The sequence below is a fragment of the Kitasatospora sp. NPDC056446 genome (assembly GCF_042796115.1).
Classification (GTDB): Bacteria; Actinomycetota; Actinomycetes; order Streptomycetales; family Streptomycetaceae; genus Kitasatospora.
On sequence record NZ_JBHTRF010000034.1, the window covers coordinates 8933 to 66603 of the forward strand.

Sequence of the window (57671 nt, forward strand, 5' to 3'; positions counted from 1 at the left end):
GGGGGCTGCGGGTTTTGCGGGGGTCGCCCGCAGCGGGCGGGCCCGGTCCGGCGGGTCCGGGATTCAGGCCAGCCGGAACCGGGAGCGGGGCGCGGGCGGGAGGGCGGTGCCCAGGGCGAGGTCGGCGAGGAGGGTCTCGGTCTCACGGGTGGTGCGCAGGAAGGCCGGATCGAGGTCGACGACGACGACCTCACTCCGGTCCTCGCCCGCCTCGGCGATCAGGCGGCCGTCCGGGCCCCAGACCGCGCTGCCGCCGCAGGTGTGCCAGCCGCCGGTGTGGCCGATGTGGTTGGCGAGCACCGTGTAGAGGGTGTTGTCGAGCGCGCGGGCGGGGAACCAGGTGCGGGACTCGTGGTGGCCGTGGCCCCGGCTGAACAGCGCGCCGACCAGGTAGGCGTGGCAGCCGTCCAGCGCGGCGGCACGGGCGTGCTCGGGGAAGCCGGAGTCGTAGCAGACGCCCAGGCCGAGTCGCCAGCCGTCCAGCTCCAGGGTGCAACCGGCCGTCCCGGGGCGGTAGTAGTCGCGTTCGGACTTGAACAGGTGCTGCTTGTCGTAGCGGGTGACGAAGCCGCCGTCCGGACCGAGGACCAGGGCGGACACCCGCAGGTCGGCACCGTCCTGGACGGCGGCGCCGACCACGGCGGCGGTGCCGGTCTCGCGGCAGGCCTCGGCTATCGGGTCGAGGCGCGGGTCGTCGGGCCGGACCGCGTACCTGAGCGGATCGGTACGGATCAGCTCGGGCTCGTAGCCGGAGAGGAACTTCTCCGCGAACAGCACCAGGCGGGCGCCGGCCCCGGCGGCCTCGCGGACCAGTTCGGCGGCCCGGGCGGCGTTGGCGGGCACGTCGCCGGCCACGGCCTGGGCCTGGACGGTGGCGATCCGCAGCGGACGCGCGGGGTACCCGGCGGTGGCCGGGGAGGCGGAGGCGGAGGCGGAGGCGGTGATGGTGGCGGCGGCGGTGGCAGGGGTGCCGGCGGTGGCGGGCGTGGGTTCGGTGGGCACGGCCGTCACGCTAGCGGACGGCCCCGGACCGGTGACGGGGCCTCAACGAATGCTCTCGTCCGGTCTGTCGGCGGTGCGGCCGGAGGTGCGGCGGGGAGCCCGGCCGGGGGTGCGGCCGTCCAGGAACGCCCCGCCCGGCCCCTCGCCGACCCGGCCGTCACCGCCCGGTGCCTCGCCGACCGGGCCGTCGCCGACCGCCTCCCCGTCCGGCGGGCCGACGTCGCGGGGCGGCCGGACGGAGGGCACGATGACCCGCTGGACCCGGGGCCTGGTACGCCAGTTGACCCGCCGTACGTCCCGGGCCAGGGCGCCGGGGCGCCACAGCTCTATCGCGGTGGTCACGGTCCCCAGCACGACCCCGGCGGCCAGCCAGCCGGCCAGGACATCGCTGGGCCAGTGCACACCGAGCGCGACCCTGGTCCAGCCGATGGTCAGGACCGTCGCCGCCGCCACCGCGCAGGCGGCGGTCCGGCCGCGGCGGCGGACCCGGTACCAGAGCAGGCCGACCAGGACGGCGCAGGTGATCGCCGAGGCCATGGCGTGGCCGGACGGGAACGCGGGGCCGCCGGCGTGCGAGACCGGGTCGGAGAAGCCGGGCCGCCGACGGTCGAAGGCCAGTTTCAGCGCCCACTGGGCTCCCCAGCCGACCAGGGCCTGGGCGGCCGCCCAGCCGGCCAGGACCCGGGCGCCGATCAGCCAGAGCCAGCAGGCCGCGATGCCGAGGAGCGTGCGCATCGTGACGGTGCCGCCGATGTCGGAGAGCGTCTGCACCGAGGCGGTCCAGATCCGGTGCCCCCGGGCGTAGGTGTGCAGTTCGCCGATCCACTCCTGGTCGAAGCGGGCCAGCGGGCGCCAGTGGCCCGTGACCAGGGTGGCGAGGAGCCCGAACAGCGCGGCACAGCCCAGCGCGACCGCGGCGTCCCGGAGGAGGCTGTGGTGACGCGCAGTGACAGAGGTCGTGCTGTTGGTCAGGTGCATGGCTGACACCTTCCCAGTGCGTTGCGCGGATCAGGAGCCGGAGCGATAGCGATTCGGCATCGTTTGTGAGGAGGTCCTGCGTGCGCCGGGGCGCGGGCGCGGGCGGAAACCGGGGGGCGCACGGGAACGCGCACGGTCGTTCGCGGGTTCAACGAGTAGGCGACGGCCGCGTGAGGGGCAAGTGAAGAAAACCAGCCCCGGAACGGTCGCGACGGGACACCGGACGTGCCCGAGTGGTCACCGAGCGTCCAAAGTCGGGGTGAAAACCGGCAGGATACTGCATCACGGGGAAGAATCGGAGTGACTTGGGAATGTTGTCCGGATTCTGTTCGTTGGATCGTTACGTGTGAGCCCCCAGGGGCCCGCACTTCTTGCCTCGGGGCAGGCAGGCAGACCTCGGCAACACCAGCAAAGGGAGCAAGCATGGCCACCCGTGCCGTCGTTCGCGACAGGGCCGACCGGACTCGCGCGGCCCGCCCGACCAACTTCGAGGCCGACCGTGACCTGGTCGGCATGTACCTCGACGAGATCGCCAGGACACCCCTGCTCGATGCCGCCGAAGAGGTCGAGCTCTCGCTGCGGATCGAGGCCGGTGTGTACGCCCAGCACCTGCTGGAGGAGGGCGAACTCCCCGACGGTGTCACGCGCGAGGAACTGGAGGCGATAGCCGCCGACGCCGAGCGCGCCAAGGACGTCTTCATCCGGTCCAACCTCCGGCTGGTCGTGGCGGTCGCCCGCCGGTACCCGCGCAGCGGGCTCCCGCTGCTGGACCTCATCCAGGAGGGCAACGCGGGCCTGGTCCGCGCCGTCGAGAAGTTCGACTACGCCAAGGGCTTCAAGTTCTCCACCTACGCGACGTGGTGGATCCGACAGGCGATCACCCGGTCCATCGCCGACCAGTCCCGCACCATCCGGCTGCCCGTGCACCTGGTGGAGGAGCTGGGGCGGATCCGGCGGGTGCAGCGCGAGAAGTCCAAGGAGCTGGGCCGCGAGCCCGAGCCGGCCGAGATCGCGGCCGAGTTGGACACCACCGAGGCCCGGATCAAGGACGTGCTGGACTGGGCACGGGACCCGGTCAGCCTCAACATGTCGGTCGACGACGAGGGCGAGACCCAGTTCGGCGACCTGGTGGAGGACACCGGGGCGACGTCCCCCGAGGACGCCGTGATGGTCATGCTCCGCCGCGAGGAGCTGGACGGCCTGATCGGGCGGTTGGACGACCGCACGGCCTCGATCATCCGGTCCCGCTACGGGATGGAGGACGGCCGCGAGCGCACCCTCACCGAGGTGGGCAAGCAGCACGGCCTCACCCGTGAGCGGATCCGCCAGATCGAGAAGCACGCGCTGGCCGAGCTGAAGAAGATCGCCGACCACGCGGGCTTCGAGGCCGCCTGACCGGCCCGACCCCCGACGGCGGCGTGTCGGCCGCCCGGCGGGTCTGCCTGGCCCCACCCGGGCCCTGGTGCGGAGCGCTCCGCACCAGGGCCCGAGGCGTGCCCCGGGGCTCTTAGGCTGGAGGGACAGGACGCGGTGAGCAGGACGAGACGGACGGACGGAGTGGACAGGGTGAGCGAGCAGGGACAGGGACCGGCCGAGACCGCGGGGCACGCCGGGGAGCAGGAGCCGCAGGAGAAGCCCGTGGCCAAGGCCCGGCTGGTCTTCCGGGACCCGCTGGACCAGCAGTCCCGGGACGACACCGACGCCGGCTGGAACGAGCGCTCCGGCGCGGGGGAGAGCGGTGGGCGGGGGCTGGACTGGTACCTGAGCCAGCGCCCGCCGCACCACGGCGGCTGAGGGACGGACGAGGGCGGACGAGGACAGACGAGGACGGACGAAGGCGGGCTAGGACGAGCGAAGACGTACGGGGACGCGGGAACCGTCCGGTGCGTCAGCGCTGCGGCGTGACCAGCGCGTCGCGGATCTCGGTCAGCAGTTGGACCTCCTTGGCTTCGGCCTCCGCCGCCACCTCGGCGGGGGACTTGCGGCGGGCCGCCATCCTGTTCATCGGGATGATCAGGACGAAGTAGACGACGGCCGCGGTGATCAGGAACTGGAGGGCGGCACTGAGCACCGACCCCCACAGGATGAGGATTCCGGACGTGACCTCACCGGTCGGGCTCATCTCGCAGGGCCCCTTGAGGCAGGAACTGTAGGACGCCAGGTCCTTCGTCCCGAATACGCCGACGATCGGATTGATCACGCCCTTGACGAAGGCGTTGACGATGCTGGTGAAAGCCGCACCGATGACCACGGCGACGGCGAGTTCGACGACATTTCCGCGCAGCAGGAATTCCTTGAAGCCCTTCATGCCGCCTCGAACGACGAAGTCGTGCGCCGGTTACGGGTGATCTTCCGCAGGCCCGGATTGACAACCCGTCCGGCCCAAGGCGCCCCCGTCGGGCGGCGGGAGCCCGGCCCGTGCGGGCCCGGACGCGAGCGCGGCCGCCACCGCGAGCAGCACCAGTGCGGGCACCCCGGCCCGCCGCCGCACGGCGCTGCGCCAGCGGTGCCACCCGCCGCAGCCGCGCCGGATCGGCGGGAAGCTCGGCACCTCCTGCCGGGGCGGCACGGTGGGCGCGGGCAGCGGGACGGAGAAGCTCACGGTCGTCATCGACGCACCTCCGAAGGATCGAGCGGCCGGCCCTCTCGCCGGACCGGCTGACGACCCACACGATGCGCGCTTCGCACGGCTCCGGAAAGCCGGTTCCCCCAGCCTGTGGACAACCCCGCCCCTGTGGATAACTTCGTACACCCGTACGAGTCAATCCGCCCTGCCCAAGGTGACGGCGACAGTGGTGACGGCGGCAGTGACGGGTGACGACGACGGCGGTGACGGCGGTGACGGTGCCGCATGGCGGGCGGCCGTACGGCGAAAGCCGGCCGGGGGTATGCGGAAAGGCCCGCCGCCCCCGCATCGAGCGGGGCCGACGGGCCTTTCCGAAGACTGCTGGGCGCCCGGGCCGACTGGTGCCGGGCCGGTTCGCGCCCGGGTCAGCTCGCGGCCGGAGCCGGGCTGGACGGCGTCGAGGAGCCGCTGCCCGAAGCGGACGGAGCGGCGGACGGCGTGGACGGCGTCGAGGAGGTCGACGACGACCCCGAGCCCACCGAGCTGCTGGAGGAGGAGCGGCTGTCGGTCCGGTAGAAACCGGAACCCTTGAACACGACACCCACGGCCGAGAAGACCTTGCGGAGCCGTCCCTGGCAGTCGGGGCACGTGGTCAGCGCCTCGTCGGTGAACTTCTGCACCGCCTCCAGGCCGTTGCCGCACTCGGTGCACTGGTACTGGTACGTGGGCACTTGTCTTCCTCCTGGCACTCTCGCCTGATGAGTGCTAACGATGGTCAATGATGCGGTATTCCGCTGGATCAGTCCAGCGACTCCGGTGTGAGATGCGACCGGACCCGGCCATCGGACCGTCGCCCGCTCAGCCCTTGGCCGCGCCCACCAGCTGTGCGCTGCCCCCGCGCTCCGCCGAGCCCGCGACGACACGCCCCGAGTCCTGGCCGGAACCCGAACCCGAACCAGAGCCGGAAGCCGAACCCGAAGCCGAACCGGAAGCCGGCGCCACCAGCAGGTGCCGCAGCGAGAGCAGCGTGAGCAGCCCCAGCCCGGCGCCGACCACCGGCACCAGGAACCCGGTCGACGGTCCGTGCCCGTCGATCAGCTTCCCGGCCGCCATCGAGCCGACCGCGAGCCCCAGCCCGATGGCCCCGGTCAGCCAGGTGAAGGCCTCCGTCTTGGCGCCGTCCGCGACCAGCGTCTCGACCAGGGTGTAGCCGCTGATCAGGGTCGGTGCGATGGCCAGGCCGCAGACCAGTCCGGCGAGGGTGAGCGCGACCAGGTTCGGCATCGCCCACAGCGTGGAGCAGCCCAGCACCAGCAGCCCGTAGCTGAACAGCATCCGCTGCTGGACGGGCCGCCGCCAGGCGATCACGCCGTACAGCACGCCGGCCAGCATGGAGCCGCCCGCGAAGATCCCGTAGACGGTGCCGCCGGCGGAGTGCTGCCCGACCGAGTCGGCGAAGGCGTTCACCGAGACCTGCATGCCGCCGAACACGGCGCCGACCCCGAGGAAGGTCCCGGCCAGCAGCCGGACGCCGGGGGAGGCGAGGGCCGAGGCGCGCTTCGTGCCGGGCTGCGGCACGATCCGGGCGGGGGCGGTGCGCCGCTGCGCGGCGAAGGCCAGGCCGCCGACGAGGGTCAGCGCGGCCTCGGCGACCAGCGCGGTCGCCGGGTTGGCGAGTGCGGCGATGCCGGAGGCCAGGATCGGGCCGATCACGAAGGTGAACTCGTCCGTCACGGACTCGAAGGCGAACGCGGTGCTCACCCGGGCGGCCGAGGCCTCGGACGGGCCGTCGGCGGTGAACCGGGCGACCCAGCGGGCCCGGACCATCGCGCCGACCTGCGGCACGCTCGCCCCGGCCGGGACGGCGGCCAGGAACAGGCTCCAGGCCGGCGCGTGCCCGAGGGCCAGCGTGATCAGTGCGGCGACGGAGGCCGCGTGGACCAGGACGGTGGGGACGAGTACGGAGGCCTGCCCGTACCGGTCGGCCAGCCGCCCGGTCTGCGGACCGATCAGGGCTTGGGCGACGGCGGCGACGGCGGTGACCGTACCGGCGGTGCCGTACGAGCCGTGGGTCTGGGTGACGAGCAGCAGGATGCCCATGCTGAGCATCGCGTAGGGCAGTCGCGCGACGAGGGCGGGGGCCAGGAAGGTCCAGGCTCCGGGGGTGCGCAGCAGTTCGCCGTACCCGACGCGGGCGGGGGCCTGGGCTGCGCTGGTGGCCGCGGTGGTGTCCGTGGCGCTGTCGACCGTTCGGCGGGCCGTCACGGTCGTCCTTCCTGCTGCCTGGTAGCGCGGCAGGGCATGGTGTGGCCCCGACGGCGCCGAGAGTCGTCCTCTCGCGCGTCGACCGGGGTAGATACCGGGTCCCGGCCCGGTGGGATTGCCGGGGGCCGAACCGCGGCCGCCGAGCGGTCGCGCCAACTCTGCGTCAGGCAGATGCTGGTGGTGGTCTAACGGTAGTTATACGGCGTGGTCGTACCAGCATACAGTTACGCGCGTAGATACCGCCAGCCCACCCCTCCCGGGCGCCCCGGGAGCACCCGGGGATCACCCTGGGAGCGCCCCCGGATCACCCCGGGAGCACCCCGGGAGCGCCGCCCCCCGGGCTCACCGCCCGTTCAGCCACCCCGCGAGCTTGCCGTTCCGGTCGACGGCCCGCAGCCGTCGCTCCGCGGCCTCGCTGACCTCGTCCGTGGTGACCACCAGCAGCTCGTCGCCGCCGCGCAGCACCGTCGCCTTGTCCGGTACGAAGGAGCTGCCCTCGCGCACGACCAGGGTGACCGCCGCCCCCTTGGGCAGCCGCAGTTCGCTGACCTCCACGCCGGACATCCGGGAGGTGGGGGAGAGTGCGACCGAGAGCAGGTGCCCGTGCAGCTTCTCCAGCGGGGCGGACTCGATGCCGAGGTCCTGGCCCATCGCGCCGTCGCCGATCCGCAGCCGCTTGGCGACCCACGGCAGGGTCGGCCCCTGGAGCAGGGTGAAGACGACGACCAGGATGAAGACGATGTTGAACACGTCCTCGGCCTTGTGCGCGCCCGACACCACCGGGATGGTGGCCAGCACGATGGGCACCGCCCCGCGCAGTCCGGCCCAGCTCAGCAGGGCCTGCTCGCGGGCCGGCACCTTGAACGGGGTCAGCGAGACGATCACCGACAGCGGCCGGGCCAGGAAGACCAGCACGGCGCCGATCACCAGCGCGGGCACCACGGCGGAGCCCATGGTCGCGGGCGTGCAGAGCAGTCCGAGCAGGACGAACATGCCGATCTGGCCGATCCACGCCAGCCCGTCGGCGAAGCCGCGGACGGCGGGCCCGTGCGGCAGCTTGGAGTTCCCGAGGATTACCGCGCAGATGTAGACAGCGAGGAAGCCGGAGCCGTGCAGCAGCGCGCCGCCCGCGTAGGCGAGCACGGTGAGCGCCATCACGGCGATCGGGTAGAGGCCCGAGGACGGCAGGGCGACGTGCTTGATCCCGAAGGCGCCGAGCTTGCCGACGGCGAAGCCGATCGCGGCACCGATCGCCAGTTCGGCGACGATCGTGCCGATCATGACGTACCAGGAGTCCAGCTCCCCGGTGGTGGCGAAGGCGACGACCAGGATGACCACGGGCGCGTCGTTGAAGCCGGACTCGGCCTCCAGCAGGCCGGTGAGCCGGTGCGGCAGCGGGACCATCCGCAGGACCGAGAAGACGGCCGCCGCGTCGGTCGAGGAGACTATCGCGCCGAGCAGCAGGGAGGTCCGCCAGTCCAGGCCGACCAGCCAGTGCGCGCCGGCCGCCGTGGCGAAGACGCTGACGCCGACGCCGAGGGTGGCGAGCACGGTGGCGGCCGGTACGACCGGCTTGATCTCGCGCCAGCTGGTCTTGAGGCCGCCCTCGGCCAGGATGACCACGAGTGCCGCGTAGCCGATCACCTGGGTGAGCTCGGCGTTGTTGAAGGTGAAGCCGATCCCGTCCTGGCCCAGTGCCACGCCGATCCCGAGATAGATCAGCAGGCTGGGCAGCCCTGATCGGGTCGAGATCCGGACGGCGACCACCGCGAACAGCAGGATCACGGAGGCTTCGAGAAGGAGCTGGTTCAGGTGGACGACGTTCACGCAGGGGCACCTCGGGCAGGCAAACGGACGGGGTGTCTGGTGGTGCTGTGGGGCCGACCCGTTAAGGAAGCGTCAATGCTCCCCTTGCGGATCGTTACGCAGTCTAACATTTTGCCATATCTTTAGCTTGGTCCCCCGTTCACGGTGCCCGGCCGACTCGGCCTAATGTGGTTCCCTGTCACGGCCGCAGGCCCTGGACACGCCCGTCCGCCCCGAAGTCAGGACCGCAAGGACCCAGATGCCCCGCTCGAAGAAGTTCCGGCGCGCCCGTCTGTTCGTGATCGTGCTGGTCGTGCTGCTGGTGGCCGGCGTCGGCTACGGCGGCTACCGCGGGGTCACCGCGGTCCGCGCGTCCTTCCCGGAGGTCGACGGAAGCGTCAAGGTGGCGGGCCTGAGCGCGCCGGTCGACGTCAAGCGGGACGCCAACGGCATCCCGCAGCTGTACGCCGACACCTCCGAGGACCTGTTCCGCGCCCAGGGCTACGTCCAGGCGCAGGACCGTTTCTGGGAGATGGACGTCCGGCGGCACATCACGGCCGGCCGGCTCTCCGAGATGTTCGGCGACAGCCAGGTCGACACCGACACCTTCATCCGCACCATGGGCTGGCGGCAGGTGGCGCAGAAGGAGTACGACACCAAGCTGGCGCCGGAGACCAAGAAGTACCTCCAGGCCTACGCGGACGGTGTGAACGCCTGGCTCGCCGAGCACCCCGGCGGCGCGAAGGCCTCACTGGAGTTCTCCCTGCTCGGCGTCGCCAACAGCGGCTACACGCCCGAGCAGTGGAGCCCCGTCGACTCGGTGGCCTGGCTCAAGGCGATGGCCTGGAACCTCTCCGGGAACCTCCAGGAGGAGGTCGACCGCTCGCTGCTGGCCCAGGACTTCGGCCCGGACAAGATCGCCGAGCTGTACCCGGACTACCCGTACGCCCGCAACGGCACCATCGTGAAGACCGGCACCGTGAACGGCGACAACTACCGTCCCGCCGACGGCTCCCCGCAGTCCGGCGCCACCGGCACCGCCACCGCCCAGGGCGCGGCCACCACCAAGGCGCTGCTGCAGGGCCTCACCGACCGGATCGACTCGATGCCGCAGATGCTCGGCCGCCCCGGCCAGGGCATCGGCTCCAACTCCTGGGTCGTCGCGGGCACCCACACCACCACCGGCAAGCCGCTGCTGGCCAACGACCCGCACCTCGGCCCCGGCCTGCCCTCGGTCTGGTACCAGATGGGCCTGCACTGCCGGACGTCCTCCCCGGCCTGCCAGTTCGACGTCTCCGGCTTCACCTTCGCGGGCATGCCCGGCGTGGTGATCGGCCACAACAAGGACATCGCCTGGGGCTTCACCAACCTCGGCGCCGACGTGACCGACCTCTTCCTGGAGAAGGTCACCGGCCCGGACACCTACCAGGTCGACGGCAAGGACGTGAAGTTCGACCTCCGCAAGGAGACCATCAAGGTCGCCGGCGGGGACGACCGCACCATCACCGTCCGCACCACCCAGACCGGCGCCCCGCTCATCTCCGACCAGAGCAGCGAGCAGCAGAACGTCGGCAAGTACGCCCCCAACGGCACCTCCGCCCCCGACCGCGGCACCGGCGGCTACGGCGTCGCCCTCCAGTGGACGGCGCTCAGCCCCGGCAAGACCATGGACGCCGTCTTCGAGCTGGACAAGGCCAAGAACTGGGACGAGTTCCGCGCCGCCGCCAAGGACTTCACCGTCCCCGCGCAGAACCTGATCTACGCCGACGCCAAGCACATCGGCTACCAGGCCCCCGGCACCATCCCGGTCCGCGGCAAGGGCGACGGCACCTACCCCGCGCTGGGCTGGGACTCCGCGTACCAGTGGAAGGACCCGATCCCCTTCAACGCGCTGCCGTGGAGCCTCGACCCCTCCGTCGGCTACATCGTCACCGCCAACCAGGCCGTGGTGGACCCGAGCTACAAGTACACCCTGACCAAGGACTGGGAGTACGGCACCCGCGCCAAGGAGATCACCGACCAGCTCGACGGCCTGCTCAAGAACAACGGCAAGATCTCGCCGGACGACATGCAGACCCTCCAGCTGGACAACACCAACGTGATGGCCAAGACGCTGGTCCCGCTGCTGCTCAAGCAGCAGATCGACGATCCGTACGTGCGCGAGGCCCAGGACCTGCTCAAGGACTGGAACTACCACCAGGACGCCGACTCGGCCGCCGCCGCCTACTACAACGGCGTCTGGCGCCAGCTGCTCACCCTCGCCTTCGGCCAGAAGTTCCCGGCCGACCTGCGGGCCAAGGACAACTGCCTGCTGGTCCGCCAGCAGGACGACCCGACCAAGCCGGACAGCACCACCAAGATCGCCACCGTGTGCGGCACCCGCGACCCGGGCAAGGCCCAGCCGGACGGCGGCGACCGCTGGACCGAGGTGGTCCGCCAGCAGCTGGAGAAGCCCGACAGCTCGTGGTGGACCTACATCGACGACCAGCACAAGGAGCAGAAGGGCCTGGACAACCTGCTCAAGGAAGCGATGAAGAACGCCCGCCAGGAGCTGACCTCGCTGCTCAGCAAGGACGTCTCCACCTGGAGCTGGGGCCGCCTGCACAAGCTGGAGCTGAAGGAGCAGACCCTCGGCACCGACGAGTCCTCGATCGCCTCCGGAGTGCTCCACAAGCTGCTCAACCGCGGCCCGTACCGGCTCTCCGGCGGCTCGGCGGCGGTCGACGCGGCGGGCTGGAACGCGGCGGCCGGCTACCAGGTGGACTGGATCCCGTCGATGCGGATGGTCGTCGACCTGAACGACCTGGACTCCTCGCGCTGGGTCAACGTCGGCGGCGCCTCCGGGCACGCCTTCCACGCCAACTACAACGACCAGACCGACCTCTGGCTCAAGGGCAAGCTGCTCACCTGGGCGTTCAGCCCGGACGCGGTCGAGAAGGCCACCAAGCACAAGCTGGTGCTCACCGCCGGCTGACGCCCGCGCGACACCACGGCGGCCCCGCTCCCACCAGGGAGCGGGGCCGCCGTTCGTTGTCGGGGCCTCGGGCCTCGGGGCTCGCCGCCGGGCTCAGCCGAGCTGCCGGACGCCCGAGGGGGTGACCGCCAGGTCCACCGGCCGGTCGTGCGGTTCGGCCGGCACCCGGTCCAGCACCTCGTGCTCGTACAGCAGCACCGCCAGCACCGGCCGGACGCCCGCCCGGCCCAGCCGCGCCAGCACCCGGTCGTAGCTGCCGCCGCCCCGGCCGAGCCGCAGCCCGCCGGGGTCGACCGCCAGGCCCGGCAGCAGCACCACCGAGGCCCGGGTCACCGCCTCCGGCCCGAGCCGCGGCCCGACCGGCTCCAGCAGCCCGCGCCCGGCCGGGGCCAGCTCCCCGGGCCCCGCGTACTCGGCCCAGTCCAGGTCGTTGTCCGGCAGCAGCACCGGCAGCAGGACCCGGACCCCGCGCGCCCGCAGCGCGTCCAGCAGCGGCCCGGTCCCGGGCTCGGCGCCCACCGAGACGTACGCGGCCACGGTGGCGCCCGGACCGGCCAGCTCCCCGGCGTGCCCGGCCAGCGCGAGCGCCGCCGCCGCGCGCCCCTCGGCGGGGAGCGCGCGGCGCTCCGTCAACAGCCGTGTCCTCAGGTCGCTCTTCTCGTTGTGCACCGGATCCTCCACGTCTCCAGACCGTCGACGGCAGAGCCTGCCACGCGAAAGGGCGCCCTGATTGTCCACCCCGCTGCTGGTCCACGCACTGGCCGCACTGACCGCCCCCGCGCTGGCCGGCGCCACCGTCCTCGGACTGCGGGTACGGCGGGACCGGGCGGGGGCCGCCGCCGGGGCGGAGCGGCAGCGGGCCCGGATCAGCGAGCTGGAGGCCCGCTGCGCCGAGCTGGAGCGCACCGCCTCCTGCGACCCGCTCACCGGCGTGTGGAACTACCGCCACCTCCAGCTCACCCTGGACCGGGAGATCGAACGGGCCCGCCGCGCCGAGCACGCCGACCAGGCCGACGGCCCCCGCCCGCTCGCCGTGCTGATGCTGGCGATCGCCGGCTTCGACGCGGTGATCGCCGAGCACGGCCGCGGCCGGGCCGACGCGATACTGCGCGACCTCGCCCAGCGCCTCGCGATGGAGATCCGCCGGGCCGACACCCTCGGCCGCTACAGCGGTGAGGACTTCCTGGTGGTGCTGCCCGACACCGGCGCCGAGGGCGCCGCGCAGGTCGCCGAGCGGCTGGTCTGGTCGGTCCGCCGCCACCTGCTGCTCGACTGGTCCTCCGGGACGCGCGAGCCCCGCCCCGTCCACGGCAACGGCCTCACCGCCGCCGCCGGCATCGCGGTCCTGCCCGAGGACGGCGTCCACGCGGCCGTCCTGCTGCGCGCCGCCGACGCGGCGCTCGCCGAGGCCCGGGCGGCGGGCGGCGACTGCTGGCGGATTTCGCCACGCCACCCCGACCGGATCGCCACCGGGCTTTGCACGACGGTCACTTCCGGTACGGATTACGGCCCGACTGCCGAACGTGACCGTTCGGAAAACCCGGGTAGTCTTTCGCCCTGTGCCGGTGGGGACCCCCTCGCCCAGCCGGTCCCTTCCCATACGCCAGCCTCTGTGGCCGTGCCCCGCGACGTGCTGTCCTAGCCGTCCGACCGCGCTCGGCCGGGCGAAAACGTGCCTGAGTAAGGTAAACGCATGACGACGACCAACTCCCGAGTTCCGGTGACCAAGGCCGTGGTGCCCGCGGCCGGCCTGGGCACCCGCTTCCTCCCGGCGACCAAGGCGACCCCGAAGGAGATGCTGCCGGTCGTCGACAAGCCGGCGATCCAGTACGTCGTCGAGGAGGCCTCCTCCGCGGGCCTCTCCGACATACTGATGGTCACCGGCCGCAACAAGCGCGCGCTGGAGGACCACTTCGACCGCGCCTACGAGCTGGAGGAGCTGCTGGCCCGCAAGGGCGACGCGCAGCGCCTGGCCCGGGTCCGCGAGTCCGTCGAGCTGGCGAACATGCACTACGTCCGCCAGGGCGACCCGAAGGGCCTCGGCCACGCCGTCTCGGTCGCCGAGCAGCACGTCGCCGGCCAGCCCTTCGCGGTCCTGCTCGGCGACGACCTGATCGACCCGCGCGACCCGCTGCTCTCCCGGATGATCGAGGTCCAGCAGGAGCTCGGCGGCTCGGTCGTCGCCCTCATGGAGGTCGACCCCTCCCAGATCCACCTCTACGGCTGCGCCGCCGTCAAGGCCAACGGCTTCGGCGAGGACGTCTTCCAGGTGACCGACCTGGTCGAGAAGCCGGAGCCCGGCGAGGCCCCGTCGAACTACGCCGTCATCGGCCGCTACGTCCTCGACCCGCTGGTCTTCGACGTGCTGCGGGAGACCCCGCCCGGCCGCGGCGGCGAGATCCAGCTCACCGACGCCCTGCGCGAGCTCACCACCCGCGAGCCGGCGGACGGCGGCCAGGTGCACGGCGTGCTCTTCAAGGGCCGCCGCTACGACACCGGCGACCGCGCCGACTACCTGCGCGCTATCGTCCGTCTGGCCGCCGAGCGCGACGACCTGGGCCCGGAGTTCCGCGCCTGGCTGCGGGAGTTCGTCGGTTCCGAGATGCAGGACTGACCACGACAGGGAGCGAACCGCCGATGACCGGGTCCACCGAGCACAGCACCACGCACGCAGCCTGCTGCGACGCCGGAACGGACCCGGCACCGGCGGCCCCCCGCCTCTGGACGGTGGACGAGCACCTCGCCGACGTGCTCGCCGCCGTCGGCCCGCTGCCCGCGATCGAGCTCCAGCTGCTCGACGCCCAGGGCTGCCGGCTCGCCGAGGACGTGGTCGCCGACGGCGACCTGCCGCCCTTCGACAACAGCTCGATGGACGGCTACGCGGTCCGTACCGCCGACACCTCGGGCGCCACCGACGACTACCCCTCGGTGCTCTCGGTGGTCGGCGACATCGCCGCCGGCGCGGACGACCTGCCCAGGGTCGGCCCCGGCCAGGCCGCCCGGATCATGACCGGCGCCCCCCTCCCGCCCGGCGCCCGGGCCGTCGCCCCGGTGGAGTGGACCGACGGCGGCACCGGTACCGGGGTCGCCGCCGCCGCGATGACCGCGCCGGTCCCGGACGAGGAGGTCCGCGTCCTGCGCCCGGTCGCCGAGGGCGCGCACATCCGCCGCCGCGGCAGCGACGTCGCGGCCGGCACCAGGGTCCTGGACGCCGGCACCCGGCTCGGCCCCGCCCAGCTCGGCCTGCTCGCCGCGATCGGCCGGGCCACCGTCCGGGTCCGCCCGCGCCCGCGGGTCGTGGTGCTGTCCACCGGCAGCGAGCTGGTCCAGCCCGGCGAGCGGGTCGGCCCCGGGCAGATCTCCGACTCCAACAGCTTCACCCTCACCGCCGCCGCCCAGGCGGCCGGCGCCATCGCCTTCCGGGTCGGCGCCGTCCCGGACGAGGCGGACCGGCTGCGGGCCGTCCTGGAGGACCAGCTCGGCCGGGCCGACCTGATCGTCACCAGCGGCGGGGTCAGCGTCGGCGCGTACGACGTGGTCAAGGAGGTCTTCGAGACCTACGGCGGGGTGGACTTCCGCAAGCTGCGGATGCAGCCCGGCAAGCCGCAGGGCTTCGGCCGGATCGGCGGCGCGGACGGGGTGCCGCTGCTCGCCCTGCCAGGCAACCCGGTGAGCGCCTACATCTCCTTCGAGCTCTTCGTCCGCCCGGTCATCCGCACCATGCTCGGCGCCGCCGACGTGCACCGCCCGGTCGTCCGCGCGCACTGCCCGGCCGCGCTGCGCTCCCCGGCCGGCCGCCGGCAGTTCCTGCGCGGCCGCTACTCGGCGGCCGACGGCACGGTCGAGCCGGTCGGCGGCTCCGAATCGCACCTGGTCGGCGCACTGGCCCGGGCCGACTGCCTGATCACCGTCCCCGAGGACGTCACCGAGCTGCCCGCCGGCAGCGAGGTGGACGTGGTGCTGCTCGGCTCCTGAGGGCCGGACTCCGACACGGGCCCGGACGCCCGGAGGCGGGCGGGCGCGGCACAGCGCTGTACGGTAGCGCGGTACTTCGACCTGCGCGCCCCTGGAGTTACCCGTGACGACACCTCCCCCCGGCGACCGCCTCACCCACGTCGACGACCAGGGCGCGGCCCGGATGGTCGACGTCTCCGAGAAGGCCGCCACCGTGCGCACCGCCGTCGCGGCCGGCCGGGTGAGGGTCTCCCCGAGGGTGGTCGAGCTGCTGCGCGGCGAGGGCGTGCCCAAGGGCGACGCCCTCGCCGTGGCCCGGATCGCCGGGATCATGGGCGCCAAGAAGACCCCGGAGCTGATCCCGCTCTGCCACCCGATCGCCGTCTCCGGCGTCAAGGTCGACCTCGCCGTCGCGGACGACGCGGTCGAGATCACCGCCACCGTACGGACCGCCGACCGTACCGGCGTCGAGATGGAGGCGCTGACCGCCGTCGCGGTGGCCGGGCTGACCGTGATCGACATGGTCAAGGCCGTGGACAAGGGCGCCAGCATCGAGGCCGTCCGGGTGCTCGGCAAGACCGGCGGCAAGAGCGGCGACTGGTTCGCGCCGGAGGTGGACGCGTGAGGGCGGGCGCCGGGCGGGCCCTGGCCGTCACCGTCTCCAACCGGGCCTCGGCCGGGGTCTACGAGGACCGCGGCGGACCGCTGCTGGTGGCCGGCCTGACCGCGATGGGCTTCACCGCCGACGGCCCCCGGGTCGTCCCGGACGGCGAGCCGGTGGAGGCCGTCCTGCGCGAGGCCGTCGCGGCCGGCTACGACGTCGTGCTGACCACCGGCGGTACCGGAATCTCGCCGATGGACCTCACCCCCGAGATGACCGCCAGGGTGATCGACCGCCAGGTCCCCGGCATCGCCGAGGCCATCCGTGCGTACGGCCGGGAGAAGGTGCCGACCTCGGCGCTCTCCCGCGGGCTGGCCGGGCTCGCCGGACGTACCCTGATCGTCAACCTGCCGGGTTCGACCGGCGGCGTCAAGGACGGCCTGGCCGTCCTGGAGCCGCTGCTCGCCCACGCCGTCGACCAGCTCGGCGGCGGGGACCACCCCCGGCCCGACGCCCCGGCGCCCGGGGATCCGGCCTCCGGGGCCCCAGAATCCGGGAGAGCGCACTGAACGCCGGCTGGCCGGTAGAACTCCACGAGGGGGAGGTCGTGCTGCGCCCGATCCGGGCGCGCGACCAGCGCGACTGGCAGGAGGTGAGCCGCCGCAACCGGGACTGGCTGCGGCGGTGGGAGGCCACCGTGCCGCCCGGCCCGGCCGGCCAGGCCGTCGGCCCGCGCCCGTCGTACCGGCAGATGGTCCGCTTCCTGCGCGGCGAGGCCTCGGCGGGCCGGATGCTGCCCTTCGTGGTGGTCCACAAGGGCCGGCTGGTGGGCCAGTTGACCGTCGGCGGGATCACCTGGGGCTCGATGTGCTCGGCGAACATCGGCTACTGGGTCGACGAGGCGGTGGCGGGCCAGGGCATCATCCCGACCGCCGTGGCGCTTTCGGTGAACTACTGCTTCCGCACGCTCGGGCTGCACCGGATCGAGGTCTGCATCCGCCCGGAGAACGTCCCGAGCCGGCGCGTGGTGGAAAAGCTCGGCTTCCGCTCGGAGGGAATCCGCCCGCGCTATCTCCACATCGACGGCGACTGGCGGGACCACCTCGTCTACGCGCTGACCGACGAGGAGGTCCCGGAGGGGATGCTGGAGCGCTGGCGCGCACTCAGTTCAGGCCGTGAAGCAAGTAATTGAATATATGTTCGAAAGAAGTATCGATATGGCATCGGGCCGATGGCGGACCGTCACAAATAGCGGCAAAATAGTCAGAGAATCAGCTTGATCACACGACACGCCGCGCCAAATTGCTGCCGGGCCTTCCCCGCCGCCCGTACGGTGTGAATCGTGAGCAGTAGCGGCCTTATCTACGCCGTCATCGTAGGGGCCTGGGCCGCCTATCTGGTGCCGATGTGGCTCCGCAGGCAGGACGAACTCAACGAGGCGCGCCCCACCGAACGCTTCAGCACCGCCATCCGCCTGCTGGCCGGGCGATCGGCGATGGAGCGGCGGGCAGCCCGGGCCCTGAGCGACGAAGCGCGTGACGACGAGAACAGCGACGACGGCCCTCCCCGACGGGACGCGGCCGACTCCGGCGACCCCGTCGCCCGGGAGCCCGAACCCCCGGCGGAGCGCCCGGACGAACGGCCGGCCCCGGCCGCCGCGGCGCCCGCGCCCCCCGCGGAGCGGGCCGGCGCCGAACGCCGGGCCCGACTGCTGGCCCGCCGGCGCCGGATGGTCACCGCCCTCTTCCTCTCCTTCGCGCTCGGCGCGGTGGTGGCGGCGGTGGCCGGACTGGCCTTCCTCTGGGTCCCGGCCGTCCCGGCGGTCCTCCTCACCCTGTACATCGGCCACCTGCGCAAGCTGGAGCGCCAGCGGTACGAGGTGAAGCTGGACCGCGTCCGGGCCGCCCAGGCGGCCGAGCGGCTGCGCAAGCGCGAGCGGCAGCGCGCCGCCGCCCCGGCGCCCGCCCCGGCCGAGGCCGAGGCCCCCGTCGAGGCGGAGCCGGCCCCGGCCGCCCCCGCCCCGGGGCGGGCCGGACGCCGTCCGCACCTGCGGCTGGCCACCGACCCCGACCGGGCCGCCGGGCCGGCGCGCTCCACCGCACCGGTGCGCCCCGCCGCCCCGGTGCCCTCGGCCTCCGCGGTGGCCGAGGCGACCGAGCACGAGGAGTGGGTCGACGGCATGCGCGAACGCGGTGCGGCCGGCCCGGACTCCTGGGAGCCGGTGCCCGTCCCGCTGCCGACCTACGTCACCGCGCCGGTCGCCCCCCGGGTCTCCCGGGGCCTCGACCTGACGGCCCCCGGCACCTGGACCGCGGGCCGCCCCGCCGAGTCCCGCAACACCCCGCTCTTCGACCAGTACGCCGAACCCCAGGCATCCGAGTCCCGCCCCCGCGCGGCGAACGAGTGACCGGGACCGCCCCCCGACCAGCACCGCGTCCCGGGGGGTGGTCACGGACCCCCTCCGAAAGGTGCTAGAGTTTCATCTCGTTGGGGCTGTGGCGCAGTCCGGTAGCGCACCTCGTTCGCATCGAGGGGGTCAGGGGTTCGAATCCCCTCAGCTCCACCCAACGGAACGGCTCCGGCCGGTCCACCGAATCCCGCCGGGAGGCAACTCCCGGCGGGATTTCGCGTTTTGCGGCACCGGCCGGCCGCGGGCCGCTCCGGACCCGTTCGTGACCGAGGTCACAACACCTTTCCCCAGGCGCTTTCTGACCCGGATTCGGCCTCAGGGGGGTCGGTTATGGTGGGTGGGCCCAGACGCTGACGACGGAACGATCTGGTCTATCTCAACGGGGTGCCATCGCGGTGCGCGAGTTCGGTCTGACACGGTGGGTGCGGCGGTCCGGCCCGGACGAACCCGACGGAACCCCGGCCTCCGGAAGACCGAACTCCTGGACCCTCCCGGCGGCCTGCGTGGCGGCGGTGTCACTGGCGGTGTTCGCCTTCTTCCGGCACACCCACGGCGCCACCATGGTCGACATGCTGGTCTACCGGGCGGAGGGCCAGGCCGTCGTGAACGGCCAGGACCTGTACGCGATGCGGCTGCCCGGCTGGGACCTGCCGGCCACCTACCCGCCGTTCGCCGCGATGCTCTTCGTGCCGAGCACCTGGTTCGACGTGAGCACCCTGCGCGTCCTGGTGATGCTCCTCAACTACGCGCTGCTCGCCGTGGCCGTGCACCTGTCGCTGAAGCTGGCCGGGTGGCCGAAGCAGCACCGCGCGGCCGTGGTGATCCTGGCGACCGGCCTGGGCGTCTGGCTGGAGCCGGTGTTCACCACCTTCCAGTACGGCCAGGTCAACCTCGGCATCCTCTGCCTGGTCCTGTGGGACCTGACCCGCTCGGACCGCAACCGGTTCAAGGGGGTGGGCATCGGCCTGGCCACCGCCATCAAGATCACCCCGGGCCTGTTCGCCGTCTACCTGTTCCTGACCGGCCGGGTCCGGGCCGCGCTGGTCTCGGCCGGCACCTTCCTGGCGGCGGGCCTGATCGGCTGGGCCCTGCTGCCCGACGCCTCGTACGGGTTCTGGACCACGTACCTGTGGGACCCGAGCCGGGTCGGCGTGACCGTCCTGGTGGACAACCAGTCGCTGCGCGGCGCCGTCTGCCGGCTGCTCGACGTCAACGACCCCGGCCTGGTCGGGCTGGCCGCCTCCGCGCTGGTCGGCGCCTTCGGGCTCGGGGTGGCGGTGCTGGCCGGGCGCTCCGCCCGGGTGCTGCGCCGGGCCGACGCCTGGGGCGCGGTCTGCGCCGCGTTCACCGCCCTGCTGGTCTCGCCGATCAGCTGGACCCACCACTGGGTCTGGTGCATCCCGCTGATCGCCCTGCTGGTGGTCGAGGCCCGCACCAGGGCGCGGCGGGTCCTGCTCGGCGTGACCCTCGTGGTGTTCCTCTCCCACATCATGTGGACGGTGCCGCACCGGTGGGGCCGCGGGGTCGACTGGTACTGGCAGCTGCCCGGCGCGATCTACCCGCCGATCGGGATCGCCGTCCTGGTCGTCCTCGGGGTGCGGGTGTACCGCGCCCGGCGGCGGGAGGCCGAGGGGACCGGCGGCGGGGCGTGGGCGCTGCTGTCCGCCAGGTTCGACCGCGATCCCGAGCTGACGAACCAGCCCTGACCGGCCGAACCCGACCGACCCGGCCCGCACCGGCTCGCACCGGCCCGGCCCCGACCAACCCGACCCGACCCGACGGACCCCGACCCGACGGACCCAGACCGGACGGATCAGACCTGACGTGACCACCCAGACCGCACCCCCGTCGCCGCCCGCCGCCGCGCCGGCCGCCCGGAAGGCGGCCGCGGCCCTGCTGCACGGCCCGGCCCGGCGCACCGCGCTGCTCACCGCGCTCTGCTTCGCGGTGATGTGCGCCATCGGCCTCCAGGGCTGGACCTCGGTGTCGCTCGGCGGCTTCGACCTCGGCATCTTCGACCAGGGCGTGCGCGGCTACGCCCACTTCGGGCTGCCGGTCTCGTCGCTGAAGAGCTACCACCACGAGTTCCCGCCCGGCTTCTCGCTGCTGGGCGACCACTTCTCGCCGGTCCTGGCGCTGCTCGCGCCGCTGTACTGGATCTGGGACGACCCGCGCTCGCTGATCATCGGGCAGTCGCTGCTGTTCGCGGCCGGGGTGCCGCTGATCCGGCGGATCACCGCGCACGCCTTCGCCGCCGCCCCGCCGCGCACCGCCCGGCGGGCCGCCGACGTGGCCGGCCTGGTCTACGCGCTCGGCTGGCCGCTGCTGGTCGCCGCCCGGGTCGGGTTCCACGAGGTCGCCTTCGCGGTGCCGCTCACCCTGCTGATGCTGGAACGCGGACTGGCGCGCCGGTACGGCACGGTGGTGCTCGCCGCCGTGCTGCTCTGCTGCACCAAGGAGGACCTCGGCCTGATGGTCGGGGCGTACGGGCTGGTGCTGCTGCTGCGCACCCGCCGCACACCGGACCGGGCAGGCCGCCGGACCGGCCTCGGGCTGCTGCTGGGCGGGCCGGTCGCCGCGGCGGTCGCGATCACCTGGCTGATACCGGCGATGGGCGGCGAACCCGGCTACTACTGGAACTACGACGCCCTCGGCACCGACGGCGGCGACGCGCTGCGCAACCTGCTGCACGACCCGTTCCTGCTGGTGCGGACGGCCTTCGACCAGCCGCTCAAGCCGCTGCTGCTGCTCTGGCTGTTCGGCACCACGCTGCTGCTGCCGCTGCGCTCCGCCACCGTGCTGTGCGCGCTGCCGCTGCTGGCCGAGCGGATCCTGTCCAGCAACCCCAACCACTGGTCGATCGCCCGGCACTACGACTCGCTGCTCTGGCCGATCCTGCTCACCGCCGCCGTCGAGGTGCTCGGCCGGCTGAGCGCCACCGAACGGCCCGAGCGGACCGTCCGGCGGGCCCGGCTGCTGGGCCTCGGCGCGGCCGGCATCGCCCTGGTGGCCGCCGTGCCGATCGGGCTGCTGCAACTGGCCGTACCGTCCTCCTGGACGGCCAAGCCGAGCGAGGCCGCGCTGGTCCGGGCGGCCGCGCTGATCCCGGACGGCGCCTCCGTCGAGGCGGACAACCAGATCGCGCCGCGGCTGACCGCCCGGACCGACGTGGTGCTGGTGGACGGCACGCCGCGCGGGCGCGAGTACGTGCTCACCAGGGCCGACAAGCGGTCCTTCCCGTTCGCCGCGGACACCGAGCAGGCCGAGCGGATCCGGCTGCTGCTGGACCACGGGTACCGGCAGCTCTGGGCCGAGGACGGCGTGGTCCTGCTGCACCGGGAGGGCGACGAGCCCGTTCCCGGCGAGCACGTGCCGGGGCCGGGCAGCAAGCCGGTCCAGGACAAGGTCCCGTCCGACGTGGGGCACAACCTGTTCCGGGGCTGACGCTGTTCCGGGGCTGACGCCCGCCGACCTGCGGGCCGGGCCGGACGTGCCGAGGGCCGGCCGGAGAGGTCTCCGGCCGGCCCTCGGGCTGTGCGGGGCTCGCGCTGTGCGGGTCAGGGGCGGTCGGCGTAGGAGCCGCTCTGGTGCGAGCCCTGGGGCGGGACGGCGCCGTAGCGGCCGGGCCGGCGGCCGTGCGGGTGCCGGGTCAGGTTGTAGCCGAGGACGCCCGCCAGCGCGGCCAGGAAGCCGCCGCCGATCGTCCAGTACCAGCGGCTGTTCCAGCCCGAGAACCAGCCGGAGTACCAGTGGTCCTCGGCCGCCACCGGGGCGGCGGCCTTGGCCGTGCTCGCGCCGCCGCCGGCCGGCGGGACCAGCGGGGCCTTCAGCTCCCCGCCCTCCGGCTGGGCGTTGTCGGCGTCGCCCTTGGCGGCGACGTGCAGCCGGACGGAGGAGGCCAGGCCGAGGTCCGGCTGCGGGACGTCGGTCACCGACAGCCGCACGTAGTACGTGCCGGGCAGCGGGTCGCCGGACCACGGCTCGGCCCAGGTGCGGACCTCGCGCAGGGTGCAGTCCAGCGTGAGGGACGTGGCGCTCTGGTCGGCGGTGGTGTTCTGGGTGCCGGCGGTGCAGGCCTGGCGGCGGCGCAGCCCGTCGAAGACCTCGACCGACCAGGTCTGCGGGCCGTGCCGGTCCGTCGCGGGGGCCAGGTTGACGGTCAGGGTGACCGTCGGGGTCTGGCCCTCGGAGGCGCCGAACGCCCAGTACAGGTAGTCGCCGGTGGAGGCGGCGACGTTGGCGTCCTGGCCGGGGGAGAGGTTGACCGCGGTCAGGAACGAGGTGCCGGCCTTGGTGGCCGGGGCCGGAGTGCCGCTCGCGGTGGCCGAGGGGGACGGCGCGGCCGAGGCGGCCGGGGCGCCCAGGGCGAGGGCGGGCAGCAGGGCGAGGGCGGCGAGGGCGCCGCGGATCGTCGTACGCATGGTCAGTTCTCCCGCCAGACGGAGATCCGCCAACGCGCGATCCAGCCGAACAGCAGGCCGAAGAGCAGGCCCGCCAGGGTGAGGGTGAGCAGCAGGATCCAGCCGCGGCCGAGGCCCATCGCGGCGCCCTCGGGGGCGGGCGAGGAGGAGGCCAGGTCCACGGTCAGCTCCAGCGGCAGGCCGGGGTCGGCCTGGACGCCGGCCTGCGGTGCCAGCGAGTTGCTGACGACCAGGCAGACGGTGGTGTCCGGCTTGTCCTTCGACGAGGCGGTCGGGCTCGTGGTGACGTAGCCCTTGGAGTCGGCGGTGGACCAGCGCAGGCCGGTGGAGATCACGTCGGTGCGGCTGCTGCCGGCGTCGGTGCCGCGCACCAACTCCTGGCCGGCCGCGCTGGTGGCCTGCAGCAGGACGCCGTAGTCCCGGGCCACCGGGCGGTCGAGCCCGACGCTGACCGAGGCCCGCAGCTCCTGGCCGGACTTGACCGGGACCTTGTAGACGCGGTGCTCGGAGAACTTCTCGCGGTCGGTGTAGACACCCGGGGCGAGCACCGGGGCGCTCTCGCACTTGTCGGTGCCGGAGGTCTTGACCGGGGTCACCGTGTAGGTGTCGTTGGAGCGGTCGACCAGCTGCTTCACCTTGTCGGTGAGCTGCTCCTGGGTGCGCACGTCGGTGTAGGTGCCGCCGGTCGCGTTGGCGATGCAGAGCAGCTGCTGGCGGGTCTTGTCGTCGTGGGCCAGGCCGAGGGTGTCGACCACCAGGTGGATGCCCTGGGAGGCGAGCTCGCGGGCGACGTCGCAGGGGTCGGGCGGGGTGCAGGTGTCCTCGCCGTCGGTGATCAGCACCACCCGGCGGGTGGTCTCGCCCTTGCCGAGGTCCTGGGCCGCGCCGCGCAGGGCCAGGCCGATCGGGGTCCAGCCGGTGGGCCGCAGGGTGGCGACGGCGGTCTTGGCCTCCACCTTGTTGGTCTTGCCGACCGGGAAGAGCTGCTTGGTGTCCTGGCAGCCGAGGTTCTTGTCGTTGCCGGGGTAGGTCGCGCCCAGGGTGCGGATGCCGAACTCGGTCTCCGCGGGCAGCGCGTCGATCACCTCGCCCAGCGACTGCTGGGCCACCGAGATACGGCTCTTGCCCTGGATGTCCGTGGCGGTCATGGAGCCGCTGACGTCCAGGATCAGGTCGACCCGGGGCGCCTCCTTGGGGGCGGGGGCGCCCGCTGATGGTTCGTCGGCGTGGGCTGGCAGGCCGAGGAGCAGCGATGCTCCCGTTATCGCCAGGGCGGCCAGCAGGCTGCCGAGCCTGGTCTGTGGTCGTCGTCCGGTAGTCACCCGGCCGATCCTAGGGATCATCAGTTCGCCATGGCGAAACGAGCCCGGATCGTGCGCCGACCCGCTCCCGCGTGAACTCCGGCGCACGGACCAGGAGTCCGGGCTCACGGAGGCCTTACGGCCGGTGAGTAGCCTTCGTACCCGACGGACGGAGGCGGGGGCCGATGGAGCTGACGGCGGTCGGCAAGCGGTACGGGCGGAGCGGGCGGTGGATCCTGCGCGGGGTCGATCTGGCCGTCGGGCCAGGGGAGTTAGCGCGGATCACCGGGGCCAACGGAAGCGGGAAGTCGACGCTGCTGCGGCTGGCCGCCGGGATCGAACGGCCGAGCACGGGCCGGGTGGTGCGCCCCGGCGCGGTGGCGTACGTGCCCGAACGCTTCCCGCCGGCGCTGCCCTTCGACGCCGCGACCTACCTGCTGCGGGTCGGCCGGGTGCACGGGCTGTCGGCGGAGCGGGCCCGGCGGCGGGTGGGGGAGTGGCTGGACCGGTTCGGCATCGCGGACCGGGCGGGCACCCCGCTGAGCCGGCTCTCCAAGGGCACCTGCCAGAAGGTCGCGGTGGTGCAGGCGCTGCTCCCCGAGGCCCGGGTGCTGCTGCTGGACGAGGCCTGGACCGGGCTGGACCCGCAGGCCCGGGCGGTACTGGACGAGGCGGCCGCCGAACGGGCGGCGGCGGGCGGCACGGTGCTCTTCGTCGACCACGGCCCGGCCCGGCCGGCCGGGCTCGCCGGCACCGCGTACCTGGTCGGGACGGACGGTGCGGTGCGGCCCGTCGACGACCCGGCGCAGGCGCCGGCCGGGGGCGGCCCGGTGATGGAGATCGAGGTGGACGTCCCCGACGGCGCCCCGCTGCCGGACCGGCTGCCGGGAGCGCCGGAGCGCGCCGCGAGGGGTGGCACGGTGGTGCGGCTGACCGTACCGGCCGCGCACTCCGACGCGCTGCTGCGCCGGCTGCTGCTGGGCCGCCCGGTCGTCCGGGTGCTGGCGGTGCGGCGGCGCGCGGAGGCGGCGGAGGGGCCGACGGGGCCCGGGACGGCGGTGGGGCCGACGGGGCCCGGGACGGCGGTGGGGGAGCGGTGACGGGGCGGATCGCCGCGCTGGTGCGGTACCACCTGGAACTGCTGCTGCGCTCGCACACCTGGCTGCCGCCGTTCCTGGCGTACGCGCTGCTGCTGGTGGTCGGGGTCACGGCGGGCGACCCGCTGCTGGGCAGCCTCGGCCTCGGCGCGGGCGCGCTGCTGCCGGTGAGCGCCTGGTACGTCCGCGGCGTGCTGGCCGCGGAACCGCCGGCCTCGCGGGCCTGCCTGGTCGCGGCGGCGGGCCCGGCCCGGGTCCACCTGGGCGCGCTGCTGGCGGCGCTGACGGTCTCGCTGGTGCTGGCGGCGGGCCAGGTGGCGGTGGTGTGGTGGACCGCCGGGACGGTGGCGAACCCGGGGGCGACGGGGCACCCGGGGACGGGGGCGGCGCTGCTGTCGGGGCTGCTGGCCTCGGTGGTCTGCGCGCTGCTGGGCGTGCTGGCGGGTGCGCTGGCCGACCGTCCGGTGCTGACCCGCGGGCCGTACGGCATCCCGGTCGCGCTGACGCTGGCCGCGCTGCTGCTGGTGGTGCCGGCTTCGCCGGCCAACGCGGCGGTGCGGGCGCTGGTGGAAGGGGCCAGGACCGGCCGGGTCGCGGTGCCGTGGGCGGAGCCGCTGCTCGCCGTCGCCCTGCTGGCCGCGGGCTGCGCGGCGACCGCGGCACTGGCCGGGCGGCGGCCGGAGTGAACGGGGCCGGGGTGAGCGAGCCGGGGTGAGCGGGCGGAGCGGGGCGGCCGGATGATTCGGGCAATAGCAGACACACCGCAGTGAACAGCCCGTACATCCTGATAACACTCGTTAGGGTGACGAAACGGGGCGCGGGCGCCGCCGCACCGGCACCCGGACCCTGCCCTGCCTCCCCGCCCGACCCGCCGCTCACGTCGGGGCGGACCGGCCCCCGCGCCGGTCCGCCCCGATCGGCATCCCCCGGACGGCGGTGCCGGGCACCCGCGACGACCCCCAGGACGGTCCGTGGCGACACCCTCCGCCGTGACGAGATCCGCCGCCCGGCCGAGCCGGCCGGTGCCGACCAGGCGCACCACCGAGCTGGTCCTGGTGCTGGCCGCCGTCCTGACCGCCGTGTTCGGCTACATCGAGGTCGGCGTCAACCTGGACGGCCGGGTCCCCGCCGACGCGGCCGGGTACGGCGCCGCGCTCGGCGTGCTCGCCCTGGCGGCGCACGCCGTCGTCCGGTGGCGGGCCCGGTACGCGGACCCGCTGCTGCTGCCCATCGCGGTGCTGCTCAACGGGATCGGCCTGGTGGTGATCCACCGGCTCGACCGGGCCACCCCGGGGCGCGCCGCGGCCTCCACCCAACTGCTCTGGTCGGCGCTGGGGGTGGCGCTGTTCATCGCGGTGGTGCTGCTGGTACGCGACCACCGGCGGCTGCAGCGCTACGCGTACGTCGGGGCGCTCGCGGCGCTGGTCCTGCTGGTGCTGCCGATCTTCTTCCCGCCGGTGTACGGCTCCCGGATCTGGATCGTGGTCGGCCCGCTCTCCTTCCAGCCGGGGGAGTTCGCCAAGATCCTGCTGGCCGTCTTCTTCGCCGCCTACCTGGCGGTGCACCGGGACGCCCTGGCGCTCACCGGCCGCCGGGTCCGGCGCCGGCAGCTGCCGCTCGGGCGGGTGCTCGGGCCGGTCCTGCTGATCTGGGTGGCGTTCGTCGGCGTCCTGGTGCTGGAGACCGACCTCGGCACCTCGCTGCTCTTCTTCGGCCTGTTCGTGGTGATGCTCTACGTGGCCACCGCGCGCACCGGCTGGATCGCGATCGGGCTCGGCCTGGCCGCGGTCGGGGCCGTCGCGGTGGGTTGGCTCTCGCCGCACGTGCACAGCCGGGTCGCGGACTGGCTGGACCCGCTGGGCTCGATCGCGGCGGGCCGGGGCGCCAACCAGATCGCCCAGTCGCTGTTCGCCTTCGCCTGGGGCGGCGAACTGGGCACCGGGCTCGGCAACGGCCACTCGGTGCTGATCGGCTTCGCCGCCAAGTCGGACTTCATCCTCGCGACCATCGGCGAGGAGCTCGGCCTGACCGGGCTGGTCGCGGTGTTCCTGCTGTACGCGGCGCTGGTCTCCCGGGGCTTCCGGACCGGCATCGCGCTGCGCGACCCGTTCGGGCGGCTGCTGGCGATCGGGCTGGCCGCGATCGTCGGCCTCCAGGTGTTCGTGGTGGCGGGCGGGGTGCTCGCGCTGATCCCGCTGACCGGGATGACCATGCCGTTCATCGCCCAGGGCGGCTCCTCGGTGGTCACCAACTGGATCATCGTCGCGCTGCTGGTGCGGATGAGCGACATCGCCCGCCGGCCGGCCCCCGGGGAGTCCCGATGACGGGCGGCCGGCCGCGCGGCAACGGCCCCCAGGGGCTGCCGGGGATCTCGGTCACCGGCCGCCGCGCGGGCACCTTCTGCCTGCTGCTGGTCGCCGCGCTGTGCGCCCAGGCCACCCGGGTGCAGGTGTTCCGGGCCGACGGCCTCGACCACAACAGCGCCAACCAGCGGCTCACCGTCGAGCGCTACGCCCAGCCGCGCGGCGACATCCTGGTGGGCTCGGAACGGGTGACCGGCTCGGAGCCCACCGGCGGCCGGTACGCGTACAAGCGCGACTACACCGACGGCCCGGCCTACGCGGCCGTCACCGGCTTCGCCTCGCAGGCGTACGGCGTCAGCCAGCTGGAGGGGACCGAGGACGACCTGCTGACCGGCACCGACGGCCGGCTGACCGGCTGGGCGCTCTGGGACGCCGTCAGCCGGCGGCGGAACCCGGGCGGGGACGTGTACACCACGCTGAACCGGGCCGCCCAGCAGGCCGCGGTGCGCGGGCTCGGCCGGCAGAAGGGCGCGGTCGCCGCGATCGAGCCGGCCACCGGGCGGATCCTGGCCCTGGCCAGCACGCCCTCCTACGACCCGGGCAGCTTCGCCGGCTCCGCCGCCGCCGACCAGGCGGCCTGGAACCGGCTGCAGGCCGACCCCGACCAGCCGATGCTCAACCGGGCGCTGCGCCAGACCTACCCGCCGGGCTCGACCTTCAAGGTGGTCACCGCCGCCGCCGCGCTCGCGGACGGGGTGGTCACCGACATCGGCGCGCCGACCGCGGCGCCCTTCCCGTACGTCCTGCCCGGGACGACCACGCCGCTGGTCAACGACACCCCGGCCTGCGACCGGCCCGGACTGTCGCTGGACGCCGCGATGACCGCCAGCTGCAACAGCGTGCTCGGCTACCTCGGCGTGCGGACCGGGCTGGACCGGATGGTGGCGATGGCCGGGAACTTCGGCTTCGGCGACGCCCGGCTGGACACCCCGGTGCGCGCGGCCCGGTCGAACTTCGACACCGCGATGGACGAGTCGCAGCTGGCGCTCTCCTCGATCGGGCAGTTCGACACGGCGGCCACCCCGCTGGTGATGGCGATGGTCGCGGCCGGCGTCGCGAACAACGGGACGGTCATGCGGCCGCAGCTCGTGGACCGGCTGACGAAGGACGACGGCACCACCGTGCGGCTGATGAAGCCGGCGACGTACCGGCAGGCGATGAGCCCGGCGGTGGCCGCTCAGGTGCGGACGCTGATGACCGACGTGGTGGAGAACGGGACCGGGGGCAACGCCCGGATCCCGGGGGCCGTGGTCGGCGGCAAGACCGGGACGGCCCAGCACGGCGTGGACAACAGCGGGACGCCGTACGCCTGGTTCATCGCCTGGGCCGCTCCGGCGGGCTCGGCCGCGGTGCCGCCGGTGGCGGTGGCCGTGGTGGTCGCGGACAGTGACGCCACGGACGTCACGGGTGGCGCCCTGGCCGCGCCGGTCGCCCGCGCGGTGATGCGGGCGGTGCTCGGCGGATGACCCTGGCTGCGGCGGATGTGGCGCTGACCAGCGGCTCTAGCGTTCCGACGGCAGATGCGCCGTTTGCGAAGTGTCCGGTTTGTACATCGATATGTGCCGATTTGGACAATGCGCGTATCCGTACTGTTCGTTTGCGACACTGGTGCATTCGCCGGGTACTGTCCCATGTTTGTTCGGTTGGTCCCGGTTGACACCCCTTGCGGAATGTCGGGGGCCGGCCGCTAGGACACCCTCCCTCGCCTAGAAGGACCGCAGCTTTGGCCAGCAACACCCTCGGTGCGCGTCTGCTGCGACGCAAGCCCGTCTCGACACTGATCGCGGAGAGCGAGGGGCGCGACGCCCTTCCGGCCGGCGCGCCCGAGGAGGGCGGCCGCTCCGGCATCCACCTACGCCGCTCGATCGGCCTCTGGCAGCTGTCCTCGATCGGCATCGGCGCCACCATCGGCACCGGCATCTTCTTCGTGCTGAACACCGCGGTGCCCTCGGCCGGCCCGGCCGTCATCCTGTCCTTCGTGATCGCCGCGGTCACCGCCGGACTCACCGCGCTCTGCTACGCCGAGATGGCCTCCGCGATCCCGGTCTCCGGCTCCTCGTACTCCTACGCCTACGCCACCCTCGGCGAGGGCGTGGCCTTCGCCGTCGGCATCTGCCTGCTGATGGAGTACGGCGTCTCCGCCTCCGCGATCGCGGTGACCTGGGCCGAGTACCTCAACAAGTTCTTCGACCTGGCGTTCGGGTTCAAGATCCCCGAGCAGCTGTCCGGCGCCCCGGACAGCACCCACTGGTTCAACCTGCCCGCGCTGCTGCTGGTCGCGATGGTCTGCTTCCTGCTGATCCGCGGCGTCAGCGAGTCGGTGAAGGTCAACGCGGTGATGGTCGCGGTCAAGATCCTCATCCTGCTGATGTTCATCGGGGTGGCGCTCACCGGCTTCCAGTCCGGCAACCTGACCCCGTTCATGCCGCTCGGCATCAGCGGCGTGCAGGTCGCCGCGTCCAGCATCTTCTTCTCCTTCATCGGCCTGGACGCCGTGTCCACCGCCGGTGAGGAGGTCAAGAACCCGCGCCGCACCCTGCCGATGGCGATCATCATCTCGCTGGTGGTGGTCACCCTGCTCTACATCCTGGTCGCCCTGGCCGGCATCGGCGCCCAGCCCTGGACCAAGTTCGAGGGCCAGGAGGCGGGCCTCGCCCAGATCCTCCAGAACATCACCGGCCAGAGCTGGCCCGCGATGGTCTTCGCGTTCGGCGCGATCGTCTCGATCTTCAGCATCACCCTCGTGGTGATCTACGGCCAGACCCGCATCCTGTACTCGATGGGCCGCGACGGCCTGCTGCCCAAGCGCTTCGCCGAACTCTCCCCGCGCACCGGCACCCCGGTCTGGAACACCCTCGTGGTCGGCCTCGGCGTGGGCGCGCTCGCCGCCTTCATCCCGCTGCGGGTCCTGGCCGACATCACCAGCCTCGGCACGCTCATCGCCTTCTCGGTGGTCTCGATCGGCGTGATCATCCTGCGCCGCACCCAGCCCGACCTGCCGCGCGGCTTCAAGGTGCCCGGCTACCCGGTCGTCCCGGTGCTCAGCGTCGCCTTCTGCGCCTACCTGGTCAAGGGCCTGCACGCCGACACCTTCCGGGCCGGCGGGATCGCCCTCGCCGTCGCCGTGGTCGTGTACTTCGGCTACAGCGTCAAGCACTCCCGGCTGGAGCGGGCCGACCAGGAGTCCGTGCCCGCCGACCGAAGCTCCGGCTGACCCGGAAGCGAACCCGACGTGAAGGGCCGCCGACCGGTACGACACACGGCGGCCCTTTTCACGCCGTCCTCCGCCCAGTGCCCAACGCCATGGCGACAGGGCCGGGCCCGCACCCATAACCTTCCACCATGGTGAGCACCCGCACGCCCGGCTACTCCCGCCCGCGCGGCCGCTTCACCGGCCGCCGCAGACCGCCGGCCCAGACCATCGCGACCGAGGGGTCGTCCGAAGCCGGACGGCTGCCGAGAGGCTTCTCCACCCGGCCGTTCCCCCGCCAGCGTGGCGAGAGCACGTTTCCGCCCACGCCCGATCGGCTGAATCCCGCCAAGCTCGCCTCGATGCGGACCGTCCAACTGCTCGGCTGCCTGATCGCGGCCGGCTGGGCCGCCGCCTTCCCGCTCGTCTCCGACCTGCCCAACCAGCGGCAGTGGGGCCTGATCTCGGCCCCCGCCTACGCCCTGGCCGGACTGCTCTGCCTGACCCTTCCGGGCCGCTTCGCTGCCCGCGCCGCGGCCGCGGTCGCCCTCGTCGGCGCCGTGCTCCTGCCGCTCGGACTGCTCGCCCTGAACGGCCGCCACCAGTCCGAGGTCATGGTCGTCGAACGCTCGGCCCACCTGCTGCTCACCACGGGTGACGTCTACCTGCCGCACCCGACCGTGGTCACCGACTACAACCCGTACCTGCCCGCGATGGCGCTGTTCGGGCTGCCGCGCCAACTGCTCGGCGACTCCACCGCCTTCGCCAGGGTCGCCGGGGACGCCCGGATCTGGTTCGCCCTGACCTTCTTCGCCTGCCTGCTGGCCGCCTGGCGGCTGCTGCGGCCCTCCGGTCCCCGCGCCGGCGACCCGCGCCCGCCCCTGCTGCCGCTGACCGTCCTCACCGCCTCGCCGCTGATAGCACTCGCCCTGGTCGTCGGCGGAGTGGACCTGCCGCTGATCGGGGTCTGCTGCCTGGCCATGGCGCTCGCCGAACGGGACCGCACCGTCGGCGCCGGGCTGGTGCTCGCCCTCGCCTGCACCCTGAAGTGGACCGCCTGGCCCGCGCTGCCGGTCGCCGTCCTGCTGCTCTGGCGGCTCTACGGCCGCCGGCCCGCCGCCCGGACCGCGCTGATCGCGGTCGGGGTGAGTACGGCGGTGATCCTGCCCTCCGTGCTGACCCAGGCGGATGCGCTGCGCGAGCAGGTGGTGCGCTTCCCGCTCGGGATGACCGCGATCCGCACCCCCGCCGGCAGCCCGCTGCCCGGCAAGGTCCTGGCCGGCTTCGGGCCGACCGGGCACTCCATCTCGCTGGCGCTGATGACGGTGGCCCTGGTCGGGGTGGCGATCTGGCTGCTGGCCCGGCCGCCGGTCTCCGCGATCGCCGCGGCCGACCTGCTGGCCGCCGGGCTCGCGATCGCCTTCATGCTCGCCCCGGCCGGACGGTTCGGGTACCTCGCGCTGCCGGTGGTCCTGGTGATCTGGCCCCGGCTGGCGGCGCGGCGCTGGAGCAGCCGGCGCCCGGCCCCGCCCGGCCGGGCGCCGGACCGGCCGGAACCCGCGTTGAGAAGGGGCTAGCTCCTGCCCTCTCCTCGGACTCCCGTCCTCCGGGCGGACGACGGGAGTCCGGAGACGACCCCTAGCGGCCGGCGGCGGCCTTCAGGATGGAGGCCACCGCCGGGCCGGCCGCGTCCACGCCGTGGCCGCCGCCCTGCACCTCGGCGGCCACCGCGATGTTGCCGCGGAAGGCGGTGAACCAGCTGTTGGTGGTGGACGCGCCGGCGACCTCGGCGGAGCCGGTCTTGGCGCCCGCGTTGTCGGTGATCCCGGCCATCACGCCGCTGGCCGTGCCGCCGGTGGCGGTGGCGTTCATCATCGCGCGCAGCTTGGCGGCGACGTCCGGCGAGATCTGGCGGGCCGCCGCCTGCTGCGGCAGGCCGGCGACCAGGACGGGCTGCTTGAACGCGCCGCTCTGCACGGTCGCGGTGATCGAGGCGATCGCCAGCGGGTTCATCTGGACCTTGCCCTGGCCGATGTAGTTCATGGCCTGCTCGTCCTTGCTGCCCGGCGTCGCCGGCACCTTGCCGTCGGCGTTCGGCAGGCCGGTCTTCCACTCCAGGCCGATGCCGAAGACGTCCTTGGCCGTGCCGGACAGCGTCTCGGGCTTGAGGCTGGTCAGGCCCTGGTTGATGAAGGCCGTGTTGCAGGACACCATGAAGTCCTGCTGGAGCGTGTTGTTCGGGAAGGCGCCCGGGAAGTCGTTCGGGATCGCCACCGCGTTGCTGCTCTTCTCCGGGCAGGCCACCACGGTGTCCGGGTTGACCCCGGCCTCCAGCAGCGCCGCCGAGGTGACGATCTTCATCGTCGAGCCCGGTGCGAGCAGCCCGGTGAAGGCCCGGTTCTGGCCGTTGGCCGGGGAGTTGGCGAAGGCCAGTACCTGGCCGGTGCTGGGCTCGATCGCGACGATGGAGCCGGGCTTGCCGCCCAGGTCGGTCATCGCCTTCTCGGCGGCGGCCTGGACGGTGTTGTCGAGGGTCACCTTGAACGGCTTGCCGGGCTTCGGCTCGACGATGGTGAACAGCTTGTCGGAGGCGGCCTTGCCGGCCGGGTCGGAGATCACCACCGCCTTGCCCGCGTCCTGGTCCTTGGCCGGGTCCGGCGGGAGCAGCTTCTGGGCGTTGTCCTGCAGCGTGCTCATCAGCGCCGCGGTGAGCGAGGCGCCCTGCACCGGCTTGCCGTTGCGGTCCACCACGGTGGACGGCGGGGCGAAGACCTGCTGGGTGGCGATGGTCTCGTTGCCGGACAGGTGGGGGTGGATCACCGACGGCGCCCAGTGCACGGCCGGGGTGTTGTCGCTCATCTTCACGACGCCGAGGAAGCCCTGGTAGTCCCAGGCCCGGGCGGTGCCCTCGAACTCGGCACGGGCCTTGAAGCTCATCAGGGTGCCGGTGGGCCCGGGCGTGGCGGAGGCGGACGGCGAGTCGCCGGCGCCCGGGGTGCCGGCCGCCGTGGGCGTCGCGGAGGCGCCGGGGGTGGGCTTGGCCGGGGCCGGGGTGCCGGTGGCGGCGCTGAAGACCTGCTGGGTGGTCGGACCGGTCGGGGTGAGGGTCAGCGCGCTCGGCTTCACCTGGTCCTTGAACGCGGTCAGCGCGGTGGTGGCCGCGGCCGGGTCGTCGGTCAGCGAGGCCGCCTTGGCGAGGTCGCCGGCCGCCCAGGCGGCCAGGAAGTCCTTCGCGCCGGCCGCGGCCTGCTCGGCCGAGGGCGGCTCGGCGACGACCGTCCGGGGTTTGCTGCCGCCGGATCCGGAGTCCGAGCCGCCCATCAGGCTGTACGCGCCGTAGCCGCCGCCCGCGAGGACGGCGATGGACACGCCGGTGATGATGCCGATTTTCGCGCCACTGCGCATGGTGCAGTTCCCCCTGGGGTCTCGCGGCCGGGCGAAACCGGCCGGGGCCGGAAACGCGGTACCTCCCCACCCTAGGCAGGCGAAATCGGTGCGCCGACGAAACGCCCGGCACTTGTGACGGATCTGGTACGTGTCGTGCACCGCATACGGACGATTCGGGGGAACGCGGTGTGCGCCGTCGCCCGGCCGGGCCGCGCGGGCGGGTCGGGCGGGGCGGGCGTCAGATCCAGCTGCTGAACCACATCCGGCGGCGCCAGTCCTCCAGCGGGATCGTCTGGCCGGTGTAGAGCGGGAAGAAGAACAGGAAGTTCCAGACGATCAGCAGCACCAGCAGGCCGGCCGCCGCGGAGCCGATGATCCGGCGGTCCCGGGAGGCGCCGGGCGGGCCGATCAGGGCGCCGATCAGCATCGTCACCGCGAGCACCAGGAACGGGACGAAGACCACCGCGTAGAACAGGAAGATCGTCCGCTGCTGGTAGGCGAACCAGGGCAGGTAGCCGGCCGCCAGGCCGCACAGCAGCGCGCCGGCCCGCCAGTCCCGCCGGGCGGCCCAGCGCCACAGGCAGTAGGCCAGCGCCAGCACGCCCGTCCACCACAGCAGCGGGGTGCCGATGCCCAGCACCTCGCGGGCGCAGTCGGCGGCCGTGCAGCCGGCCTGGCCCAGCTTGGGGGACTCGTAGAAGAAGGAGACCGGGCGGCCCAGGAACAGCCACGACCACGGGTTCGACTGGTAGGTGTGCGGGTCGCTCAGGTGGGTGTGGAACTCGTAGACCGTCGAGTGGTAGTGCCACAGGGCGCGCAGGCCCTCGGGTATCCACGGGAAGTCGGTGGACCGGCCGACCGCCCAGTCCCGGCCCCAGCCGCCCTTGCCCGGGGCGTTGCTGCTGGCGAACCAGCCCCACCAGGACGCGATGTAGACCGCGATCGGGACCAGGACGACGGAGACGAAGGCGGGCGCCACGTCCCGGGCGAGCACCGCCCGGTACGGGTGCGGGGCACCGGCCAGGCGGCGGGCGCCGACGTCCCAGAGCACCGTCATCAGGCCGAAGGCGGCCATCACGTACAGGCCGCTCCACTTGGTGGCGCAGGTCAGGCCGACGCACACGCCGGCCGCGATCCGGTACGGGCGCCAGCCCAGGTTCACCCGCTGGGCGAGCTCCGCGTTCTGCACCCCGCCCAGCCGCTCGGCGAGCAGGCCCCGGGTGCGGTCGCGGTCCAGCAGCAGGAAGCCGAAGGCGGCGACGATCCAGAACATCACCACCAGGTCGAGCAGCGCGGCCCGGCTGAGCACCAGGTGCAGGCCGTCCACCGAGAGCAGCAGGCCCGCGACGCAGCCCAGCAGGGTCGAGCGGAACATCCGGCGGGCGATCCGGGCGAGCATCAGCACCGACAGGGTGCCGAGCAGGGCCACCGCGAAGCGCCAGCCGAAGGGGTTCATGCCGAACAGCTGCTCGCCCAGGCCGATGATCCACTTGCCCACCGGCGGATGGACCACGTACGAGGCCGTCGACCGGTACGGGACGGCCGCTCCGGGCGTCATGATCGTCGTGTTGGCGTCCTCCGGCCAGCTGATCTCGTAGCCGCCGTGCCAGAGCGCGTAGGCGTCCTTGGCGTAGTACGTCTCGTCGAAGATCACCGCGTGCGGCTGCCCGAGGTTCACGAACCGCAGGATCCCGGCGAACACCGCCACCGCGACCGGGCCCAGCCAGCCGGACCAGCGGCACAGGAAGTACCACAGGCCCTGCGGCAGCGAGAGGCCCAGGCGCAGCAGCAGCGCGGACTGCGGCACGTCGCGCGGGGTCACCCGGGGGCCGTCCGGCATCGGCGGCACCAGCCGCTCGGCGAGCGGGGCCGCCGGGCGGGCGAGGTAGCCGTGGCGGGACAGGCGCTCGCGCCAGGTGGGGGGCGCCGGCTCCGCCGGGGGTGTCGGCTCCGCCGGTTCCGTCGGGGCCGCCGGGGTCGTCGGCTCCGCCTGTTCCGCCGGGCGCGGGGACGGCACGTCGACGGCGCCCCGCGCGGAGTGGTCCGTACCAGTGGGCGTCTGCGCCGCCGTGTCGCCGTTCATCCGCCACATCGTAGGGGCGCACTTCGTACGCGTGTCCGCTCCCTCGGAAGCTGACCGAATCGTCACCAAAAGCCCCGCGCGGCGGCAACTGGAAGGATGGGGCCCGTGACAGGAGTACTCGTTCTCGCAGGCACACCCATCGGCGACGTCTCGGACGCCCCGCCCCGACTGGTCAACGAACTGGCCACGGCCGACGTCATCGCGGCGGAAGACACCCGGCGGCTGCGCCGGCTCACCCAGGCCCTGGGGGTGACCCCGGCCGGGCGGGTGCTCTCCTACTTCGAGGGCAACGAGGTCGGCCGCACACCCGAACTGGTCGAGGCGCTGCTCGGCGGCGCCCGGGTGCTGCTGGTCACCGACGCCGGCATGCCCTCGGTCTCCGACCCCGGCTACCGGCTGGTCGCCGCGGCCGTCGAGGCGGACATCAAGGTCACCGCGGTGCCCGGCCCGTCCGCGGTGCTCACCGCGCTCGCGCTGTCCGGCCTGCCGGTCGACCGCTTCACCTTCGAGGGCTTCCTCCCCCGCAAGACCGGCGACCGGGCGCGGCAGCTCGCCACCGTCGCCGCCGAGCCGCGCACCATGGTCTTCTTCGAGGCACCGCACCGGATCGCCGAGGCCCTGGCCGCGATGGCCGAGGCGTTCGGGCCGGAGCGTCCGGCCGCCGTCTGCCGCGAGCTGACCAAGACCTACGAGGAGGTCAAGCGCGGGCCGATCGGCGACCTGGCGGCCTGGGCGGCCGACGGCGTCAGGGGCGAGATCACCGTCGTCGTCGCCGGCGCCCCGCCGGCCGCGCCGCAGGAGCTGACCCCGGCCGAACTGGCCCGGCTGGTGGCCCTGCGGGAAGAGGCCGGGGAGCGGCGCAAGGAGGCCATCGCGGCGGTCGCGGCCGAACTGGCGCTGCCCAAGCGGGACGTCTTCGACGCGGTCGTGGCGGCCAAGAAGGAGGGCCTGGACGGGGGTCTGAAAAAGGCGTGAATTCCGGGGGGTTGCGTTGCGCACGGGGCGTCGTACCTTGGAGGGAAGGCCCCGGTAAACACCCGCTGTGCTGAAGCTTCGGTCGCGGTTTCCAGCCCCCGGGAGGCCCTTCGTATAGGACTTCCCAACCCGCATCCAAGTCTTCACAAGTGGGGCATCGGTCGGGGCGGTCCGGGCATTTCCTGGAATGGAAAGACCCAGCCGGGCGAGCGTCCGGCGGGCGCTGGGAGACGGCTATGAGCGAGACGATCGGTAGCCCCCTGAGCACCGCGGGCCTGGCCGGCCGCGCGCACACTCCCGTCGAGACCGTACGGGAGGCCTACTCCTTCGCGTGCCTGCGATGCGGGTACGGCTGGGAGCAGGCGTACGACATCGAGCACCACGCGACCAAGGACGGCCACGTCGTGTTCGAGTACCACGCCAACGGTGTCCGGGTGCCGTCTCCGCTGCTCAAGCCGACCTGCCCCGGATGCGGTGGACACACCGTCCGGATCATGCGCGAGGGCCGGGTGGCCTCCGCCGACCAGCCCTGGCAGCACGCCCCCGGCTACCCGGCGCACGCCGAGCCGGCCGGGCCGCCCCCGGTGCCCGGGCCCGCCAAGCCGCGCGGACGCTGGGCCCGGTTCTGGTCGCGGCTGCTGGGCTGACACCGAGGACACGGGGCGGACCGCCCCCGGCCGGGTCGTGGACCCCGCCGGGGGCGGTCCGCTGTACGGCGGGACCGGCGGGCCCGGGCACCCGGGGCGGGGTGGTCCGTCACTCCGCCGGGGCCGCCGGTAACTCGGTCGAGGGTGGTCCGCGTGCCCGACTAAGCTTTCCGACCATGGCGGCCACTGCAGACCACAGCACCACCGGGACGAGCACCCCGGCGTACTACGTTTCCACCCCGATCTACTACGTCAACGATCGCCCGCACCTGGGCCACGCGTACACCACCGTGGCGGGCGACGTCCTCACCCGCTGGCACCGCCAGCGCGGCGAGAAGGTGTGGTACCTGACCGGCACCGACGAGCACGGTCAGAAGATCATGCGGACCGCCGAGGCGAACGGCGTCACCCCGCAGGAGTGGTGCGACAAGCTGGTCGAGGAGGCCTGGAAGCCGCTCTGGGAGCACCTGGAGATCGCCAACGACGACTTCATCCGCACCACCCAGCAGCGCCACACCGACCGCGTGCAGGAGTTCGTCCAGGACCTGTTCGACAAGGGCGAGATCTACAAGGGCGGCTACTCCGGCCCGTACTGCGTCGGCTGCGAGGAGTTCAAGCTCCCGGCCGAACTGCTCGACGGCGCCACCGAGGACGAGAAGCTCTGCTCCGTCCACAAGCGGCCGGTCGAATGGCTGGAGGAGGAGAACTACTTCTTCCGCCTCTCCGCCTACGGCCCCAAGCTGCTGGAGTTCTACGCCGCGAACCCGGACTTCATCCAGCCGGCCACGGCCCGCAACGAGGTGCTGCGCTTCGTCGAGCAGGACCTGAAGGACCTCTCGATCTCCCGCTCCACCTTCAACTGGGGCGTGCCGCTGCCCTGGGACGAGAAGCACGTCCTCTACGTGTGGGTCGACGCGCTGCAGAACTACATCACCGCGGCCGGCTACGGCAGCGACCCGGAGCGCTTCGCCGAGCTCTGGCCCGCCTCCGTCCACCTGGTCGGCAAGGACATCCTGCGGTTCCACGCCGTCATCTGGCCCGCCATGCTGATGGCCGCCGGCCTGCCCCTGCCCAAGCGGGTCGTGGCCAACGGCTGGCTGATGGTCGGCGGCGAGAAGATGTCCAAGTCCAACCTGACCGGCATCTCGCCCACCGACCTCACCTCGCACTTCGGCGTCGACGCGTACCGCTACTACTTCCTGCGGGCGATCCCGTTCGGCACGGACGGCTCGTTCTCCTGGGAGGACTTCACCGCCCGCTACACCTCCGAACTGGCCAACGACTTCGGCAACCTGGCCTCCCGGGTCGCCGCGATGGTCGGCAAGTACTACGGCGGGGTGCTGCCCGCCGCCACCGCGCCGGGTGACGCCGAACAGGCCGTCGCCGACGGGCTGGCCAAGGCCGTCGAGACCGCCGACCGGAAGATCGGCGAGGAGCTGGACTTCGCCGGCGGCCTCGCGGCGATCTTCGAGTTCGTCAAGCAGGTCAACGGCTACATCACCGAGCAGGAGCCCTGGAAGGTCGCCAAGGACGAGTCGGAGGAGGGCCGGGCGCGCCTCGCGACCATCCTCTACACCGCCGCCGAATCGCTGCGCGCCACCGCCGTCCTGCTCAACCCGGTGATGCCGTCCACCGCCGAGAAGCTGTGGGCCTCGCTGGGCGCCGAGGCGGCCGGGCTGGGCACGCTCCCCGCGCAGACCATCGCCACCGTGGCCGACTGGGGCCGGCTGCCCGCCGGCGCCACCGTCACCAAGGGCGAGATCCTCTTCCCGCGGCTCGAAGAGAAGCCGGCCGCCTGACATGGCCGCCAAGGACGACGACCGGTCGACCCCGCCGCCGCTGCCGGAACCCCTGGCAGTGGCGGTGGCCGACTCGCACACCCACCTCGACATGCAGTCCGGCACCCCGGCCGAGGGCCTGGCCAAGGCCGCCTCGGTCGGCGTGACCACGGTGGTCCAGGTGGGCTGCGACGTCCCCGGCTCGCGCTGGGCCGCCGACCTGGCCGCCCGCTACGAGCAGGTGCACGCGGCCGTCGCCCTCCACCCGAACGAGGCGCCGAGGATCTTCCTCGGCGACTCGGACGGCTGGTCCGGGCAGCAGCGCAAGGCGGGCGGCGCCGAGGCACTCGACGAGGCGCTCGCCGAGATCGACCGGCTCGCCGCACTGCCGCAGGTCCGCGCCGTCGGCGAGACCGGCCTGGACTACTTCCGCACCGGCCCGGAAGGCGTGGAGATCCAGAAGGAGTCGTTCCGCCGCCACATCGAGATGGCCAAGCGGCACGGCAAGGCCCTGGTCATCCACGACCGGGACGCCCACGAGGACGTCATCGCCGTCCTCCTCGCCGAAGGCGCCCCCGAACGGACCGTCTTCCACTGCTACTCCGGCGACGCCGCGATGGCCAGGACCTGCGCCGAACACGGCTGGTACCTGTCCTTCGCGGGCCCGGTCACCTTCAAGGCCAACCAGCCGCTGCGGGACGCGCTGCTCGCCACCCCGCTCGACCGCGTGCTGGTCGAGACCGACGCCCCGTTCCTCACCCCGCACCCCTACCGGGGGCGGCCCAACGCCCCGTACCTGATCCCGGTCACGGTGCGGTCCATGGCCGCGACGCTGGGGCTGCACGAGGACGAGCTGTCGGCGGCCATCGCGGAGAACACCGCCAGGGCCTTCGGGTACTGACCGGTGGGGCGGCGGCTTCCGAGTGCTGAGCCCTCGGGGCCGGGGCCGGGGCCGGGGGCCGGGGGTGTCGGCCCCTGCCGTCCCGGGGGGCCGGAGCCGCGGTGTGGGGGCCCCGTCCGGATCGGCGCGTCCGGACGGCGGCCCCCGCGCCCGTATCCTTGGCGCGTGAGCACCACCGACCCCACCCCTGACAGCTACTTGCTGGGCGCCGCCGACATCCGGGAGCTGGCGGCCGCGTTCGGCGTGAAGCCGACCAAGCAGCGCGGCCAGAACTTCGTCATCGACGGCAACACCGTGCGGCGGATCGTCCGCGCCGCCGAGGTGACGGAGCAGGACGCGGTGGTGGAGGTCGGGCCGGGCCTCGGCTCGCTGACGCTCGCGCTGCTCGACGCGGCGCGGCACGTGACGGCGGTCGAGATCGACCCGGTGCTGGCCCAGCACCTGCCGGACACCGTCGCGGCTCGGCTGCCCGGCCGGACCGACTCCTTCGACCTGGTGTTCAGCGACGCCATGGAGGTCACCGAGCTGCCCGGGCCCCCGCCCACCGCGCTCGTCGCCAACCTCCCCTACAACGTGGCCGTGCCCGTCCTGCTGCACATGCTGGCGACCTTCCCCAGCATCGAGCGGACCCTGGTGATGGTGCAGAGCGAGGTCGCCGACCGGCTCGCCGCCAAGCCGGGCAGCAAGGTGTACGGCGTCCCGTCCGTCAAGGCCAACTGGTACGCCGAGGTCAAGCGGGCCGGGGCCATCGGGCGGAACGTGTTCTGGCCCGCCCCCAACGTCGACTCCGGACTGGTCTCGCTGATCCGCCGCGACCCGCCGAAGACCACCGCCACCCGCGCCGAGGTGTTCGCCGTCGTCGACGCCGCGTTCGCCCAGCGGCGCAAGACCCTGCGCGCCGCACTCGCCGGCTGGGCCGGCTCCGCCGCCGCCGCCGAGCAGGCGCTCGCGGACGCCGGGATCGACCACAAGCTGCGCGGCGAGATGCTGACCGTGGAGCAGTTCGCCGCGATCGCGGAGCACAAGCCGCGGCCGGCGGCGGAGCACGTGGCGGAGCCGGCTCAGGCGTCGCAGCAGGCGGCGGAGCAGGCCTCGGAGCAGAAGTCGCAGCAGACGTCGCAGCAGAGCGCGAAGGACAAGGACGCCGAGTGATCACCGTACGGGTGCCGGCCAAGGTCAACGTCCAGCTGGGGGTCGGCGGGCTGCGCGCCGACGGCTTCCACGACCTGGCCAACGTCTTCTTCGCCGTCGCCCTCGGCGACGAGGTCACGGCCACCCCGGGCCAGGGCGTCACCCTGACCTGCGCCGGGCCCGACGCCGCCGCCGTCCCCCTGGACGACAGCAACCTGGCCGCCCGGGCCGCCCGGCTCCTCGCCGCCCACCACGGCATCGCCGACCCGGGCGTGCACCTGCACATCGCCAAGGCCATCCCGGTGGCCGGCGGCATGGCCGGCGGCAGCGCCGACGGCGCGGCGGCGCTCGTCGCCTGCGACGCGCTGTGGCAGCTGGACACCCCGACGGAGACCCTGCTGGAACTGGCCGCCGAACTGGGGTCGGACGTGCCGTTCGCCCTCTTCGGCGGCGTCGCCCTGGGCCGCGGCCGGGGCGAGATCCTGGAACCGCTGGCCGTCGAGGGCACCTTCCACTGGGTCTTCGCGGTCGCCGACGGCGGCCTGTCCACCCCCGCCGTCTTCCGCGAGTGCGACCGGCTCCGCGACGAGGCCGGCACCGGCTCCAGCGACAGCGACATCGCCACCCCCGACGCCGACCCGGCACTCCTCGCCGCCCTCGCCGAAGGCGACGCCGTCGCCCTGGCCGCCGCGCTCGCCAACGACCTCCAGGCCGCCGCGCTCTCGCTGCGCCCCGCGCTCGCGGACACCCTGCGGGCCGGCACCGAGGCGGGCGCCCTCGGGGCCCTGGTCTCCGGCTCCGGGCCGACCTGCGCCTTCCTCGCGAAGGACGCCGACGCGGCCGCCGCCGTCGCCGAGGCGCTGCGGGCCTCCGGCACCTGCCGGACGGCGCACGCGACGTACGGGCCGGTGCCGGGCGCCTCGCTGCTGCCGTAAGCATCCGCGAGCTGCCGGAGCAGCGGCAGGGTCGTGCCTGCCGCAGGGCGCGGTGCCTCACGGCGCTTCGGGGCGCTTCGGGGCGCGGTGCTTTCGCGCGCTTCGCGGCGCTTCGCCGTCCGGCGCCCGCCGGACAACGCGGTGAGGGCGTCGCCGCGTGCCCATTAGGCTGGGGAGATCGGGACGTGCCCGAGCCAGGGGCGGTGGGCCGCCCGCGACCCACCGAATCCAGGAGCGCAGCACACGTGGCCGTCAACCTCGCCACCATCGAGTCCGTCACGAAGGTCTACGGCACCCGCGCCCTGCTGGACGCGGTCAGCCTGGGCGTCAGCGAGGGCGACCGGATCGGTGTCGTCGGCCGCAACGGCGATGGCAAGACCACCCTGATCCGGATGCTCGCCAAGCTGGAAGAGCCGGACGGCGGACGGATCACCCACGCCGGCGGGGTGGAGATGGCCGTCCTCACCCAGCACGACTCGCTCGACCCGACCGCCACCATCCGGCACGAGGTCATCGCCGGCCGCGCCGACCACGAGTGGCTCGGCGACGCCCGGATCCGCGACATCATCGAAGGCCTCTTCGGCGGCCTCGACCTGCCCGGCTTCGCCGACGGCCTGGACACCGTCATCGGCCCGCTCTCCGGAGGCGAGCGCCGCCGGATCGCCCTCGCCAAGCTGCTGCTCGGCTCGCCCGACCTGATCGTCCTCGACGAGCCCACCAACCACCTCGACGTCGAGGGCATCAACTGGCTTGCCGAGCACCTGCAGAAGCGCCGCTCCGCGCTCGTCTGCGTCACCCACGACCGCTGGTTCCTCGACCAGGTCTGCACCCGGATGTGGGATGTCCAGAGCGGTGCCGTGCACGAGTACGAGGGCGGCTACTCCGACTACGTCTTCGCCCGCGCCGAACGCTCCCGGATCGAGGCCGTCGAGGAGCAGAAGCGCCAGAACCTGGCCCGCAAGGAGCTCGCCTGGCTGCGCCGCGGCGCCCCCGCCCGCACCTCCAAGCCGCGCTACCGGATCGAAGCCGCCAACGCGCTGATCGCCGACGTGCCGGACCCGCGAGACAAGTCCGAGCTGATGAACTTCGCCAACGCGCGGCTGGGCAAGACGGTCTTCGACCTGGAAGGCGTGACCGTCAAGGCCGGCCCCAAGCTGCTGCTGGAGAACCTCACCTGGCAGCTCGGCCCCGGCGACCGGATCGGCCTGCTCGGCGTCAACGGCGCCGGCAAGACCTCGCTGCTGCGCGCCATGCGCGACGCGTACGCCAGCGAGGGCGACGTGCAGCCGGCGTCCGGCGTCATCAAGGTCGGCAAGACCGTCCGGCTCGCCTACCTGTCTCAGGAGGTCGCGGAGCTGGACCCGGCGATCCGGGTGCTCCAGGCCGTCGAGCAGGTGCGCTCGCGCGTCGACCTCGGCAAGGGCCGGGAGATGAGCGCCGGGCAGCTGTGCGAGCAGTTCGGCTTCAGCAAGGACAAGCAGTGGACGCCGGTCGGCGACCTGTCCGGCGGCGAGCGCCGCCGCCTCCAGCTGCTGCGGCTGCTGATGGACGAGCCCAACGTGCTGTTCCTCGACGAGCCGACCAACGACCTGGACATCGAGACGCTCAACCAGCTGGAGGACCTCCTCGACGGCTGGCCCGGATCCATGGTCGTCATCAGCCACGACCGCTTCTTCATCGAGCGGACCACGGACGTCGTCCACGCCCTGCTCGGCGACCGGAAGATGCGGATGCTGCCGAACGGCGTCGACGAGTACCTGGAGCGGCGGGCCCGGATGGCCGCCGCGGCCGCTCCCGTCGTCGCTCCCGCCGCCGCCTCCTCGGAGACGGCCGGGGACGCCGCCTCCGCACTGTCCGGCGGAGACCTCCGGGCAGCCAAGAAGGAGATGCAGAAGCTGGAGCGGCAGATCTCCAAGCTGGACCAGAAGGAGTCCAAGCTGCACGCCCAACTCGCCGAGCACGCCGCCGACTTCTCCAAGGTCGCGGAGCTGGACGCCCAGCTGCGCGGGGTCCGGGAGGAGAAGGAGGAGCTGGAGATGAGCTGGCTGGAGCTGGCCGAGCAGGTCTGAGCCGGCCGGGGGTGGGGGCCGGAGGCCGGGGTCAGGGGCGGGGCCGGGCGTCAGCGGCCGGCTGTATCCGGCTGACTGCCGGTGCCGGTGCCGGTGCTGTCGCCACCGCCACCGCCACCGTTCGCGAGGAGCGATTCGAGCTCGTCCGCCGCACGGCCCAAGGCGCTTAGCGTCGGGTCGTGCGGTGTGGCCGGTGCCGCCGTCGGCGATGGTGCCACGAGTCCCGTCGGCGGCGCGGCCGGTGGACGGTGCGCGCGGGCGGCGGCGGTCAGTTCGTCCAACGCGCGACGGACCCGCTCCACCTCCGTACGGTCCGGCACCCGGCCGCCGTACCGCACCTGCGCCGCGAACGCCGCCACCGCGCCCCCCAGCCGCTCCAACGCCGCCGTCGCCGGCAGCCACCGCTCCGCCAGCCGCCCGGTCGGCGGCGGCTCCGCCAACCCCTGCCGTACCTCCAGGCGGGCATCCGCCAACGACCGGTACGCCGAACGGCGCAGCCACACCTCCGACCGGTCGGCGCCGCCCGCGACGACGGCATCGAGATAGGCCCGCAGCGCCGTCGCCGCACCGACCAGCCGGGGCTCGATCCGGTGCCGCGGGCGCTCCGGCCACAACAGGTAGCCGAACAGCAGGACGACCGCGCTCGCCAGGACACTGTCCAGCACCCGGGGCCAGAACTCGGCCGCGCCGCTCTGGCCGCCGAGCTGCAGCAGGACCAGCGCCATCGGCGTCATCACTACGGTGTTCAGCCCGTAGTGCGACGCCGAGGCGTACGGCAGCAGGGCCACACAGAGCGCCGCCATCGCGACCAGCGCCCACTCCTCGGTCGTCAGCATCAGCAGCGCCGCAGTGACCGCCACCCCGAGCACCGTGCCCACCGAACGGCTCACCGCCCGCAGGAACACCGAGCCGAGATCCGGCTTCAGCACGAACGCGATCGTCATCGGCACCCAGTAGCTCTTGCTGAGCGGGTAGTTGACGGTCACCGCCGAACCGACCGCGATGCACAGCGCGACGCGCAGCCCGTACCGGACCGACGGGCGCGACAGCAGCCGCGCCCGCAGCCGCCACGGATCGGGCGGCGGCACGGGCGCCGTACCGAGCCGCGCGTCGCGGCCGGCCACGGTGTCGGCGGCGGCACGCAGGGCCGTGTCCAGCGCCTGCCGCGACGGCGTGTCCGGCCGCCAGTCCGGGACCACCACCTCCCCGCCGCCGCGCCGTACGGCCGCCGCCAGCCGCCCCGGCACCTCGGCGACCTCCGGCGGCACCGGACGCCGGGCCCACAGCAGCCCCGTCGCCGCCTCGGTGGCGGCCAGGGCGGCCTCGTACGCGCGGACGGCGCGGGACCGGTCAGGGACCCGGCCCCCGGGCCGGTCCGGCAGGCGGCTCTGGGAGCGGACCGGGAGAAGGTCCTGGAGCTGGTTCAGGCGGGCCGTCAGCACCTGGCGCGAGGCGGCGGCCCGCTCGGTGCCCAGATCGGCCAAAGTACGGCCGAGCGCGTCGTACGCGTCCGCCAACGCCCGGAACCGGGGGTCCGCGCCAGGCCGGCCCGGCCCCCCGGCCCACAACCCGAGCAGCACCACGAACGCGCCACCGGCCGGCACCATCGCCGCCGCCGCCCACCACGGCCGCGGCAACGGCATCCCGCTCCCCAGCGCCGCCGACACCAACAACAGCATCCCGGCCGCCGAACCACGCGGACCCGTCGCGCTCAAAGCCCCCGAGACGAACGCGGTCAGCGTCAGCACCGCACCGAGCACGACCCCGCCCACACCGGCATGCTGCAACCCGGAACCCACCGCCATGCCGAGCGCGGAAGCAAGCACGGCAGTCCCGATCCGGGCCACCCGCAACCGCCACGGCTCGACCCGGTCGTTCATCGTCGCGTGCATCGCACCCAGCCCCGCGAACACCCCGAGATCCAGCCGGTGCACCAGCGGACCGACCCCCAGCGGCACCGCCATCCCCACCGCCGCCCGCCCCATCAGCGCCACCGGCACCGCCACCCGCACCGGCCGAGCGGCCCGGGCCCACCAAGGAGCAGCCGTGGAAGAACTCATCGGGACACGTCCGTTCCGCGGCCAGAAGTCGCTGCTGTGCGACATTGCGCGGCAGATGGGGCGTACCGGACCAGTCTACCCAGCGGCCCCGCCGCGGACCGTACGTGTCAAGTTCGTACCGATCGCGTACGGCCGTGCCAAGGGCCCTGCCGGTCCGACAGAGGCGGTGGCTACGATGACGGAGGCGAAAACCGTCCACGGAGGCGGCTGAAATCGCCGACCAGGACGGCACGACCGAGAAGTTGACGGTGCGTTGCGGCACGGAGCCACCCGGGGCGCCCCGGGACGGCGCCCGGCCGTACGGGGGAGAGGTGAACTGCTGTGGCAGAAGGTGACGGGCAGGGGACGGGCACGCCCCCCGCGGGGGCGACTCCGGGGGGTCCACCCGATTCGACGCCCTTCATGCTCGACAAGAAGATTCCCTGGTTCTTCGGCGGGATCAACATCGCTCCGGTCGTCAGCACCGCGCAGACGAACGTCAGCGCCGGGGACCTGGTGGCGGCCTTCGGCAAGCACGACGTCAAGGTCGAGGTCGACACACTCACCGCGTTCGCGAACAAGGTCGAGGCCCTGCTGCTCGCCATGGAGGGCTCCGCGGCGGCTCCGTACAAACTGCAGCAGCAGAAGCTCACCGGACAGAGCTTCGCCGGCGCGCAGTTCGTGGAAGCGACGGCGCTGACGACCGCCTACGAGAAGGTGCACGCCCAGCTCGTGCAACTGCACAAGGACTTCGCGGCGCAGATCCAATCGATGCAGACGGCCGTCTCGCAGACGGCGAACAACTACGCCGCGAACGAGAGCCACACGACGGCCGCGCAGAACGCGGTCGCCAAGAACGCCGATGCCGCCGCGCCGGTGTCGGAGCCGGACAACCTCAAGTACTGATGGCGACCTGGGGAGAGTCCTACGGGGAAACGGGGAGCAAGTAGTGTCAGGCGGAACGAACTTCGAGAGCATCGATCACGCCCACCTGCGGAAGATGGTCGACAGCACGGACCCCACGACGGTCCTGAGCCGCGGCACCCAGCTGCAGGCCGCCGGCCGAGTGCTGAAAGAGCTGAGCTCAGCGCTCAAGGCGCATGTCGGCAGCGTCACCTGGGAAGGCCCGGCCGCAGAGAACTTCAAGACCTGGGCGGGCAACCTCCAGCAGTCCGCACAGATCATCGGAGACCACGCCTCGACCGCAGGCGACGCGATGCACCAGGCCGGTGAGGCGCTCAGCACCGCCAAGTCCGCCGTGCCGGAACCGCCGCAGACGGAGATCGACGCGGTCGCCAAGCGCAATTCGCAGACGGTCTACCTGCCGTCGACCGTGCAACTCGCCGTCGGCCAGTCCGTCGACGAGTACATGTTCTCCGTCGACAGGAAGTGGGTCACCGAGGCTCGGGCGACGCAGGCCCAGGCGAAGATCGACAAGGAGCACCAGGAAGCCGTCCTCCAGATGGAGAAACTGGCACAGGCGTACAGCGCGGCGACGACGACGCTGAACGGGATCCCCGGGGACGTGCAACTGCCGGGGACGCCGGGGTCGGGCAGCAGCAAGAATGACGCGAATGTCGCCTCAGGGGCCAGCGGCGGCCGCGGTGGCTCCGGGGGGTCTGTCCGTGGCTCTCGGGCGGTCGGCGGCAGCACTGGCGGGAACTACGGACAGTCCGGTAACTACACCGGCGGGTCGGTGACGCCTCGTGACCCTGGTGCGGGTGTACCTGGGGCGTCTGAGCCGGGGCACACAGCCCCGCCTCCGCTGCACGGTGGCGGCCAGATTCCGCCAGCGCCGCAGGACCCGGGCTCCTCGATCCCGCCGTCCCACCCGTCGGACCCGGTCAACCGTCCGGGCACCGGCCTGGACGGCCTGCCGACGGCGCCGACGCAGACCGGCCCTGGTGGCGGTCCCCTGCCGACGGGCGGTCCGACCACCACTCCCACGTACCCTGGTGGTCCCAACGGCCCTGGCAGCGGACCCGGCACCCCCGGTGGGGGCCCGCTTCCGGGCTTCCCGGTCGGGCCCGGTGGCGGTTCGGTCCAGAGCAAGGGCGGTGGTGGCGGCTACCTTCCCGGCAAGGGCGGCAGCTCCAGCCCCCGTACGACCCCGTTCGGCGGCCAGGTTCCCGGGAAGAACGGCACTCCGGGCATTCCGACCGGGACGGTCTTCGGTGCCCGTGAGGCGGGGCCGGGTGGCGGTCGCGCAGGTGGCCCCAACGGCACGGGTAACGGCATGGGAATGCACCCGGGTATGGGCGGTGGCGGCGCTGTCGGTTCGGGCGGAAGCTCACGTGGCCGTGGCCTGACCTCGACCAGCGGTGGCACGGTCGGCGGTCGCAAGGGGCCGGCCGCCAGTGGGGAGTTCACCCCCGGTGGGACGGGCCTGCGCAACCGTGCGGCTGCGGCAGGTGCCGCCGAGGGCGGCGCTGCCCGGTCGGGGCAGAACGGCATGATGGCCCCCGGTGCAGCGGGCCACGGGGGCCGCAATGAGCGGGACCGTCGCAAGCGGGCCGACTACCTGCACGAGGACGAAGAGACCTGGACCAGCGGTACACCGCAGAGCAACCCGGACGTGATTGAGTAGGACGGCAACGACTGCCCGGCCACTGGGCCTTCCCCAGTGGCCGGGCAGCCTTGTTCAGAGCGCGCTTCCCGGTCGGCGGAAAGATTGACGAGGAGTTGTGATGGGGCGGACGAACACGCGCATGCGTTGGCGAGCGGCTGCAGCCGCGCTTCTGGCGGCGGGAATCGTGGTCGGTCCGGTCGCAGCGCCGGCAGTTGCCGAGGACACCATTCGGCAACAACAGTGGCACCTGGAAGCGATGCATGCCCCGGAGATGTGGAAGATTTCCAAGGGGCAGGGAATCACTGTCGCGGTGATCGACAGTGGATTCAAGCTGGACCATCCGGACCTGGCGGGGCAGTTCCTGCCGGGCAAGGACTTCAGTGGGAGTCCCGGTGGTGTGGGCTCCTTCTCGGACGGCCATGGCACAGGCATGGCCAGCCTCATCGCTGGAACCGGAAAGGGAATGGAAGGGGCCGGTGCGCAAGGCCTGGCGCCGGGAGTCAAGATCCTTCCTCTGAAAATCAACACCGGCTCGGTGGGGTCGCTCGTCTCGACTGATTTCCTTGATCAGATCGGGCAGGGCATCACGTATGCGATCGAGCAAGGCGCCAAGGTCGTCAACATCTCTCAGGGGATCAGTGCCGTCACGGCGTTTCCGGCCGATGTCGCCAAGCTGAATCAAGTTATCGCGACCGCCAAGGAAAAGGGCGTTCTGGTATTTTCCAGCGTTGGAAACGAGGGCCAGAAAGGGAACCCCGTCGAGTACCCCGGAGCCCTTCCCGGAGTGGTAGGCGTGGGCGCATCGGATCAGAACGGAAATGTCACGGCAGAGTCCGAACGGGGCTCGCAAGTGGTTCTTGTGGCGCCCGGAGTCGACATGATCGCAGGTTGCACCTCATCCACTGGGTACTGCAAGAGCCATGGCACCTCGGATTCGAGCGCATTGGTATCGGCCTCGGCCGCCCTGGTGTGGTCAGCGCATCCGAGCTGGACAGCAAATCAGGTTCTGCGTGTCCTTATCAATACTGCGGGCAAACCGGCCAGCGGAGCGGACCGAACGGACACCGCAGGATATGGAGCGGTCCGGCCGCGTATCGCGTTGACGAACCCCGGTGATCCCGGGCCGGCGGACGTTTCGCCGATTCCCGTTGCGACGACTGCGCCCTCGACGGTGCCGTCGACAACTCCGTCGGCTCCCGCGTCGTCGGTGCCCAGTGCCACCGAGAGTCCGACCGATGTGGCGGTGGGTGCGCCGCCGGTGCGGCCGAAGGCTGATGCGTCGTCCGGGTCGAGTGGTGCGGTGCCGATCGTGGGTGCTGTGGTGGCCGGGCTGGTGTTGGTGGCGGGGGTGGTGTTCGTCGTGGTGCGGCGGCGGCGGAAGGCGGCGGTGTTGCCCGAGGTCCAGGTCCCGCATCAGCCGCATCAGCCGCATCAGCGGCCGGTGCCGCCGGAGGAGAATCCGTACGCGCGGTAGGTGCGGGGGCGTGCCGGGGTGGGGGGTGGGCGCGGGGGTGGGGGTGTGCGCCGGGGTCACTCGGGTGGGGGCTGGTGGGGGTGGGGGTGGGGTGGCGAGGGTGGTGGTATGGATGCGGAGGGTGCTTGGCGGGCAGGGCAGTTGAGGCGGGCGGCGGCGGCCGCGCTGATCGGTACGGCGATCGAGTTCTACGACTTCTTCATTTACGGGACGGCGGCCGCCCTGGTGTTCGGGCCGGTGTTCTTTCCCGGGTTGGGCACGGTGGGGGCGCTGTTGGCGGCGTTCTCGGTGTACGCGGTGGCGTTTCTGGCCCGGCCGGTGGGGGCGGTGGTGTTCGGGCACTTCGGGGACCGGGTGGGGCGGAAGGCGACGCTGGTGGTGTCGCTGCTGCTGATGGGGTTGGCGACGGCGGCGGTGGGGGTGCTGCCGGGGTTCGCGGCGTGGGGGTGGTGGGCGCCGGTGGTGCTGGTGGCGTTGCGGGTGTGCCAGGGCGTCGGGTTGGGCGGGGAGTGGGGCGGGGCCGCGCTGTTGATCGCGGAGAACGCTCCGGCCGGGCGGCGGGGGCGGTACGGGGGGTTCCTGCAGCTGGGGCCGACGATCGGGTTCGTGCTGGCGAACGGGGTGTTCCTGGCGCTTCAACTCGGCTTGGACGGGCGGGCGTTCCGGGAGTGGGGCTGGCGGGTGCCGTTCCTGGCCTCGTTCGTGCTGGTCGTGGTGGGGCTGTTCGTGCGGTTGCGGATCGAGGAGTCTCCGCTGTTCCGGTCGGAGGGGGGCCGGGGTGCCGGTGGGGGCCGGGAGCGGCTGCCGGTGCTGGAGGTGGTGCGCGGGCACTGGCGTCCGGTGCTGGCGGGCGGTGGGGCGATCACCGTGGGGTACGCGTTGTTCTATCTGACGACGACGTACGCGTTGGCGTACGCGACGACCGGCCTCGGGGTGGCGAGCACGGTGGTGCTGGCGATGCTGCTGGTCGGCGCGGTGGGCATGGCGGCGACGGTGTGGTTGAGCGCTTCGCGTAGTGACCGGTGGGGGCGGCGGCGGACGTTGCGGTGGGCGACGGGTCTTGCCGCGGGCTGGTCGCTGGTGCTGTTCCCGCTGCTGGAGACGGCGAGGCGGGGGCTGATGTTCGTCGCCCTGGCGGGGGCGATGGTGGTGCTGGGCTGCATGTTCGGGCCGTTGGCGGCGTTCCTGCCGGAGCTGTTCCCGACCCGGGTGCGGTACACGGGGGCCGCGTTGACGTACAACCTGGGCGGGGTGATCGGTGGCGCGACGACGCCGCTGGTGGCGACGAGGCTGACCGAGGCGTACGGGACGGCGCAGCCGGTGGGCTGGTACCTGGCGGGGTTGGGTGTGCTGGCCCTGGGGTGTCTGCGGTTGCTGCCGGAGACCACGGGTGCCGAGCTCGGGGCGGTGGACGGCGGACGCCGCCGGGCGCCCCTGTTGGGGGCGGATCCGGCGGCGTAGGAGCGCGGGGTCAGGGCGCGGGGCCAGGGCGCAGGGCCACGGAGGGCCATACGGCCAGGCGGGCCCGGGAGGTCAGGCGAGGGGGTCAGGCCGGGGGAGGTCAGCCGGCCAGGGCGGCGCGCCCGGCCAGCAGGGTGGCGGTGTGCCGGGCGACGCGCTCGCCGAGGTGTTCGGCGGTCGCGATGTCGGCCTTGTGGACGGCCTCCGGGCCGGCGTCGGACGGCGAGGAGGCGGCGGCGCCGTTGGAGAAGCCGAGGCGGTTGAGGTCGTCCTCGGAGGCGGTGGTGGCGTTCCAGCCGGGCTTGAGGCCGAGGTTGACCCAGCTCATGCCGTGCTGGGCGGCGAGGGTCTGGAAGTAGCCGAGGGTGCCGGCCTTGTCGCCGCTCTTGGAGGCGGAGTTGGTGAAGCCGGCCGCGACCTTGTCCTTCCAGGCGTCGGTGAACCAGCGCTTGCTGGTGGCCTCGGCGAAGGTGTGGAAGGCGCCGGAGGCGGTGCCCATGTAGGTGGGGGAGCCGAAGATGATCGCGTCGGCGGCGTCCAGCTGGGCCCACTGCTCGTCGGTGATGGTGTCGACGGCGATGGGGACGACCTCGGCGCCGGCGGCGGCCGCGCCGCGGGCGACGGCTTCGGCGATCACGGCGGTGTGGCCGTAGCCGGAGTGGTAGGCGAGGGCGACGGTCGGACGGATGGCGGTCATGTGGGCGCTCCAGGGGACGGGCGTGGGTGTGGGCCGGGCGGCTGCTGGCGGTGCCGGCCGTGGCAACCGTGGCAACCGTGAAGGCACGGGGACACGAGGGCACGGAGGCACGAAGGCGTGGGGACGGACCGGGGGCAGGACGCACGGTGGCGGCCCCGGTCCGGCTCGGTCTCCAATATAGACCAGGTCTCTATTGGTTACCAGGGGCGGATTGGAGACCGTGCGGCTACCCTGGGCGCATGACGACGGAGGAAGCGATGCGGGCCGGGGCCGGACAGTGCGAGGCGCTCGGCGCGCAGGAGGGCCGGGATCATCCGGAGTTCGACGTCTTCGCCCAGGTCTGCCCCAGCCGCGGGATGTTCGCCGAGCTGGCCGACAAGTGGTCGCTGCTGATCCTGATGAGCCTCTCCACCTGCGGGCCGCAGCGCTTCTCCGAACTGCAGCGCGCGGTCGGCGGGGTCAGCCGCAAGATGCTCACCCAGTCGCTGCGCAACCTGGAGCGCGGCGGCCTGGTGCTCCGGACGGTCCACCCGGAGACGCCGCCGCGCGTGGTGTACGACCTGCTGCCGCTCGGCCGCGAGCTGGCCGAACTGGTCGCACCGCTCGGCCGGTGGACGGAGCGCCGGGCCGCGCAGATGATGGCGGCCCGCGAGGAGTTCGACGCGGCGCACGCCGAGCGGTGACCGGAGGCGGCGGAAGCTCCCGGGCGCGGAACCGCTCCCGCGCGCGCCCCGGAGCCGCCCCCGCGGCCGCTCCCGGAACCGTCCCCGCGTGCGCCCCGGAGCCGCCCCTGCGGTCGCCCCGGAGCCGATTTCCCTTCCGGGCCGACGGCCGTGTAATGTCTTCCTTGTTCGACCGGCCCGGTGAAAACCCGGCAAGCCCCTATAGCTCAGTCGGTAGAGCGTCTCCATGGTAAGGAGAAGGTCTGCGGTTCGATTCCGCATGGGGGCTCAACTGGAAGACCCCCGCCTCAGGGCGGGGGTCTTCCGTGTTTTCCGCAGGCGACCGACGCGAGGCGGGCTGGCGGGTCGGGTACGGAATGCGCTGTGATGGTGCGTCATCGGCCGCCCGCCCATGGGGTGCGGGCGCGAGCCGGACCCTGACCGGAGGGCGTCATGGGCGTTCGACTCGTGGTGGTGGACGATCACCGGCTGCTCGCCGAGGCGCTGGCCACCGCGCTCCAGCTGCGCGGCCACCGGGTGCTGGCGGTCGGCTCCCCGGCCGGTGTCGCCGCCGACCTGGTGGCCGGGCGCCGGCCCGAGGTGTGCCTGCTGGGGGTGGCCGCACCGGGGGAGTCGGGGGCCTTCGACGGGGTGCGCCGGATCCGCCGTGAGCGTCCCGAGGTGGCCGTGATCGTGCTCGGCCCGGTGGGTGAACTGCGCGGTGTGGCAGGGGCGTTCGCGGCCGGCGCGGCGGGCTACGTGCCCAGCGACGAGCGGATCGAGGTGGTCGAGCGGGCGATCGGCCGGGCCCGGGCCGGGGAGGCCGCGGTCGCGGTGGACATCCTGCGCGGCGCCTTCGACCAACTGCTGCGCCCGGCGGCCGAACCGGATGACGAGGCGGTCCGGCTGCTGCGGCTGCTGACCCGCCGTGAGGTGCAGGTGCTGGCCCGGATCGCGGACGGCGAGGACACCGCGGCGATCGCCGCCGGGATGCGGATCGCCGCCAGCACCGCCCGGACGCACGTCCAGCGGGTGCTGATGAAGCTCGGCGCGCGGACCCGGCTGGAGGCGGCGGCGGTGGCCGCGCGCACCGGCCTGCTGGAACGGATGGCCGCCGGCTGAGGAGTTGGTGAAAAGCGCGCGGTGCCCGTCCGTGTGGTCCGGAGCACTCCGGCGGATTGGGAGAATGGCCCCAGTCGTACGCATTCCGTCGATGGCCCCCGCCGAGCGGGCGGACCATCGCCCGCTGGAGGTCTCAATATGAGTAAGTACCTGGTCACGGGTGGCGCCGGCTACGTCGGCAGTGTGGTGGCCGCCCACCTGCTGGAGGCGGGGCACCAGGTGACCGTCCTGGACGACCTCTCGACCGGCTTCCGCGAGGGCGTCCCGGCCGGTGCCGAGTTCGTCGAGGGCCGGATCCAGGACGCCGGCGAGGTGCTGGACGGCTCCTTCGACGGCGTGCTGCACTTCGCCGCCTCCTCGCAGGTCGGCGAGTCGGTCGTGGACCCGGAGAAGTACTGGCGCAACAACGTGGCCGGTTCGCTGGAGCTGATCAGCGCGATGCGTGCCGCGGGTGTGCGCAAGCTGGTGTTCTCCTCCACCGCCGCGACCTACGGCGAGCCGGAGTCGGTGCCGATCGCGGAGACCGCCCGTACCGCGCCGACCAACACCTACGGCGCCACCAAGCTGGCCGTGGACCACCTGATCACCAGTGAGGCGGTCGCGCACGGCCTGGCCGCCGTCTCGCTGCGCTACTTCAACGTGGCGGGCGCGTACGGCGCTTACGGCGAGCGGCACGACCCCGAGTCGCACCTGATCCCGCTGGTGTTCCAGGCCGCGCTCGGGCAGCGCCCGCACATCGCGGTGTACGGCGACGACTACCCGACGCCGGACGGCACCTGCATCCGTGACTACATCCACGTCGCGGACCTGGCGGACGCGCACCTGCTGGCGCTGACCGCCGCCGAGCCGGGCGAGCACCTGATCTGCAACCTGGGCAACGGCAGCGGCTTCTCGGTGCGCGAGGTGATCGAGTCGGTCAAGCGCGTCACCGGCCGCGAGATCCCGGTGCGGGTCGAGGGCCGGCGGGCCGGTGACCCGGCGGTGCTGGTGGCCTCGGCGGCCCGCGCCCACGAGGCGCTGGGCTGGACCCCGCGCCGCCCGAACCTGGACGACATCGTCGCCGACGCCTGGAAGTTCACCCTGGAGAAGAACGGCCGCTAGATCCGGCCGGGACACTGCCGTCGGCCGCCGCGGGCGCCGCACCCGGACCGTACGGGGGTGGCGCGTGCGGCGGCCGGATGCCGGTCGAATGATCAAGTCCGGCCTCCCACGCACCTTCTGACGAAACTTCACCAAATCGCCACGAGGGCGTTTCCCCACCCCGTACGCTGAGTGCGGTACCGGTGGGGGCCGGCGCCCTTTCGATCTCACCGGCCGCCGGTGGGTGGGCGGAGCGGCGGGTCCGGAACGCGGACGCCGGGCCGGTCCCCCTCCCGGGCTCGGGCGGTCTGAGCAGGGGGAGGGACGATGGGGCGGATTCGCGTCCTGGTGGTCGACGACCACCGGATCTTCGCCGAAGCACTGGCCGCGGCGCTCGCCGCCGAGCCCGACGTGGAGGTGGGCGCGGCCGGCAGTGCGGCGGCCGCCGAGCGGGCGCTGGAGCGCGCCGCCACCGAGGGCCGGGCCTACGACGTGGCCCTGATCGACGCCGACCTGGGGACGGTGGTGGCGGGGGCGGGCGGTGCGGTCGGCCCGCCCGCGGTTGCCCCGCCGGTGGTGCGCAGACGGCCGGGGGCGGATCCCGCCGAGGAGGCCCGGCGCCGGGCGGCCCCGCCCGTACCGTCGCCGCGCCGGCCGGCCTTACCGCCCGGGGTGCCGTCCCCGTCGTCCCCGCTGTCGTCGGGTGTGCCGGTCGGGACGACGGGCGGTCCACCGGGCGGTGTCCGCCCGGGGGTGGATCCGCTCAGGGCGGACCAGCTCAGACCCGGGGCCCCGCCACCCGACGGCATCTCCCTGCTCGCCCGGCTCCGCCGGGCGCATCCCGGGCTGCGTGCCGTCGTGCTGGCCACCGCCGACGACCCGCACCGGGCGGCCCGCGCGCTGCACGCGGGGGCCACCGGCTGGGTGGCGAAGGAGAGTTCGCTGGCCCGGCTGCTCGCCGTGGTCCGGGGCGTGCTGCGGGACGAGACCCATCTGCCGCCCGCGCTGCTCACCGGGGTGATCCGCGAGCTGACCACCGCCCGGCGGGACCGCACCGAGAGCGAGCGGCTGGTGGACACGCTCACCCCGAGGGAGCGGCAGATCCTGCGCTGTATGGTCGCGGGCCTGGGGCGGCAGGCCGTCGCGGAGCGGCTCTACCTGTCGCCGCACACCGTCCGGACGCACATGCAGAACGTGCTGGGAAAGCTCGGGGTGCATTCCACGCTGGCCGCCGTGGCGGTGGCCCGTCGGGCCGGGGTGAGCCCCGCGGAGCCGGCCGCGCCCCCGTCGGCGCCGGTGGCGACCACCGTCGAGCGGCCGTGAGGTCCGGTGGTGCGGGGCCGGCGGTGTGAGGTCCGGCGATGTGAGGTCCGGCGGTGCGGGTCCGGGTAGTCGTGGGACCCGGGGCGTGAGGCCTGGCGGGCGGTGAGCTCCGACCGGTCGCGGTTCAGCCCGGGATGTTGTCGAAGGGGGCGACCAGCTGCCGCAGCAGGGCGGCGAGTTCGGTCTGCTGACCGGAGGTGAGCTGGGCGAGCAGTTCGCGTTCGTGCGCGAGCAGTCCGGCGAGGGCCTGGTCGGCGCGGTCGCGGCCGTCGTCGGTGAGCCGGACCAGTACGCCGCGCCGGTCGTCCGGGTCGGGCAGCCGCTTGACCAGGCCCTTGCCGGTGAGCCGGTCGATCCGGTTGGTCATGGTGCCGGAGGTGACCAGGGTCTGGGTGAGCAGCTGGCCGGGG

48 protein-coding genes and 2 tRNA genes (1 of these 50 cut by a window edge) are annotated in these 57671 nt (G+C 73.3%); 35 read left to right on the plus strand and 15 right to left on the minus strand.

Annotation, left to right across the window (positions count from 1 at the left end; genetic code table 11):
- Window positions 1-63: 63 nt before the first annotated feature.
- Complete coding sequence (locus ACFQ6N_RS21725; protein WP_380651309.1) at window positions 64-1002, minus strand: carbon-nitrogen hydrolase family protein; 939 nt, start codon at window positions 1000-1002, stop codon at window positions 64-66.
- 42 nt (window positions 1003-1044) lie between these two features.
- The gene (locus tag ACFQ6N_RS21730; RefSeq protein WP_380651312.1) at window positions 1045-1980 is read right to left on the minus strand and encodes a phosphatase PAP2 family protein; all 936 of its coding nucleotides are present in this window, start codon (window positions 1978-1980) and stop codon (window positions 1045-1047) included.
- Window positions 1981-2403: 423 nt separating this feature from the next.
- Between ACFQ6N_RS21730 and ACFQ6N_RS21735 the strand changes: the two genes are divergently transcribed.
- Both ACFQ6N_RS21735 and ACFQ6N_RS21740 read left to right on the plus strand, forming a co-directional pair.
- Window positions 2404-3375, plus strand: coding sequence for a sigma-70 family RNA polymerase sigma factor (locus ACFQ6N_RS21735; protein ID WP_380651315.1), 972 nt, complete (start codon window positions 2404-2406; stop codon window positions 3373-3375).
- 171 nt (window positions 3376-3546) lie between these two features.
- Window positions 3547-3774, plus strand: coding sequence for a hypothetical protein (locus tag ACFQ6N_RS21740; protein ID WP_380651318.1), 228 nt, complete (start codon window positions 3547-3549; stop codon window positions 3772-3774).
- 94 nt (window positions 3775-3868) lie between these two features.
- Here ACFQ6N_RS21740 and mscL read toward each other — a convergent pair whose 3' ends face one another.
- The 5 genes from mscL to ACFQ6N_RS21765 all read right to left on the minus strand — a co-directional run bounded on the left by mscL (window position 3869) and on the right by ACFQ6N_RS21765 (window position 8638).
- Entirely contained in the window at window positions 3869-4288 is a 420-nt protein-coding gene (mscL, locus tag ACFQ6N_RS21745) for a large conductance mechanosensitive channel protein MscL (protein WP_380651321.1), read from the minus strand.
- A gap of 30 nt (window positions 4289-4318) precedes the next feature.
- Window positions 4319-4591, minus strand: coding sequence for a hypothetical protein (locus ACFQ6N_RS21750; protein WP_380651323.1), 273 nt, complete (start codon window positions 4589-4591; stop codon window positions 4319-4321).
- Between the two features lie 380 nt (window positions 4592-4971).
- The gene (locus ACFQ6N_RS21755; RefSeq protein ID WP_380651326.1) at window positions 4972-5277 is read right to left on the minus strand and encodes an FmdB family zinc ribbon protein; all 306 of its coding nucleotides are present in this window, start codon (window positions 5275-5277) and stop codon (window positions 4972-4974) included.
- A gap of 127 nt (window positions 5278-5404) precedes the next feature.
- Entirely contained in the window at window positions 5405-6811 is a 1407-nt protein-coding gene (locus ACFQ6N_RS21760; protein ID WP_380651328.1) for an MFS transporter, read from the minus strand.
- 342 nt (window positions 6812-7153) lie between these two features.
- Window positions 7154-8638 carry a potassium/proton antiporter gene (locus tag ACFQ6N_RS21765; RefSeq protein WP_380651331.1) on the minus strand — a complete coding sequence of 495 codons (1485 nt, stop codon included), beginning with the start codon at window positions 8636-8638 and terminating at the stop codon, window positions 7154-7156.
- A 238-nt stretch (window positions 8639-8876) separates the two neighbouring features.
- On the opposite strand from ACFQ6N_RS21765, the gene ACFQ6N_RS21770 reads away from it, so the two are divergent.
- Window positions 8877-11591, plus strand: coding sequence for a penicillin acylase family protein (locus ACFQ6N_RS21770; protein ID WP_380651334.1), 2715 nt, complete (start codon window positions 8877-8879; stop codon window positions 11589-11591).
- 93 nt (window positions 11592-11684) lie between these two features.
- Here ACFQ6N_RS21770 and ACFQ6N_RS21775 read toward each other — a convergent pair whose 3' ends face one another.
- Window positions 11685-12260, minus strand: coding sequence for a 5-formyltetrahydrofolate cyclo-ligase (locus tag ACFQ6N_RS21775; RefSeq protein ID WP_380651336.1), 576 nt, complete (start codon window positions 12258-12260; stop codon window positions 11685-11687).
- A 61-nt stretch (window positions 12261-12321) separates the two neighbouring features.
- Here ACFQ6N_RS21775 and ACFQ6N_RS21780 point away from each other — a divergent pair, with 61 nt between their 5' ends.
- The 10 genes from ACFQ6N_RS21780 to ACFQ6N_RS21825 all read left to right on the plus strand — a co-directional run bounded on the left by ACFQ6N_RS21780 (window position 12322) and on the right by ACFQ6N_RS21825 (window position 22000).
- Window positions 12322-13233, plus strand: a complete 912-nt coding sequence (locus ACFQ6N_RS21780) for a GGDEF domain-containing protein (RefSeq protein ID WP_380651339.1) — start codon at window positions 12322-12324, stop codon at window positions 13231-13233.
- Window positions 13234-13284: 51 nt separating this feature from the next.
- On the plus strand, window positions 13285-14205 hold the full coding sequence (galU, locus tag ACFQ6N_RS21785) for a UTP--glucose-1-phosphate uridylyltransferase GalU (RefSeq protein WP_380651342.1): 921 nt from the start codon (window positions 13285-13287) through the stop codon (window positions 14203-14205).
- 23 nt (window positions 14206-14228) lie between these two features.
- Window positions 14229-15566: a gephyrin-like molybdotransferase Glp gene (glp, locus tag ACFQ6N_RS21790; protein WP_380651345.1), complete on the plus strand. Its 1338-nt coding sequence runs from the start codon at window positions 14229-14231 to the stop codon at window positions 15564-15566.
- Window positions 15567-15729: 163 nt separating this feature from the next.
- Window positions 15730-16170 (plus strand): cyclic pyranopterin monophosphate synthase MoaC, encoded by a 441-nt coding sequence (gene moaC / locus ACFQ6N_RS21795; RefSeq protein WP_380651463.1) that lies wholly within the window; start codon window positions 15730-15732, stop codon window positions 16168-16170.
- Window positions 16167-16715: a molybdenum cofactor biosynthesis protein B gene (locus ACFQ6N_RS21800; RefSeq protein WP_380651348.1), complete on the plus strand. Its 549-nt coding sequence runs from the start codon at window positions 16167-16169 to the stop codon at window positions 16713-16715. Before moaC ends, ACFQ6N_RS21800 begins: the two co-directional genes overlap by 4 nt.
- Window positions 16712-17338 carry a GNAT family N-acetyltransferase gene (locus ACFQ6N_RS21805; RefSeq protein ID WP_380651466.1) on the plus strand — a complete coding sequence of 209 codons (627 nt, stop codon included), beginning with the start codon at window positions 16712-16714 and terminating at the stop codon, window positions 17336-17338. The genes ACFQ6N_RS21800 and ACFQ6N_RS21805 overlap by 4 nt, the downstream gene beginning before the upstream one ends.
- 150 nt (window positions 17339-17488) lie before the next feature.
- Entirely contained in the window at window positions 17489-18553 is a 1065-nt protein-coding gene (locus ACFQ6N_RS21810) for a hypothetical protein (protein ID WP_380651351.1), read from the plus strand.
- An 82-nt stretch (window positions 18554-18635) separates the two neighbouring features.
- A tRNA-Ala gene (locus ACFQ6N_RS21815) sits at window positions 18636-18709 on the plus strand.
- Window positions 18710-19059: 350 nt separating this feature from the next.
- Window positions 19060-20262, plus strand: coding sequence for a glycosyltransferase 87 family protein (locus tag ACFQ6N_RS21820; RefSeq protein ID WP_380651354.1), 1203 nt, complete (start codon window positions 19060-19062; stop codon window positions 20260-20262).
- A 118-nt stretch (window positions 20263-20380) separates the two neighbouring features.
- Window positions 20381-22000, plus strand: coding sequence for a DUF2079 domain-containing protein (locus ACFQ6N_RS21825; RefSeq protein ID WP_380651357.1), 1620 nt, complete (start codon window positions 20381-20383; stop codon window positions 21998-22000).
- Window positions 22001-22113: 113 nt separating this feature from the next.
- On the opposite strand, the gene ACFQ6N_RS21830 is transcribed toward ACFQ6N_RS21825, so the two are convergent.
- Both ACFQ6N_RS21830 and ACFQ6N_RS21835 read right to left on the minus strand, forming a co-directional pair.
- Window positions 22114-22977 carry a peptidase gene (locus ACFQ6N_RS21830; RefSeq protein WP_380651360.1) on the minus strand — a complete coding sequence of 288 codons (864 nt, stop codon included), beginning with the start codon at window positions 22975-22977 and terminating at the stop codon, window positions 22114-22116.
- Between the two features lie 2 nt (window positions 22978-22979).
- Window positions 22980-24299, minus strand: a complete 1320-nt coding sequence (locus ACFQ6N_RS21835; RefSeq protein WP_380651363.1) for a VWA domain-containing protein — start codon at window positions 24297-24299, stop codon at window positions 22980-22982.
- Window positions 24300-24463: 164 nt separating this feature from the next.
- Between ACFQ6N_RS21835 and ACFQ6N_RS21840 the strand changes: the two genes are divergently transcribed.
- The 6 genes from ACFQ6N_RS21840 to ACFQ6N_RS21865 all read left to right on the plus strand — a co-directional run bounded on the left by ACFQ6N_RS21840 (window position 24464) and on the right by ACFQ6N_RS21865 (window position 32505).
- Window positions 24464-25378 carry an ATP-binding cassette domain-containing protein gene (locus ACFQ6N_RS21840; RefSeq protein WP_380651366.1) on the plus strand — a complete coding sequence of 305 codons (915 nt, stop codon included), beginning with the start codon at window positions 24464-24466 and terminating at the stop codon, window positions 25376-25378.
- The gene (locus tag ACFQ6N_RS21845; RefSeq protein ID WP_380651369.1) at window positions 25375-26061 is read left to right on the plus strand and encodes an ABC transporter; all 687 of its coding nucleotides are present in this window, start codon (window positions 25375-25377) and stop codon (window positions 26059-26061) included. Before ACFQ6N_RS21840 ends, ACFQ6N_RS21845 begins: the two co-directional genes overlap by 4 nt.
- Before the next feature lie 285 nt (window positions 26062-26346).
- On the plus strand, window positions 26347-27699 hold the full coding sequence (locus ACFQ6N_RS21850; RefSeq protein WP_380651372.1) for an FtsW/RodA/SpoVE family cell cycle protein: 1353 nt from the start codon (window positions 26347-26349) through the stop codon (window positions 27697-27699).
- Window positions 27696-29204, plus strand: a complete 1509-nt coding sequence (locus ACFQ6N_RS21855; RefSeq protein ID WP_380651375.1) for a penicillin-binding transpeptidase domain-containing protein — start codon at window positions 27696-27698, stop codon at window positions 29202-29204. Before ACFQ6N_RS21850 ends, ACFQ6N_RS21855 begins: the two co-directional genes overlap by 4 nt.
- A 257-nt stretch (window positions 29205-29461) precedes the next feature.
- Window positions 29462-30952, plus strand: coding sequence for an amino acid permease (locus tag ACFQ6N_RS21860; protein WP_380651378.1), 1491 nt, complete (start codon window positions 29462-29464; stop codon window positions 30950-30952).
- Window positions 30953-31080: 128 nt separating this feature from the next.
- Window positions 31081-32505, plus strand: a complete 1425-nt coding sequence (locus ACFQ6N_RS21865) for a glycosyltransferase family 87 protein (RefSeq protein ID WP_380651380.1) — start codon at window positions 31081-31083, stop codon at window positions 32503-32505.
- A 61-nt stretch (window positions 32506-32566) separates the two neighbouring features.
- Here the strand turns inward: ACFQ6N_RS21865 and ACFQ6N_RS21870 are convergent, their stop codons facing one another.
- On the minus strand, window positions 32567-34333 hold the full coding sequence (locus tag ACFQ6N_RS21870) for a penicillin-binding transpeptidase domain-containing protein (protein WP_380651382.1): 1767 nt from the start codon (window positions 34331-34333) through the stop codon (window positions 32567-32569).
- Window positions 34334-34553: 220 nt separating this feature from the next.
- Window positions 34554-36398, minus strand: coding sequence for a dolichyl-phosphate-mannose--protein mannosyltransferase (locus tag ACFQ6N_RS21875; RefSeq protein WP_380651385.1), 1845 nt, complete (start codon window positions 36396-36398; stop codon window positions 34554-34556).
- A gap of 105 nt (window positions 36399-36503) precedes the next feature.
- Here ACFQ6N_RS21875 and rsmI point away from each other — a divergent pair, with 105 nt between their 5' ends.
- The 7 genes from rsmI to ACFQ6N_RS21910 all read left to right on the plus strand — a co-directional run bounded on the left by rsmI (window position 36504) and on the right by ACFQ6N_RS21910 (window position 44834).
- Window positions 36504-37373 carry a 16S rRNA (cytidine(1402)-2'-O)-methyltransferase gene (rsmI, locus tag ACFQ6N_RS21880; RefSeq protein WP_380651388.1) on the plus strand — a complete coding sequence of 290 codons (870 nt, stop codon included), beginning with the start codon at window positions 36504-36506 and terminating at the stop codon, window positions 37371-37373.
- A gap of 236 nt (window positions 37374-37609) precedes the next feature.
- Entirely contained in the window at window positions 37610-38020 is a 411-nt protein-coding gene (locus ACFQ6N_RS21885) for a hypothetical protein (protein ID WP_380651390.1), read from the plus strand.
- A gap of 176 nt (window positions 38021-38196) precedes the next feature.
- A complete protein-coding gene (metG, locus tag ACFQ6N_RS21890; protein WP_380651393.1) occupies window positions 38197-39819 on the plus strand; it encodes a methionine--tRNA ligase in 1623 nt (540 codons plus the stop codon).
- Between the two features lies 1 nt (window position 39820).
- On the plus strand, window positions 39821-40699 hold the full coding sequence (locus tag ACFQ6N_RS21895; protein ID WP_380651396.1) for a TatD family hydrolase: 879 nt from the start codon (window positions 39821-39823) through the stop codon (window positions 40697-40699).
- Window positions 40700-40864: 165 nt separating this feature from the next.
- Window positions 40865-41851: a 16S rRNA (adenine(1518)-N(6)/adenine(1519)-N(6))-dimethyltransferase RsmA gene (gene rsmA / locus ACFQ6N_RS21900; RefSeq protein ID WP_380651398.1), complete on the plus strand. Its 987-nt coding sequence runs from the start codon at window positions 40865-40867 to the stop codon at window positions 41849-41851.
- Window positions 41848-42765, plus strand: coding sequence for a 4-(cytidine 5'-diphospho)-2-C-methyl-D-erythritol kinase (locus ACFQ6N_RS21905; RefSeq protein ID WP_380651400.1), 918 nt, complete (start codon window positions 41848-41850; stop codon window positions 42763-42765). The genes rsmA and ACFQ6N_RS21905 overlap by 4 nt, the downstream gene beginning before the upstream one ends.
- A gap of 245 nt (window positions 42766-43010) precedes the next feature.
- Window positions 43011-44834, plus strand: coding sequence for an ABC-F family ATP-binding cassette domain-containing protein (locus ACFQ6N_RS21910; protein WP_380651403.1), 1824 nt, complete (start codon window positions 43011-43013; stop codon window positions 44832-44834).
- Window positions 44835-44884: 50 nt separating this feature from the next.
- Here ACFQ6N_RS21910 and ACFQ6N_RS21915 read toward each other — a convergent pair whose 3' ends face one another.
- Complete coding sequence (locus tag ACFQ6N_RS21915) at window positions 44885-46894, minus strand: FUSC family protein (protein ID WP_380651404.1); 2010 nt, start codon at window positions 46892-46894, stop codon at window positions 44885-44887.
- Between the two features lie 402 nt (window positions 46895-47296).
- Between ACFQ6N_RS21915 and ACFQ6N_RS21920 the strand changes: the two genes are divergently transcribed.
- The 4 genes from ACFQ6N_RS21920 (at window position 47297) to ACFQ6N_RS21935 (ending at window position 52377) form a co-directional block, all read left to right on the plus strand.
- On the plus strand, window positions 47297-47779 hold the full coding sequence (locus ACFQ6N_RS21920) for a hypothetical protein (RefSeq protein ID WP_380651407.1): 483 nt from the start codon (window positions 47297-47299) through the stop codon (window positions 47777-47779).
- A gap of 43 nt (window positions 47780-47822) precedes the next feature.
- On the plus strand, window positions 47823-49460 hold the full coding sequence (locus ACFQ6N_RS21925; RefSeq protein WP_380651410.1) for a WXG100 family type VII secretion target: 1638 nt from the start codon (window positions 47823-47825) through the stop codon (window positions 49458-49460).
- A 100-nt stretch (window positions 49461-49560) separates the two neighbouring features.
- Complete coding sequence (locus ACFQ6N_RS21930) at window positions 49561-50916, plus strand: S8 family serine peptidase (protein ID WP_380651412.1); 1356 nt, start codon at window positions 49561-49563, stop codon at window positions 50914-50916.
- A 108-nt stretch (window positions 50917-51024) separates the two neighbouring features.
- Complete coding sequence (locus ACFQ6N_RS21935; RefSeq protein WP_380651415.1) at window positions 51025-52377, plus strand: MFS transporter; 1353 nt, start codon at window positions 51025-51027, stop codon at window positions 52375-52377.
- A 100-nt stretch (window positions 52378-52477) separates the two neighbouring features.
- On the opposite strand, the gene ACFQ6N_RS21940 is transcribed toward ACFQ6N_RS21935, so the two are convergent.
- Window positions 52478-53074, minus strand: a complete 597-nt coding sequence (locus tag ACFQ6N_RS21940; protein ID WP_380651417.1) for a flavodoxin family protein — start codon at window positions 53072-53074, stop codon at window positions 52478-52480.
- 239 nt (window positions 53075-53313) lie between these two features.
- Here ACFQ6N_RS21940 and ACFQ6N_RS21945 point away from each other — a divergent pair, with 239 nt between their 5' ends.
- The 5 genes from ACFQ6N_RS21945 (at window position 53314) to ACFQ6N_RS21965 (ending at window position 57261) form a co-directional block, all read left to right on the plus strand.
- Window positions 53314-53757 (plus strand): winged helix-turn-helix transcriptional regulator, encoded by a 444-nt coding sequence (locus tag ACFQ6N_RS21945; RefSeq protein WP_380651420.1) that lies wholly within the window; start codon window positions 53314-53316, stop codon window positions 53755-53757.
- Window positions 53758-53952: 195 nt separating this feature from the next.
- Window positions 53953-54025, plus strand: a tRNA-Thr gene (locus ACFQ6N_RS21950).
- A gap of 164 nt (window positions 54026-54189) precedes the next feature.
- Window positions 54190-54858 (plus strand): LuxR C-terminal-related transcriptional regulator, encoded by a 669-nt coding sequence (locus tag ACFQ6N_RS21955; protein ID WP_380651422.1) that lies wholly within the window; start codon window positions 54190-54192, stop codon window positions 54856-54858.
- Between the two features lie 138 nt (window positions 54859-54996).
- On the plus strand, window positions 54997-55959 hold the full coding sequence (galE, locus tag ACFQ6N_RS21960; RefSeq protein WP_380651425.1) for a UDP-glucose 4-epimerase GalE: 963 nt from the start codon (window positions 54997-54999) through the stop codon (window positions 55957-55959).
- Window positions 55960-56265: 306 nt separating this feature from the next.
- A complete protein-coding gene (locus ACFQ6N_RS21965) occupies window positions 56266-57261 on the plus strand; it encodes a LuxR C-terminal-related transcriptional regulator (RefSeq protein WP_380651428.1) in 996 nt (331 codons plus the stop codon).
- 124 nt (window positions 57262-57385) lie between these two features.
- Here ACFQ6N_RS21965 and ACFQ6N_RS21970 read toward each other — a convergent pair whose 3' ends face one another.
- Window positions 57386-57671: the 3' portion of a MarR family winged helix-turn-helix transcriptional regulator gene (locus ACFQ6N_RS21970; RefSeq protein ID WP_189924958.1), read on the minus strand. Its footprint extends 212 nt past the window's final position; 286 of the gene's 498 nt are visible here — the last part of the coding sequence; the start codon falls outside the window, past its right edge — the gene reads right to left on this strand; the stop codon is at window positions 57386-57388.

Bases quoted from the DNA above. Each gene is read 5' to 3' on its own strand.
- ACFQ6N_RS21750 (WP_380651323.1), bottom strand. From the start codon at position 4,591: ATGACGACCGTGAGCTTCTCCGTCCCGCTGCCCGCGCCCACCGTGCCG.
- ACFQ6N_RS21920 (WP_380651407.1), top strand. From the start codon at position 47,297: ATGCTCGACAAGAAGATTCCCTGGTTCTTCGGCGGGATCAACATCGCT.
- ACFQ6N_RS21875 (WP_380651385.1), bottom strand. From the start codon at position 36,398: ATGAACGGCGACACGGCGGCGCAGACGCCCACTGGTACGGACCACTCC.
- ACFQ6N_RS21865 (WP_380651380.1), top strand. From the start codon at position 31,081: ATGGTGAGCACCCGCACGCCCGGCTACTCCCGCCCGCGCGGCCGCTTC.
- glp (WP_380651345.1), top strand. From the start codon at position 14,229: ATGACCGGGTCCACCGAGCACAGCACCACGCACGCAGCCTGCTGCGAC.
- moaC (WP_380651463.1), top strand. From the start codon at position 15,730: ATGGTCGACGTCTCCGAGAAGGCCGCCACCGTGCGCACCGCCGTCGCG.
- ACFQ6N_RS21930 (WP_380651412.1), top strand. From the start codon at position 49,561: ATGGGGCGGACGAACACGCGCATGCGTTGGCGAGCGGCTGCAGCCGCG.
- galU (WP_380651342.1), top strand. From the start codon at position 13,285: ATGACGACGACCAACTCCCGAGTTCCGGTGACCAAGGCCGTGGTGCCC.
- ACFQ6N_RS21735 (WP_380651315.1), top strand. From the start codon at position 2,404: ATGGCCACCCGTGCCGTCGTTCGCGACAGGGCCGACCGGACTCGCGCG.
- ACFQ6N_RS21840 (WP_380651366.1), top strand. From the start codon at position 24,464: ATGGAGCTGACGGCGGTCGGCAAGCGGTACGGGCGGAGCGGGCGGTGG.
- ACFQ6N_RS21955 (WP_380651422.1), top strand. From the start codon at position 54,190: ATGGGCGTTCGACTCGTGGTGGTGGACGATCACCGGCTGCTCGCCGAG.
- ACFQ6N_RS21830 (WP_380651360.1), bottom strand. From the start codon at position 22,977: ATGCGTACGACGATCCGCGGCGCCCTCGCCGCCCTCGCCCTGCTGCCC.
- ACFQ6N_RS21730 (WP_380651312.1), bottom strand. From the start codon at position 1,980: ATGCACCTGACCAACAGCACGACCTCTGTCACTGCGCGTCACCACAGC.
- ACFQ6N_RS21945 (WP_380651420.1), top strand. From the start codon at position 53,314: ATGACGACGGAGGAAGCGATGCGGGCCGGGGCCGGACAGTGCGAGGCG.
- mscL (WP_380651321.1), bottom strand. From the start codon at position 4,288: ATGAAGGGCTTCAAGGAATTCCTGCTGCGCGGAAATGTCGTCGAACTC.
- metG (WP_380651393.1), top strand. From the start codon at position 38,197: ATGGCGGCCACTGCAGACCACAGCACCACCGGGACGAGCACCCCGGCG.
- ACFQ6N_RS21770 (WP_380651334.1), top strand. From the start codon at position 8,877: ATGCCCCGCTCGAAGAAGTTCCGGCGCGCCCGTCTGTTCGTGATCGTG.
- ACFQ6N_RS21895 (WP_380651396.1), top strand. From the start codon at position 39,821: ATGGCCGCCAAGGACGACGACCGGTCGACCCCGCCGCCGCTGCCGGAA.
- ACFQ6N_RS21940 (WP_380651417.1), bottom strand. From the start codon at position 53,074: ATGACCGCCATCCGTCCGACCGTCGCCCTCGCCTACCACTCCGGCTAC.
- ACFQ6N_RS21855 (WP_380651375.1), top strand. From the start codon at position 27,696: ATGACGGGCGGCCGGCCGCGCGGCAACGGCCCCCAGGGGCTGCCGGGG.
- ACFQ6N_RS21935 (WP_380651415.1), top strand. From the start codon at position 51,025: ATGGATGCGGAGGGTGCTTGGCGGGCAGGGCAGTTGAGGCGGGCGGCG.
- ACFQ6N_RS21885 (WP_380651390.1), top strand. From the start codon at position 37,610: ATGAGCGAGACGATCGGTAGCCCCCTGAGCACCGCGGGCCTGGCCGGC.
- ACFQ6N_RS21870 (WP_380651382.1), bottom strand. From the start codon at position 34,333: ATGCGCAGTGGCGCGAAAATCGGCATCATCACCGGCGTGTCCATCGCC.
- ACFQ6N_RS21915 (WP_380651404.1), bottom strand. From the start codon at position 46,894: ATGAGTTCTTCCACGGCTGCTCCTTGGTGGGCCCGGGCCGCTCGGCCG.
- ACFQ6N_RS21965 (WP_380651428.1), top strand. From the start codon at position 56,266: ATGGGGCGGATTCGCGTCCTGGTGGTCGACGACCACCGGATCTTCGCC.
- galE (WP_380651425.1), top strand. From the start codon at position 54,997: ATGAGTAAGTACCTGGTCACGGGTGGCGCCGGCTACGTCGGCAGTGTG.